This is a genomic window from Streptomyces sp. So13.3, from assembly GCF_005860785.2.
GTDB classification, from domain to species: domain Bacteria; phylum Actinomycetota; class Actinomycetes; order Streptomycetales; family Streptomycetaceae; genus Actinacidiphila; species Actinacidiphila fildesensis.
On record NZ_CP048835.1, the window covers coordinates 6763070 to 6820740 of the forward strand.

49 protein-coding genes, 2 pseudogenes and 1 riboswitch (2 of these 52 running past the window's edge) are annotated in these 57671 nt (G+C 71.1%); of the genes and pseudogenes, 36 read left to right on the plus strand and 15 right to left on the minus strand.

Annotated elements, in window-relative coordinates:
• From lepB (C8250_RS30335) to C8250_RS43775, 11 genes and pseudogenes are all read left to right on the plus strand, one after another.
• A protein-coding gene (gene lepB, locus C8250_RS30335) for a signal peptidase I (protein ID WP_138356440.1) crosses the window boundary here: on the plus strand, positions 1 to 234 show its final stretch. The gene continues 477 nt to the left of window position 1, outside the view; only the last 234 of its 711 coding nucleotides appear in the window; its start codon lies off the left edge, out of view; the stop codon is at positions 232 to 234.
• 61 nt (positions 235 to 295) lie between these two features.
• The gene (gene lepB / locus C8250_RS30340; protein WP_138356439.1) at positions 296 to 1507 is read left to right on the plus strand and encodes a signal peptidase I; all 1212 of its coding nucleotides are present in this window, start codon (positions 296 to 298) and stop codon (positions 1505 to 1507) included.
• Between the two features lie 88 nt (positions 1508 to 1595).
• On the plus strand, positions 1596 to 2303 hold the full coding sequence (gene lepB, locus C8250_RS30345; protein WP_232486039.1) for a signal peptidase I: 708 nt from the start codon (positions 1596 to 1598) through the stop codon (positions 2301 to 2303).
• A 65-nt stretch (positions 2304 to 2368) separates the two neighbouring features.
• Complete coding sequence (lepB, locus tag C8250_RS30350) at positions 2369 to 3100, plus strand: signal peptidase I (RefSeq protein WP_138356438.1); 732 nt, start codon at positions 2369 to 2371, stop codon at positions 3098 to 3100.
• Entirely contained in the window at positions 3100 to 3579 is a 480-nt protein-coding gene (locus C8250_RS30355; protein ID WP_138356497.1) for an NUDIX domain-containing protein, read from the plus strand. Before lepB (C8250_RS30350) ends, C8250_RS30355 begins: the two co-directional genes overlap by 1 nt.
• 39 nt (positions 3580 to 3618) lie before the next feature.
• Positions 3619 to 3945 carry a DUF2469 domain-containing protein gene (locus C8250_RS30360; RefSeq protein ID WP_138356437.1) on the plus strand — a complete coding sequence of 109 codons (327 nt, stop codon included), beginning with the start codon at positions 3619 to 3621 and terminating at the stop codon, positions 3943 to 3945.
• A 117-nt stretch (positions 3946 to 4062) separates the two neighbouring features.
• Complete coding sequence (locus C8250_RS30365; protein WP_138356436.1) at positions 4063 to 4422, plus strand: YraN family protein; 360 nt, start codon at positions 4063 to 4065, stop codon at positions 4420 to 4422.
• Positions 4422 to 6032, plus strand: a complete 1611-nt coding sequence (locus tag C8250_RS30370; protein WP_138356435.1) for a YifB family Mg chelatase-like AAA ATPase — start codon at positions 4422 to 4424, stop codon at positions 6030 to 6032. The genes C8250_RS30365 and C8250_RS30370 overlap by 1 nt, the downstream gene beginning before the upstream one ends.
• Positions 6032 to 7177 carry a DNA-processing protein DprA gene (dprA, locus tag C8250_RS30375; protein ID WP_138356434.1) on the plus strand — a complete coding sequence of 382 codons (1146 nt, stop codon included), beginning with the start codon at positions 6032 to 6034 and terminating at the stop codon, positions 7175 to 7177. The genes C8250_RS30370 and dprA overlap by 1 nt, the downstream gene beginning before the upstream one ends.
• A 267-nt stretch (positions 7178 to 7444) precedes the next feature.
• Positions 7445 to 8281: an RNA polymerase sigma factor WhiG gene (gene whiG, locus C8250_RS30380; RefSeq protein ID WP_138356433.1), complete on the plus strand. Its 837-nt coding sequence runs from the start codon at positions 7445 to 7447 to the stop codon at positions 8279 to 8281.
• 50 nt (positions 8282 to 8331) lie between these two features.
• Positions 8332 to 8883: pseudogene (locus tag C8250_RS43775) on the plus strand (helix-turn-helix domain-containing protein); the annotation flags it as partial.
• A gap of 142 nt (positions 8884 to 9025) precedes the next feature.
• On the opposite strand, the pseudogene C8250_RS30390 reads toward C8250_RS43775, so the two are convergent.
• A pseudogene (locus C8250_RS30390) lies at positions 9026 to 9679 on the minus strand (M23 family metallopeptidase); the annotation flags it as partial.
• Between the two features lie 273 nt (positions 9680 to 9952).
• Here C8250_RS30390 and rpsB point away from each other — a divergent pair.
• From rpsB to C8250_RS30435, 9 genes are all read left to right on the plus strand, one after another.
• Positions 9953 to 10897 carry a 30S ribosomal protein S2 gene (gene rpsB / locus C8250_RS30395; protein WP_138356738.1) on the plus strand — a complete coding sequence of 315 codons (945 nt, stop codon included), beginning with the start codon at positions 9953 to 9955 and terminating at the stop codon, positions 10895 to 10897.
• Between the two features lie 98 nt (positions 10898 to 10995).
• Entirely contained in the window at positions 10996 to 11832 is an 837-nt protein-coding gene (gene tsf / locus C8250_RS30400) for a translation elongation factor Ts (protein ID WP_138356737.1), read from the plus strand.
• A gap of 154 nt (positions 11833 to 11986) precedes the next feature.
• The gene (gene pyrH, locus C8250_RS30405) at positions 11987 to 12784 is read left to right on the plus strand and encodes a UMP kinase (protein ID WP_138356736.1); all 798 of its coding nucleotides are present in this window, start codon (positions 11987 to 11989) and stop codon (positions 12782 to 12784) included.
• A 102-nt stretch (positions 12785 to 12886) separates the two neighbouring features.
• The gene (gene frr, locus C8250_RS30410; RefSeq protein ID WP_138356740.1) at positions 12887 to 13444 is read left to right on the plus strand and encodes a ribosome recycling factor; all 558 of its coding nucleotides are present in this window, start codon (positions 12887 to 12889) and stop codon (positions 13442 to 13444) included.
• Between the two features lie 118 nt (positions 13445 to 13562).
• Positions 13563 to 14549: a phosphatidate cytidylyltransferase gene (locus C8250_RS30415; RefSeq protein WP_138356735.1), complete on the plus strand. Its 987-nt coding sequence runs from the start codon at positions 13563 to 13565 to the stop codon at positions 14547 to 14549.
• Between the two features lie 30 nt (positions 14550 to 14579).
• Positions 14580 to 15686 carry a 23S rRNA (adenine(2503)-C(2))-methyltransferase RlmN gene (gene rlmN, locus C8250_RS30420; protein ID WP_138356734.1) on the plus strand — a complete coding sequence of 369 codons (1107 nt, stop codon included), beginning with the start codon at positions 14580 to 14582 and terminating at the stop codon, positions 15684 to 15686.
• 63 nt (positions 15687 to 15749) lie between these two features.
• Positions 15750 to 15869: riboswitch (TPP riboswitch) on the plus strand.
• Positions 15864 to 16991, plus strand: coding sequence for a thiamine ABC transporter substrate-binding protein (locus C8250_RS30425; RefSeq protein WP_138356733.1), 1128 nt, complete (start codon positions 15864 to 15866; stop codon positions 16989 to 16991). It overlaps the preceding riboswitch by 6 nt.
• 95 nt (positions 16992 to 17086) lie before the next feature.
• Positions 17087 to 18700 (plus strand): iron ABC transporter permease, encoded by a 1614-nt coding sequence (locus tag C8250_RS30430; RefSeq protein ID WP_138356732.1) that lies wholly within the window; start codon positions 17087 to 17089, stop codon positions 18698 to 18700.
• On the plus strand, positions 18701 to 19765 hold the full coding sequence (locus tag C8250_RS30435) for an ABC transporter ATP-binding protein (protein WP_138356731.1): 1065 nt from the start codon (positions 18701 to 18703) through the stop codon (positions 19763 to 19765).
• Here the strand turns inward: C8250_RS30435 and C8250_RS30440 are convergent.
• The 5 genes from C8250_RS30440 to C8250_RS30460 all read right to left on the minus strand — a co-directional run bounded on the left by C8250_RS30440 (position 19748) and on the right by C8250_RS30460 (position 24885).
• Entirely contained in the window at positions 19748 to 20881 is a 1134-nt protein-coding gene (locus C8250_RS30440; protein ID WP_138356730.1) for an LOG family protein, read from the minus strand. The genes C8250_RS30435 and C8250_RS30440 overlap by 18 nt on opposite strands.
• A gap of 40 nt (positions 20882 to 20921) precedes the next feature.
• Positions 20922 to 22082: a hypothetical protein gene (locus tag C8250_RS30445; RefSeq protein ID WP_138356729.1), complete on the minus strand. Its 1161-nt coding sequence runs from the start codon at positions 22080 to 22082 to the stop codon at positions 20922 to 20924.
• Positions 22064 to 22792 (minus strand): ATP-binding cassette domain-containing protein, encoded by a 729-nt coding sequence (locus C8250_RS30450; RefSeq protein WP_138356728.1) that lies wholly within the window; start codon positions 22790 to 22792, stop codon positions 22064 to 22066. Before C8250_RS30450 ends, C8250_RS30445 begins: the two co-directional genes overlap by 19 nt.
• Before the next feature lie 240 nt (positions 22793 to 23032).
• A complete protein-coding gene (locus C8250_RS30455) occupies positions 23033 to 24394 on the minus strand; it encodes an aspartate aminotransferase family protein (protein ID WP_138356727.1) in 1362 nt (453 codons plus the stop codon).
• A 2-nt stretch (positions 24395 to 24396) separates the two neighbouring features.
• On the minus strand, positions 24397 to 24885 hold the full coding sequence (locus C8250_RS30460) for an Lrp/AsnC family transcriptional regulator (RefSeq protein WP_138356726.1): 489 nt from the start codon (positions 24883 to 24885) through the stop codon (positions 24397 to 24399).
• A gap of 189 nt (positions 24886 to 25074) precedes the next feature.
• On the opposite strand from C8250_RS30460, the gene C8250_RS30465 reads away from it, so the two are divergent.
• Positions 25075 to 26511, plus strand: a complete 1437-nt coding sequence (locus tag C8250_RS30465) for a gamma-aminobutyraldehyde dehydrogenase (RefSeq protein WP_138356725.1) — start codon at positions 25075 to 25077, stop codon at positions 26509 to 26511.
• 158 nt (positions 26512 to 26669) lie between these two features.
• Positions 26670 to 27842, plus strand: a complete 1173-nt coding sequence (locus C8250_RS30470; RefSeq protein WP_138356724.1) for a spermidine/putrescine ABC transporter substrate-binding protein — start codon at positions 26670 to 26672, stop codon at positions 27840 to 27842.
• On the opposite strand, the gene C8250_RS30475 is transcribed toward C8250_RS30470, so the two are convergent.
• Both C8250_RS30475 and C8250_RS30480 read right to left on the minus strand, forming a co-directional pair.
• Positions 27784 to 28575 (minus strand): glycerophosphodiester phosphodiesterase, encoded by a 792-nt coding sequence (locus C8250_RS30475; protein ID WP_244809455.1) that lies wholly within the window; start codon positions 28573 to 28575, stop codon positions 27784 to 27786. The genes C8250_RS30470 and C8250_RS30475 overlap by 59 nt on opposite strands.
• Positions 28576 to 28730: 155 nt before the next feature.
• Positions 28731 to 29774 (minus strand): adenosine deaminase, encoded by a 1044-nt coding sequence (locus tag C8250_RS30480; protein ID WP_138356722.1) that lies wholly within the window; start codon positions 29772 to 29774, stop codon positions 28731 to 28733.
• A 121-nt stretch (positions 29775 to 29895) separates the two neighbouring features.
• Here C8250_RS30480 and C8250_RS30485 point away from each other — a divergent pair, with 121 nt between their 5' ends.
• A complete protein-coding gene (locus tag C8250_RS30485; protein WP_187145036.1) occupies positions 29896 to 30891 on the plus strand; it encodes a DUF4190 domain-containing protein in 996 nt (331 codons plus the stop codon).
• 19 nt (positions 30892 to 30910) lie between these two features.
• Here the strand turns inward: C8250_RS30485 and C8250_RS30490 are convergent, their stop codons facing one another.
• A complete protein-coding gene (locus C8250_RS30490; RefSeq protein ID WP_138356720.1) occupies positions 30911 to 32593 on the minus strand; it encodes a PucR family transcriptional regulator in 1683 nt (560 codons plus the stop codon).
• A gap of 294 nt (positions 32594 to 32887) precedes the next feature.
• On the opposite strand from C8250_RS30490, the gene C8250_RS30495 reads away from it, so the two are divergent.
• From C8250_RS30495 to C8250_RS30530, 8 genes are all read left to right on the plus strand, one after another.
• On the plus strand, positions 32888 to 34402 hold the full coding sequence (locus C8250_RS30495) for a gamma-aminobutyraldehyde dehydrogenase (protein WP_138356719.1): 1515 nt from the start codon (positions 32888 to 32890) through the stop codon (positions 34400 to 34402).
• A 72-nt stretch (positions 34403 to 34474) separates the two neighbouring features.
• The gene (locus C8250_RS30500; protein WP_138356718.1) at positions 34475 to 35719 is read left to right on the plus strand and encodes a spermidine/putrescine ABC transporter substrate-binding protein; all 1245 of its coding nucleotides are present in this window, start codon (positions 34475 to 34477) and stop codon (positions 35717 to 35719) included.
• A gap of 38 nt (positions 35720 to 35757) precedes the next feature.
• Positions 35758 to 36906 carry an ABC transporter ATP-binding protein gene (locus C8250_RS30505; RefSeq protein ID WP_138356717.1) on the plus strand — a complete coding sequence of 383 codons (1149 nt, stop codon included), beginning with the start codon at positions 35758 to 35760 and terminating at the stop codon, positions 36904 to 36906.
• Positions 36903 to 37844: an ABC transporter permease gene (locus C8250_RS30510; protein ID WP_138356716.1), complete on the plus strand. Its 942-nt coding sequence runs from the start codon at positions 36903 to 36905 to the stop codon at positions 37842 to 37844. The genes C8250_RS30505 and C8250_RS30510 overlap by 4 nt, the downstream gene beginning before the upstream one ends.
• Positions 37844 to 38632 (plus strand): ABC transporter permease, encoded by a 789-nt coding sequence (locus C8250_RS30515; RefSeq protein ID WP_138356715.1) that lies wholly within the window; start codon positions 37844 to 37846, stop codon positions 38630 to 38632. The genes C8250_RS30510 and C8250_RS30515 overlap by 1 nt, the downstream gene beginning before the upstream one ends.
• 61 nt (positions 38633 to 38693) lie before the next feature.
• The gene (locus C8250_RS30520) at positions 38694 to 40088 is read left to right on the plus strand and encodes an FAD-dependent oxidoreductase (protein WP_138356714.1); all 1395 of its coding nucleotides are present in this window, start codon (positions 38694 to 38696) and stop codon (positions 40086 to 40088) included.
• A gap of 209 nt (positions 40089 to 40297) precedes the next feature.
• Entirely contained in the window at positions 40298 to 40750 is a 453-nt protein-coding gene (locus tag C8250_RS30525; RefSeq protein WP_138356713.1) for a hypothetical protein, read from the plus strand.
• A gap of 204 nt (positions 40751 to 40954) precedes the next feature.
• Positions 40955 to 42460: a CoA-acylating methylmalonate-semialdehyde dehydrogenase gene (locus C8250_RS30530; RefSeq protein ID WP_138356712.1), complete on the plus strand. Its 1506-nt coding sequence runs from the start codon at positions 40955 to 40957 to the stop codon at positions 42458 to 42460.
• Positions 42461 to 42468: 8 nt separating this feature from the next.
• Here the strand turns inward: C8250_RS30530 and C8250_RS30535 are convergent, their stop codons facing one another.
• Positions 42469 to 43347 carry a phosphatase PAP2 family protein gene (locus C8250_RS30535; RefSeq protein WP_138356711.1) on the minus strand — a complete coding sequence of 293 codons (879 nt, stop codon included), beginning with the start codon at positions 43345 to 43347 and terminating at the stop codon, positions 42469 to 42471.
• 146 nt (positions 43348 to 43493) lie between these two features.
• On the minus strand, positions 43494 to 44825 hold the full coding sequence (gabT, locus tag C8250_RS30540; protein WP_138356710.1) for a 4-aminobutyrate--2-oxoglutarate transaminase: 1332 nt from the start codon (positions 44823 to 44825) through the stop codon (positions 43494 to 43496).
• A 335-nt stretch (positions 44826 to 45160) separates the two neighbouring features.
• On the opposite strand from gabT, the gene C8250_RS30545 reads away from it, so the two are divergent.
• The 3 genes from C8250_RS30545 to C8250_RS30555 all read left to right on the plus strand — a co-directional run bounded on the left by C8250_RS30545 (position 45161) and on the right by C8250_RS30555 (position 50579).
• Positions 45161 to 47182: an ATP-binding protein gene (locus C8250_RS30545; RefSeq protein WP_232485857.1), complete on the plus strand. Its 2022-nt coding sequence runs from the start codon at positions 45161 to 45163 to the stop codon at positions 47180 to 47182.
• Positions 47183 to 47400: 218 nt separating this feature from the next.
• Positions 47401 to 48999, plus strand: coding sequence for a PucR family transcriptional regulator (locus tag C8250_RS30550; RefSeq protein ID WP_138356708.1), 1599 nt, complete (start codon positions 47401 to 47403; stop codon positions 48997 to 48999).
• Between the two features lie 134 nt (positions 49000 to 49133).
• Entirely contained in the window at positions 49134 to 50579 is a 1446-nt protein-coding gene (locus C8250_RS30555) for an aldehyde dehydrogenase family protein (protein WP_138356707.1), read from the plus strand.
• A 96-nt stretch (positions 50580 to 50675) separates the two neighbouring features.
• Here C8250_RS30555 and C8250_RS30560 read toward each other — a convergent pair whose 3' ends face one another.
• The 4 genes from C8250_RS30560 to C8250_RS30575 form a co-directional block, all read right to left on the minus strand.
• Positions 50676 to 51434, minus strand: a complete 759-nt coding sequence (locus C8250_RS30560) for an anti-sigma factor (protein ID WP_138356706.1) — start codon at positions 51432 to 51434, stop codon at positions 50676 to 50678.
• Positions 51431 to 52018 carry a sigma-70 family RNA polymerase sigma factor gene (locus tag C8250_RS30565; RefSeq protein ID WP_138356705.1) on the minus strand — a complete coding sequence of 196 codons (588 nt, stop codon included), beginning with the start codon at positions 52016 to 52018 and terminating at the stop codon, positions 51431 to 51433. The genes C8250_RS30560 and C8250_RS30565 overlap by 4 nt, the downstream gene beginning before the upstream one ends.
• Positions 52019 to 52086: 68 nt before the next feature.
• The gene (locus C8250_RS30570) at positions 52087 to 52746 is read right to left on the minus strand and encodes a fasciclin domain-containing protein (protein ID WP_138356704.1); all 660 of its coding nucleotides are present in this window, start codon (positions 52744 to 52746) and stop codon (positions 52087 to 52089) included.
• A gap of 77 nt (positions 52747 to 52823) precedes the next feature.
• A complete protein-coding gene (locus C8250_RS30575) occupies positions 52824 to 54389 on the minus strand; it encodes a molybdopterin-dependent oxidoreductase (RefSeq protein ID WP_232485866.1) in 1566 nt (521 codons plus the stop codon).
• A 249-nt stretch (positions 54390 to 54638) separates the two neighbouring features.
• Here C8250_RS30575 and C8250_RS30580 point away from each other — a divergent pair, with 249 nt between their 5' ends.
• Together C8250_RS30580 and dxr are read left to right on the plus strand one after the other, a co-directional pair.
• Positions 54639 to 56579, plus strand: a complete 1941-nt coding sequence (locus C8250_RS30580) for an acyl-CoA dehydrogenase family protein (RefSeq protein WP_138356702.1) — start codon at positions 54639 to 54641, stop codon at positions 56577 to 56579.
• A gap of 110 nt (positions 56580 to 56689) precedes the next feature.
• On the plus strand, positions 56690 to 57671 hold the 5' portion of the coding sequence (gene dxr / locus C8250_RS30585) for a 1-deoxy-D-xylulose-5-phosphate reductoisomerase (RefSeq protein WP_138356701.1). 266 nt of this gene lie beyond the right edge of the window; only the first 982 of its 1248 coding nucleotides appear in the window; it begins with the start codon at positions 56690 to 56692; the stop codon falls past the right edge of the window.

Below are 57671 nucleotides of genomic sequence, written 5' to 3' on the forward strand. Positions count from 1 at the left end.
CAGGTACCGTTCGACATCCAAGTGCCGGCAGGGAGGCTGTGGGTGATGGGTGACCACCGTGGCGACTCCCGGGATTCCCGGGATCATCTCGGCGAGCCCGGCGGCGGCACCGTCCCGCTGGACGAGGTGATCGGGCGGGCCGACTGGATCGGCTGGCCGATCGGGCGTATGCGGTCCCTGGACCGTCCGGCGGTCTTCGCCGCCATACCCGAACCAGGTCGGGGCCGTGGGTAACCGCGGCAGGCCGCGGTACGGGCACCACCGGCCGGGCGCGGTCCGGCCGGTCCGTGCCGGCATGCATGCCGGCACGGACGCCCGGACGGGCCCGGGGCGCGATTCCGGCAACGGATCCGGCACCGGCGATGGCGGCGGCGATGGCGGCGGATCCGGCGACGGCTTCGGCTACGGATCCGTGCCGCGCGGCGGGCCCACCCGGGCGGAACGGCGCAAGCTGGCCCGCAAGGTCAAGCGCAAGCGGCGCCGGTCGGCGGCACGTGAGGTACCGCTGCTGCTCGTCGTGGCGCTGCTGATCGCCCTGGTGCTCAAGACGTTCCTGCTGCAGGCCTTCGTCATCCCGTCCGGTTCGATGGAGCAGACCATCAGGATCAGCGACCGGGTGCTGGTCGACAAGTTGACTCCGTGGTTCGGCAGCACGCCGCAGCGCGGCGATGTCGTGGTCTTCAAGGACCCGGGCGGCTGGTTGGCGAACGAGCCCAAGCCCAAGCCGGATCCGGTGGTGGTCAAGCAGGTGAAGGAGTTCTTCACCTTCATCGGACTGCTGCCGGCCTCGGGCGAACAGGACCTGATCAAGCGGGTGGTCGCGGTCGGCGGTGACACCGTGAAGTGCTGCGACAAGGACGGCCGGATTACCGTCAACGGCACTCCGTTGATCGAGCCGTACATCAATCCGGGTGATATCCCCTCGCAGTCGCAGTTCAGTGTGAAGGTGCCCATGGGGCGGGTGTGGGTGATGGGGGACCACCGCTCCAACTCCGCCGACTCCCGTTTCCACATGGACCAGGCAGGTCAGGGGACGGTGCCACTGGATCTGGTGGTGGGCCGGGCGTTCGTCATCGCGTGGCCGCTGGGTCATTGGCGCAAACTGGAGGAGCCGGGGACGTACGCCTCGGTGCCCGACGCGCGGTCGACCGGCACAAGTGCACTGGAACCGCCGACTAAGGTGGGCACGGCCAACAATGAGCAAGGAACGAACCCCCTCCCGACTCCTGCGGAACTCCCGCTCGTTATGGGAGTGGTGGGCCTGCGTCAGTCATGGCGCAGGCGGCAGCGTGGAATGAGGAGTGAACGTGGGGGACCTGGCGGTCGGCGCACGATCCGGATCCGGCGAGCCCGAAGACGGGGACATCCCGGCGGGCTCTGTCCAGAAGACGGCGGACGGCGGCTCGGCCCCCGATGCGGGGCACGAGAACGAGTCCGGGCACGAACCCGCGCCGGAACCCGGTGCGGCCGGTGGCGAGGACAGCGGCGCGGCGGGCCGGCGCCGTAGGCCGGAGCGCAAGCAGCGGTCGTTCTGGAAGGAACTGCCCCTGCTCATCGGCATCGCGCTGGTACTGGCGCTGCTGATCAAGACGTTCCTGGTGCAGGCGTTCTCCATCCCGTCGGACTCGATGCAGAACACCCTGCAGGAGGGCGACCGGGTTCTGGTGGACAAGCTGACCCCGTGGTTCGGCTCCGAGCCCGACCGCGGCGAGGTCGTCGTCTTCCACGACCCGGGCGGCTGGCTGCCCGAGAACCCGCCGCCCAGCGGCAACGCGGTGTCGCGGGGGCTGCAGTCGGCCCTCAGCTTCATCGGTCTGATGCCCTCCGCGCAGGAGAAGGACCTGATCAAGCGGGTCATCGGCGTGGGCGGCGACACCGTCGAATGCAACGGCACCGGTCCGCTGAAGGTGAACGGCAAGGCGCTCGTCGAGCCGTACGTCTACCCGGACAACACTCCGTGCACGATGGACAAGCCGTTCAAGGTGACGGTGCCCAAGGACCACATCTGGATGATGGGCGACCACCGCCAGAACTCGCTGGACTCCCGGTACCACATGGACCAGCCGGGCAACGGGTACGTCCCGCTCGACGATGTGGTCGGCCGTGCCTTCGTGAAGGCCTGGCCCATCAACCGCTGGGGCATGCTGCCCATCCCCGACACCTTCGAGCAGCCGGGGATCAACGCGGCGGGCGCCGCGCTGCCGGCCACCGCCGGCCTGGTGGGCGCGCTTCCGCTGGTGCTGATGCGCCGGCGCCGGCTGACCCGCAAGGGCGCGGAGGCCGCTGAGGGCTCCGCCGGCTGACCAGCCGGAAATGCCTGCCGGGGACTGCTGACCTCGGCGGGTACCGCCGGGTAGGGTGCGGATCCATGAGCAGCAGTTCCACGAGCAGCAGTGCGATACGTAGGGATGACGGCCGGCTCGGACACATACTGTCCGGGCTGGCCGTAGCCATGGGGTGTGTGCTGTTCCTGGGCGGCTTCGCCTGGGGAGCGGTGACCTACCGGCCCTACACCGTGCCGAGCCAGTCCATGCAGCCGACCGTGGAGCCGGGGGACCGGATCCTTGCGCAGCGTGTCGACGGGTCGGACGTCCGCCGCGGCGACATCGTGGTCTTCCAGGACCAGCTGTGGGGCAGCGCGACGCTGGTCAAGCGCGTCGTCGGCGTGGACGGCGACGTCATCACCTGCTGCGACAAGCAGGGCCGGATGCTCGTCAACGGCAAACCGGTCGAGGAGAGCTATCTGCTGCACGGCGGACCGGCGTCGATCACGCCCTTCAAGACCACGGTTCCCAAGGGGCAGCTCTTCCTCCTCGGCGACAACCGGGCCGAGTCGCTGGACTCCCGTGTGCACATGACCGGCGGCGAGACCGGTACGGTGCCGCGCGGCGCGGTCCGGGCCCGGGTGGACGCCGTGGCGTGGCCGCTGGGGCGGCTCGGCATGGTGGACCGGGCCAAGAACTTCACCGCGCTGCCCGGCGGGGTCTCCCAGCAGGGACCGCTGCGCTGGATCACCGTCGCGGTGTTCGCCGGAGCGGTGCTGATCCTCGGCGGCGCGGCGTACGGTCCGATCGCCCGCAGACTGCGCCGCCGCCGGTGATCAGGCGCCGCGCGGCCCGGGTCGTCCTGCTGGATCCCGCCGACCGCATCCTGCTGCTGCACGGCTGCGAACCGGCCGACCCTTCGACGACCTGGTGGTTCACTCCGGGCGGCGGGGTCGAGGAGGGCGAGAGCCTGGCCGCGGCGGCCCGCCGGGAACTGGCCGAGGAGACCGGGATGACCTCGGTGGAACTGGGGCCCGTGCTGTGGGAGCGGACGTGTTCGTTCGCGTTCGACGGGCGCCAGTGGGAGCAGGACGAGTGGTACTACCTGGCCCGCACCAGCACCACCGAGTTCGACACCGGTGGGCACACCGAACTGGAGCGGCGCAGCGTCACCGGGCTTCGGTGGTGGACCTGCGAGGAACTTCTGTCCTCTCGTGAGACGGTGTACCCGATCAGGCTCGCCGGGCTGCTGCGTACGCTGCTCGACGAAGGACCCCCACAATTCCCGATCCCGCTGGGGACGGAGCGTGACTGACGCACAATGGGGGGACGTACGGCTGAAGGGGAACATGCGATGAGCGCCGAGGACCTCGAGAAGTACGAGACCGAGATGGAGCTGAAGCTCTACCGGGAGTACCGCGATGTCGTCGGGTTGTTCAAATATGTGATCGAGACCGAGCGGCGTTTCTACCTGACCAACGATTACGAGATGCAGGTGCACTCGGTTCAGGGTGAGGTTTTCTTCGAGGTGTCCATGGCTGACGCCTGGGTGTGGGACATGTACCGGCCGGCCCGCTTCGTGAAGCAGGTCAGGGTCCTCACATTCAAGGACGTGAACATTGAAGAGCTGAACAAGGCCGATCTCGATCTGTCGTCCGACGAAGCGGGCTTCAACAGCTGACCCCGGGTGGGGATGACGGCCCGCTGACCGGCCTCTCCGACCGGGTTATCCACAGGTAAGTTCAAGATCATCTGTAGTGCACCACCTCCGTCACAGTGAGTGGCGGAGGTGGTGTGCGTGAACGCACGAGCAGCCCGTGGCAGGTACGGCGAGGAACTGGCGGCCCGCTGGCTGGCCACGGCCGGCCTGAGAGTGCTGGAACGGAACTGGCGGTGCCGCCGCGGCGAGGTGGACATCGTCGCGTCCGAGGGCGACGCGCTGGTGATGTGCGAGGTGAAGACCCGCACCGGCGGTGACTACGAGCACCCCATGGCGGCCGTCACCCCGCGCAAGGCGGAGCGGCTGCGGCTGCTCGCCGAGTACTGGCTCAGCGAGCACGGCGGCCCGCCCTCCGGCGGGGTGCGGATCGACCTGGTCGGGGTGGTCCTGCCCGGCCGCGGCGCGGCCCGGGTCGAGCATGTGCGGGGGGTGGCCTGATGGGCTTCGCCCGCACCTGCTCGGTGGCCCTGGTCGGCGTGGAGGGCGTGGTCGTCGAGGTCCAGGCCGACCTCGAACCGGGGCTGGCCGCGTTCACCCTCGTCGGACTGCCCGACAAGAGCCTGAGCGAGAGCCGCGACCGCGTCCGGGCGGCGATCGTGAACAGCGGAGAGACCTGGCCGCAGAAGAAACTCACCGTGGGCCTCAGCCCCGCCTCGGTCCCCAAGAGCGGCAGCGGCTTCGATCTCGGGGTCGCGTGCGCGGTCCTCGCCGCCAACGAACGGCTCGCGCCCCGGGCCATCGCCGATCTGATGATGATCGGCGAGCTGGGCCTCGACGGCCGGGTGCGGCCGGTCCGCGGAGTGCTGCCCGCCGTCCTCGCCGCGGCCGACGCCGGGTACCGGCACGTCGTGGTTCCGGAACGCACCGCGGCCGAGGCCTCGCTCGTTCCGGGAGTCTCGGTGCTCGGCATCCGTACCCTGCGCCAGCTCGTCGCGATCCTCAACGACGAGACGGTCCCGGAAGAGGAGGAAGACCGGGACGAGGGGCGTCCCGACCCGCTGTTCGCCGGGCTCGCGGTGCCCGGGGCCGGTATGGGCACCGGCGTCTCCGGCCGGGAGGTGGTCCCCGACCTCGCGGACGTCGCGGGCCAGCACACCGCCCGGCGTGCCCTGGAGATCTCCGCGGCCGGCGGCCATCACCTGTACCTGAAGGGCCCGCCGGGCGCCGGAAAGACGATGCTGGCCGAGCGGCTGGCCGGGCTCCTGCCACGGCTCACCGCACAGGAGTCGCTGGAGGTCACCGCGGTGCACTCGGTCGCCGGGATCCTCCCGCCCGGCAAACCGCTGATCGACACCCCGCCGTACTGCGCCCCGCACCACTCGGCGACCATGCCCTCCATCATCGGCGGCGGCAGCGGTCTGCCCAGGCCGGGCGCGGTCTCCCTGGCCCATCGCGGGGTGCTCTTCCTGGACGAGGCGCCGGAGTTCAGCGGCCGGGTGCTCGACGCGATGCGCCAGCCGCTGGAGTCAGGGCACGTCGTGGTGGCCCGCTCCGCGGGAGTGATGCGGCTGCCCGCGCGCTTCCTGCTCGCCCTCGCCGCGAACCCCTGTCCGTGCGGACGGTATTCGCTGCTGGGGCTGGGGTGCGACTGCTCGCCGGCGGCGGTTCGCCGGTACCAGGCGAGACTGTCCGGGCCGCTCCTGGACCGGGTGGACCTCCGCGTCCAGGTCGAGGCGGTGACCCGTACGGAGCTGATCGAGGGCGCCTCGGGCGCCGAGCCGAGCGCGCGGGTCGCGGACCGGGTGCGGCTCGCGAGGGAACGGGCGGCGGTCCGGTACGCGGAGACCCCGTGGCGGACCAACAGCGAGGTGCCCGGCCATGAGCTGCGCACCCGCTGGCAGGTGGGCCCGGCCGGACTGCGGGAGGCCGAAAGGGACATGGAGCGCGGACTGCTCACCGCCCGGGGCCTGGACCGCGTCCTGCGCGTGGCCTGGACGATCGCCGATCTCGCCGGGGTCGAACGGCCCGGTCCGCGGGAGATGGCGGAGGCCCTGCAACTGCGCACCGGTGTCGCCCGCGGGGTGCCGGCCGTCGTGGGCGGTGGCTGATGGCCGTCGGTGAGGAGGAGCGGCTCGCCCGCGCCGCGCTGACCCGGATCGCCGATCCGGGTGACGAGACGGTCGGCGGATGGCTGCGGGAGCGTGATCCACGGGAAGTGGTGCGGGAGATCCTGGCCGGTGTGCCGCTGCCGGGGGCGAGCGAGCGGCGGATGGCCGGGTACCGGATACGCGCCGGAGCGCTGGACCCCGCCGCGGATCTGGCCGCGATGGAAGCGCTCGGCGGGCGCTTCGTCTGCCCGGGCGACACCGACTGGCCGGCGCAGCTGGACGATCTCGGCGCCGCGCGGCCCTACGGCCTGTGGGTGCGGGGGCGGCCGAAGCTGCGGATGTGGGCCCTGCGGTCGGTCGCCGTGGTGGGCGCGCGGGCCTGTACCGACTACGGCGCCCATATGGCGGCCCGGCTGGGCGCGGGGCTGGCCGAAGCCGGCTGGGTGGTGGTCTCGGGCGCGGCGTACGGCGTGGACGGCGCGGCCCACCGGGGCGCGCTGTCGGCGGCCGGGGCGACCATCGCGGTGCTGGCCTGCGGAGCGGATGTGCCCTATCCGCCGGGGCATGCCGACTTGATCTCCCGGATCGCGGAACAGGGCCTGATCGTCGGGGAGTTGCCACCGGGCTCCCATCCGACCCGCAGCAGATTCGTGCTCCGCAACCGCGTCATCGCCGCCCTCACCCGCGGCACGGTGGTGGTCGAAGCACAGCACCGCAGCGGCTCGCTGATCACCGCGCGGTGCGCCCGGGAGCTGGGGCGGCTGACGATGGGCGTGCCGGGTCCGTGCACCTCGGGCCTCTCGGCCGGTGTGCATGAACTGCTGCGCCATGAGGCGGCGCTGGTCACCGACGCGGCGGAGGTCGTCGAGATGGTCGGCCGGATCGGCGGCGACCTGGCGCCCGAGCGACGTGGTCCAGTGCTGGCCAGGGATCTGCTGGAGGCCGCCGCCACGCGGGTGCTGGAGGCGCTGCCCGCCCAAGGCGGCGCCGGCGTCGAGCAGATCGCCCGCGCCTCGGCCACCGGAAAGGACGACACGCTCGGACGCCTCTACGAATTGCAGGCACTCGGCTTCGTGGAACGGGACGGAGAACGATGGAAGTTGACGCGATTCACCCAGGACCGGACGGTTCCCCGAGCAGAGTGACCCGGTCAACACGGAGCACCTCGGGGGAAGGTGGTTGACCTGGGGCAATCGGGTGAAGAGGTTTGGAGTCGGCGTGGGGAATGCATGATTGCTCAACATTCCCTCGCGGGAGACTCGCGGCGGACTCGCAGCCCCGAACCCCCCAGCGGAACGTATCTGCGCATGCCCCATACGGAAGTCGTAGCAATAAGCGACACTATGGTCACGCTACGCTCCCATTGACCCCATTTTCCGCCCACGTCTCGGCAGAACGGCACAAGACGACGCATGCCCCAGCACACCCCCGGGCCGGACCGGGCCACGGCGGCCACCGCCGCGCGCAGTGCCCCCCGTCCCGCCGCCCCCACCTCGCTCGACGCGCTGTGGCGGACCTACAAGTCCACGGCGGACGCGAAGCTCCGGGAGCAGCTCATCCTGCACTACTCGCCGCTGGTGAAGTACGTCGCGGGACGGGTCAGCGTCGGTCTGCCGGCCAACGTCGAGCAGGCGGACTTCGTGTCCTCGGGGGTCTTCGGGCTCATCGACGCCATCGAGAAGTTCGACCCGGAACGGGCGATCAAGTTCGAGACGTACGCGATCACCCGGATCCGCGGCGCCATGATCGACGAGCTGCGGGCACTGGACTGGATCCCGCGCTCCGTACGGCAGAAGGCGCGTGCAGTGGAGCGCGCCTACGCCACCCTGGAGGCCTCGCTGCGGCGCACCCCCAGCGAGTCCGAGGTCGCTGCCGAGATGGGCCTCGGACTGGAGGAACTGCACGGAGTGTTCAGCGCCCTGTCGCTGGCCAACGTGGTGGCGCTGGAGGAGCTGCTGCACGTCGGCGGTGACAGCGGCGACCGGCTCAGCCTGGTCGACACCCTGGAGGACACCGGTGCCGACAACCCGGTGGAGGTCGCGGAGGACCGCGAGCTGCGCCGGTTGCTGGCCCGCGCGGTGAACACCCTCCCGGAGCGCGAGAAGACCGTTGTGACGCTCTACTACTACGAGGGGCTCACGCTCGCCGAGATCGGCCAGGTGCTCGGTGTCACCGAGAGCCGGGTCAGCCAGATCCACACCAAATCGGTGCTGCAGTTGCGCGCGAAGCTGGCGGACGTCGGCCGCTGACGCCGGTCACCGCCTACAGTGGACGGGTGCCCAGGATTCGAGCGGCCTCGGTGGCCGAGCACCGGACGATGCAGCGCGACGCCCTGCTGGACGCCGCCCGATCCCTCCTGACCGAGGGCGGCACGGAGGCGCTGACCTTCCCCGCCCTGGCCGAACGCACCGGCCTCGCACGGTCGTCCGTCTATGAGTACTTCCGCTCCCGGGCGGCTGTCGTCGAGGAACTGTGCTCCGTCGACTTCCCGGTCTGGGCCGCCGAGGTCGAGGCGGCGATGGAGGCCGCCGACGGCGCCGCGGCCAAGATCGAGGCGTATGTCCGCAGCCAGCTCACCCTGGTCGGCGACCGGCGGCACCGGGCCGTGGTGGCCATCTCGGCGGGCGAGCTGGACGCCGGGGCCCGCGAGAAGATCCGCGCGGCGCACGGCGGTCTGGTCGCCATGGTGGTCGAGGCGCTGGGCGACCTCGGACACGAGGAGCCACGGCTGACGGCGATGCTGCTGCAGGGCGTCGTGGACGCCGCGGTGCGCCGGATCGAGCTGGGCGCCGCCGAGGTCCCTGAGCGGATCGTCGACGCCGCGGTGGCTATGGCCCTGCGCGGAGTGCAGAGCCCGGCCACCACCTCAGCCCCGACCCCGGAACCGGCCCTGACCCCGGAACCGGCCCCGGTATCGGATTCGGTATCGGATTCGGTATCGGATTCGGCCACGAGCCCCCTCGTGGAACAGCTGTAGTTCCCGTTCCGGCCGCCGGCTCGGGAACGCCGAACACCGGCAGCAGCCGGGACCGGCCGGCGCGCTTCATCCAGTCGGGCAGCAGGGTCAGCGGGTCGAGGTAGACGTCCCCGCGCAGCAGCCCCCAGTGCAGACAGCCCGCGGGGCAGTGCCACGGCCCGCGCTCCAGCACTCCCACCACCTGGCCCGCGGTCACCTCGTCACCCACCGCGACCTGGGCCCGTACCGGTTCATAGGTGGTGCGCAGACCGCCCGGCAGCAGGACCGAGACCACATCGACGCCGGCCACCCGGCCGGCGAACGACACCCTCCCCGGCGCGGCTGACCGCACCGGAGTGCCCGGTCCCGCCCGGAGATCCACTCCTCGGTGCCCACGGCCCCACGGAGACGCGGGTGGCTCGAAAGCGCGCTCCACCACCGGCCGCCCGCCCGCAGCCCCACCCGCCGTCCCACTCCCCGCCCCACCCGAGCCGCCGTCGACCGGCCAGCTCCGGGCGCTGGGCGAAGGCTCCCCGAGCGCCCCGGGCGAAGGCACCCCGGCCGCCCTGTTCGACGCCACCCCGGCGGGCCCGCCGGGACTCGCGACCGGCAGCGGTACGGCGAAGGCCAGCGAGGCGAGGAGCGAGAGCCACAAGGGCAGAACGAAAGGAAGAACCGGGGAAGCGACCATGCTCCGACGGTCCCGTATTCCGGCCGCGAAAGACGATCATGAATGCGGCCTGTGGATAAACCGGTGGCCGAAGAAGCTGTCGTTCCGCACTCCGCCGGTCACGTACACTTTCTCTGGCGATCCGGGTCACCGGGTCGACTTCGCACGCCCCGCCACCGACTTCCTCGTGAAGGGTGGCCGCGCCCCTCGGTCCCTCGTGGCACGGCGCGTCGGGGCGTCAGGCGCGACGGCCGTCCGGCCGCCGCGATAACCGAGTCCTCAAGGAGCGCGGCCATGGCCGTCGTCACGATGCGGGAGCTGCTGGAAAGCGGCGTCCACTTCGGTCACCAGACCCGTCGTTGGAACCCGAAGATGAAGCGTTTCATCTTCACGGAGCGCAACGGCATCTACATCATCGACCTGCTCCAGTCGCTGTCGTACATCGACCGCGCCTACGAGTTCGTCCGCGAGACCGTCGCCCACGGCGGCTCCATCATGTTCATCGGCACCAAGAAGCAGGCGCAGGAAGCCATCGCCGAGCAGGCCTCGCGCGTCGGCATGCCCTACGTCAACCAGCGGTGGCTGGGCGGCATGCTCACGAACTTCTCGACCGTCTACAAGCGCCTGCAGCGCCTGAAGGAGCTCGAGGAGATCGACTTCACGGATGTGGCCGCCTCCGGCCTCACCAAGAAGGAGCTCCTGGTCCTCTCCCGCGAGAAGGACAAGCTCGAGAAGACCCTCGGTGGTATCCGCGAGATGCAGAAGGTGCCCAGCGCCGTCTGGATCGTGGACACCAAGAAGGAGCACATCGCCGTCGGTGAGGCGCGCAAGCTGCGCATCCCGGTCGTCGCGATCCTCGACACCAACTGCGACCCCGACGAGGTCGACTACAAGATCCCGGGCAACGACGACGCGATCCGCTCCGTCACCCTGCTCACCCGTGTGATCGCCGACGCCGTCGCCGAGGGCCTCATCGCCCGCTCCGGTGCCGCCACCGGTGACAAGAAGGCCGAAGGCGCCGCCGAGCCGCTCGCCGAGTGGGAGCGCGAGCTCCTCGAGGGCGAGAAGGCCAAGGACGAGACCGAGGCTCCGGTCGAGACCGGTGCTGAGACCGAGGCCGTCGCCGACGCCGCGGCCGAGACCGTCGTCGAGGCTGTCGCCGAGGCCGAGGCCCCGGTGGCCGACGCCGCCGAGACCGTCGAGGCCCCGGCCGCCGACGCTGAGGCTGACAAGGCCTGAGGCTCCGCCTTCCAGTACGTGTGACGACGGCGGGGGCTCCGGCCCCCGCCGTTCACCCGTAGATCAACCGACTCTCATCGGGAAGAGACTCAACGACCATGGCGAACTACACCGCCGCTGACGTCAAGAAGCTCCGCGAGCTGACCGCCGCCGGCATGATGGACTGCAAGAACGCTCTCGTAGAGGCCGAAGGCGACCTGGACAAGGCCGTCGAGATCCTCCGTGTCAAGGGCCAGAAGGGCGTCACCAAGCGCGAAGGCCGTTCGGCCTCCAACGGTGCCGTCGTCTCCCTGATCGCCGAGGGTGCTTCCGAGGGCGTGCTCCTCGAGCTCAACTGCGAGACCGACTTCGTCGCGAAGGGTGACAAGTTCGTCACCGTCGCCGACGCGCTGGCCGCGCACGTCGCCGCCACCAAGCCCGCCGACCTCGAGACGCTGCTCGCGTCCGAGATCAAGGACGGCCAGACCGTCCAGGCGTTCGTCGACGAGGCCAACGCCACCCTCGGCGAGAAGATCGTGCTGAGCCGCTTCGCGCAGTTCACCGACGGCTACGTCGCCTCCTACCTGCACCGCACCAGCCCGGACCTGCCCCCGCAGGTCGGCGTGCTGGTCGAGCTGGACAAGGAGAACGCCGAGGTCGCGAAGGACGTCGCGCAGCACATCGCCGCGTTCTCGCCGCTCTTCCTGTCCCGCGAGGACATCCCCGCCGACGTGCTCGAGAACGAGCGCCGCGTGGCCGAGGCCACCGCGCGCGAGGAGGGCAAGCCGGAGGCCGCGCTCGCCCGCATCGTCGAGGGCCGTGTGACGGGCTACGTCAAGGAGAACTCCGTTCTCGAGCAGTCCTTCGCGAAGGACAGCAAGAAGACCGTCCAGAAGGTTCTGGACGAGGCCGGTGTCACGCTGAAGCGTTTCGCGCGCTTCCGCGTCGGTGTCTGAGCCAGCCAGCGAATGACCGACGACCCCGCTAGGGTCGGACGCGGTCGGCCGCCCGCCGGCCGACCGCAGTAGTGACGAGGAGGCCATTGCCGTAGAGGGAACCCATGTGGACCCACGGCAATGGCCTTCTTCGTACGCGCATGAGGAGATCTCCATGGATGAGGGCGCCGACAAGGCCGCCGACAAGGCCAGCGACTCCGGGACCGGCACCGCGTCCGGCACCGGGGTTCCGCGGAGCCGGTACCTGCTGAAGCTGTCCGGCGAGGCCTTCGCCGGAGGCGGCGGACTGGGCGTCGACCCGGACGTCGTCCACGCGATCGCCCGCGAGATCGCGGCCGTCGTCCAAGAGGGCTACGAGATCGCCATCGTCATCGGCGGCGGCAACTTCTTCCGTGGCGCGGAGCTCCAGCAGCGCGGCATGGACCGGGCCCGCTCGGACTACATGGGCATGCTCGGCACCGTCATGAACTGCCTCGCCCTCCAGGACTTCCTGGAGAAGGAAGGCATCGAGACCCGCGTGCAGACCGCCATCACGATGGGCCAGGTCGCCGAGCCGTACATCCCGCTGCGCGCCGTGCGGCACCTGGAGAAGGGCCGCGTCGTCATCTTCGGCGCCGGTATGGGCATGCCGTACTTCTCCACCGACACCACCGCCGCCCAGCGCGCCCTGGAGATCGACGCCCAGGCGCTGCTCATGGGCAAGAACGGGGTCGACGGGGTCTACGACTCCGACCCCAAGCACAACCCGGACGCGGTCAAGTACGACGCCTTGGAGTACAGCGAGGTCATCTCGCGGGACCTCAAGGTCGCCGACGCCACCGCGATCACCCTGTGCCGTGACAACAAGCTGCCGATCCTCGTCTTCGAGCTGCTCGCCGAGGGAAACATCTCGCGAGCCGTAAAGGGTGAGAAGATCGGCACGCTCGTCAACGACCAGGGCACGCGGGGCTAACCGCCCGCACCCGGGGATGGACAACAGGCTGCCGGTCGGACACCGTGCAGGAAAGACGCGCGCAGGGGCCAGGCTCTGCCTTCTGAAAACCAGGAGCACATGGTGATTGAAGAGACCCTCCTCGAGGCCGAGGAGAAGATGGAGAAGGCCGTCATCGTCGCGAAGGACGACTTCGCCGCGATCCGCACCGGCCGTGCGCACCCCGCGATGTTCAACAAGATCGTGGCCGAGTACTACGGCGCCATCACGCCCATCAACCAGCTGGCGTCCTTCTCGGTGCCGGAGCCCCGGATGGCCGTGGTCTCCCCGTTCGACGTCAGCGCGCTGCGCAACATCGAAGAGGCGATCCGCAACTCGGACCTCGGCGTCAACCCGAGCAACGACGGCCGCATCATCCGGGTGGTGTTCCCGCAGCTGACCGAGGAGCGCCGCAGGGACTACATCAAGGTCGCGCGGAGCAAGTCGGAGGACGCGAAGATCTCGATCCGCGCGATCCGCCGCAAGGCCAAGGAGACCCTCGACAAGCTCGTCAAGGACGGCGAGTCCGGTGAGGACGACGTGCGTCGCGCCGAGAAGGAGCTCGACGACACGACGAGCAAGTACACGGCCCAGATCGACGAGCTGCTCAAGCACAAGGAAGCCGAGCTGCTCGAGGTCTGACGGACCGCTGCGACACCGCGGTACGACCGTTCGTTCTCCCGGGGGGTGACCCCCGCACCCCCCGCCAGAACACCAGGCCGGACGCCTGGTCCGGAACAACAACGCGAGGCGAAACTCAGTGAACGACTCCTCCTGGAGTGCCACGCCGCGCTCCGGCCACTGGGAAACGCCGGCGGGGGGACCGGGCGACGGCTCGGCGGGTTTCGCGCAGGATGCGCTCGACGCAGCGCAGACTCGTCGTATGCCGCCTGAGCCGTCACCGGAACCGGAACCCGTCCCGCCCGTGAAGAAGTCCGCAGGTCGCAACCTGCGGGCCGCGATAGGGGTCGGCGTCGGCATGGGCGCGGTCATCGTCGCGTCGCTGTTCATCGTCAAGGCCGCCTTCGTCGGTGTGGTGGCGCTCGCCGTCGTCGTCGGCCTGTGGGAGCTCACCTCCCGGCTCGCGGAGAAGAAGTCCATCCGCATCCCGCTCGTACCGCTCGCGGTCGGCGGGGTCGCCATGGTCGTCGCGGGCTACGCGCGCGGCGCCGAGGGCGCGTGGGTCGCCATGGCGCTCACCTCGCTCGCCATCCTCGTCTGGCGGATGACCGAGCCGCCGGAGAACTACCTGCGGGATGTCACCGCCGGCATCTTCGCCGCCTTCTACGTGCCGTTCCTCGCCACCTTCGTGTCGATGATGCTCGCCGCGGACGACGGCCCCTGGCGGGTCCTCGTCTTCCTGCTGCTCACCGTGATCAGCGACACAGGCGCCTACGCCGTCGGCTGGCGCTTCGGCCGCCGCCTCCTCGCCCCGCGCATCAGCCCCGGCAAGACCCGCGCCGGCCTCTTCGGCGCCATCGCCTTCGCCATGACGGCCGGCGCCCTGTCGATGCAGTACCTGATCGACGACGGCAAATGGTGGCAGGGCCTGATCCTGGGCCTGGTCGCAGCGGTCAGCGCCACCCTCGGCGACCTCGGCGAATCCATGATCAAGCGCGACCTCGGCATCAAGGACATGGGCACCCTCCTCCCCGGCCACGGCGGCATCATGGACCGCCTCGACTCCCTCCTCCCCACGGCCCCGGTGGTCTGGCTGCTCATGGTCGTCTTCGTGGGGACCGGCTGACCTCCGCGCGTCTGCGACACTGGTAGGACCATGCCTGTACCCGGAGAACTCACCTTTGCCGTGCCGCGTGGGGCCAAGAAGCCCCCGCGGCACCTCGCCGACCTGACCCCTGCCGAGCGACGGGAGGCGGTTGTCGAGCTGGGCGAGAAGCCGTTCCGCGCCAAGCAGCTGTCGCAGCACTACTTCGCGCGGTACGACGACGACCGGGCCGCCTGGACGGATATTCCGGCGGCCTCGCGCGACAAGCTCGCGGACGGGCTGCTGCCCGAGATGATGTCGGTCGTGCGGCACATCAGCTGTGACGACGACACCACGCGCAAGACGCTGTGGCGGCTGTTCGACGGGACGCTCGTCGAGTCGGTGCTGATGCGGTACCCGGACCGGGTGACCATGTGCATCAGTTCGCAGGCGGGCTGCGGGATGAACTGCCCGTTCTGTGCGACCGGGCAGGCGGGGCTGGACCGGAACCTGTCGACGGCCGAGATCGTGCACCAGATCGTGGCCGGGATGAAGTCGCTGCGCGACGGCGAGATCCCCGGTGGTCCGGCCCGGCTGAGCAACATCGTGTTCATGGGCATGGGCGAGCCGCTGGCCAACTACAACCGCGTCATCGGCTCGATCCGCCGGCTGACGGACCCGGAGCCGGACGGGCTGGGGCTGTCGCAGCGCGGGATCACCGTGTCGACGGTCGGGCTGGTGCCGGCGATGCTGCGGTTCGCCGACGAGGGCTTCAAGTGCCGGCTCGCGGTGTCGCTGCACGCCCCGGACGACGAGCTGCGCGACACCCTGGTGCCGGTCAACACCCGCTGGAAGGTGCGCGAGGTGCTGGACGCCGCGTGGCACTACGCGGAGGTGTCCGGCCGCCGGATCTCCATCGAGTACGCGCTGATCAAGGACATCAACGACCAGGCGTGGCGGGCGGACCTGCTCGGGCGGCTGCTCAAGGGCAAGCGCGTGCATGTGAACCTCATCCCGCTCAACCCCACCCCGGGGTCCAAGTGGACGGCTTCGCGGCCGGAGGACGAGCGGGCGTTCGTGCGGATGCTGGAGTCGCACGGGGTGCCGGTGACCGTCCGTGACACGCGCGGCAGCGAGATCGACGGAGCGTGCGGGCAGCTGGCGGCCTCCGAAGGCTGAGACGCCTGCCGGGTGTCGGCGGGCGCGCTGCTATCGTGGCGCTCGTAGATTCGTACAAATGAACATTTCCGACAGGGGAGCGCACCAGCGCTGAGAGTGCGGCCACCGGCGAAGCCGGTGCGGCCGCAGACCCTCGGACCTGATCCGGGTAATGCCGGCGTAGGGAGTCAACCGCTCATGAACACCAACCTTCGGCGCGCCGCGACAGCGGTCGTGGCCACCGCCCTCGGCGCGACAGCGCTGGCCGCCTGTGGCGGCTCCGGCGACAAGGCCGACGGCTCGAAGACGGCGACGCCGTCGAAGACCGTCACCCTCGTCAGCCATGACTCCTTCGCCGCCTCGCCCGCGGTGCTGAAGGAGTTCACCAAGGAGACCGGCTACACCGTCAAGGTGCTGGCCGGCGGTGACGCGGGCGCGGCCGTGAACCAGGCGATCCTGTCGAAGGGGCACCCGCAGGGCGATGTCTTCTTCGGCGTCGACAACACGCTGCTGTCGAGGGCTCTCGACAACGACCTGTTCACGCCGTACGAGGCCAAGGGCCTGGACCAGGTCCCGGCGGCGCTGCAGCTCGACAAGGACAAGCACCGGGTCACCCCGGTCGACTCCGGCGACGTCTGCGTCAACTACGACCGCAAGTACTTCGCCGCGCACCAGCTGGCCGTGCCGGCGACCTTCGACGACCTGATCAAGCCGGAGTACAAGAACCTGCTGGTCACGGAGAACTCCGCGACGTCCTCGCCGGGCCTGGCCTTCCAACTCGGCACGATCGCGAAGTACGGCGATGGGGGCACCTCCCAGGGCGGAGCCTCTGGGGGAGGGTGGCAGGACTACTGGAAGAAGCTCAAGGCCAACGGCGTCGAGGTCGTCGACGGCTGGGAGCAGGCGTACAACGACCGCTTCTCCGGCTCGGCCGGCGGCAAGGGCAAGGGCGACAAGCCGCTCGTCGTCTCGTACGCCTCCAGCCCGCCCGCCGAGGTGCTGGGCGTCACGCCGCAGCCGGCCCAGGGGCCGACCGGTGTAGCGACCGGTACATGCTTCCGGCAGATCGAGTTCGCCGGGCTGCTCAAGGGCGGCAAGAACGACGCGGGTGGCAAGGCGCTGCTGGACTTCCTGCTGAGCAAGACGTTCCAGCAGGACATGCCGCTGCAGATGTTCGTGAACCCGGCCCGCCAGGACGCGGCGCTGCCCGCCGAGTTCACCAAGTACGGCGTGAAGATCGACGCCCCGCCCACCGTGGCGCCCGACGAGATCGCCAAGAACCGTGACCAGTGGGTCAAGACATGGTCCTCGCTCGTCCTGAAGTAGGGACTCCCGAAGCGGCTCCCGGGGAGCCGCGCCGCGGGACTCCGGCGAGGAGCCCGCGGCGCGCCCCGCGGGCCGCCGCGGTGCGGCTCGGTCTGATGGCGGTGCCCACCGCGTTCTTCGCGGTCTTCTTCGCCTACCCGGTGGCCGCCATCGTCACCCGGGGGCTGCGCGAGGGCGGCCGGTGGCGGTTCGGCCGGATCGGCGAGGTGCTGACCGACCCGGAGATCCTGCGGGTGCTGTGGTTCACCGCCTGGCAGGCGGTCGTCTCGACCGGGCTGACGCTGCTGGTCGCACTCCCGGCGGCGTATGTCTTCGCCCGCTTCGAGTTCCCGGGCAAGCGGCTGCTGCGGGCGGTGGTGGCGGTGCCGTTCGTGCTGCCCACGGTCGTGGTCGGCTCGGCGTTCCTGGCGCTGCTGGGCCGCGGCGGCATGCTCGACGACCTGTGGGGCGTCCGGCTGGACACCACCGTGTGGGCGATCCTGCTCGCTCACGTCTTCTTCAACTTCGGCGTCGTCGTCCGGTCCGTCGGCGGTCTGTGGTCGCAGCTCGACCCGCGCCAGGAGGAGGCCGCCCGGGTCCTGGGCGCCGGCCGCTTCGAGGCCTGGCGCCGGGTGACGCTGCCGGCGCTGGGACCGGCCGTGGCCGCCGCCGCGCTGATGGTCTTCCTCTTCACCTTCACGTCCTTCGGCGTGATCCAGATCCTCGGCGGGCCGAAGTACTCCACGCTGGAAGTGGAGATCTACCAGCAGACCGCGCAGTTCCTCGACCTGCCGACGGCCGCCGTCCTCACCCTCGTGCAGTTCGCGGCGGTCGCCACGATCCTCGCGCTGCACGCGTGGACGGTGCGCCGCCGGGAGAGCACGCTCAAGCTCGTCGACGCCGCGCACACCTCGCGGCGCCCGCGCGGCGCCGCCCAATGGGCGCTGCTGTGGGCGGTGCTGGCCGTCATCGTGCTGCTGATCCTGGTGCCGCTCGGCGTCCTGGTGGCGCGTTCGCTGGACGGGCCCGACGGCTACGGCCTCACCTTCTACCGGGCGCTGCTCTCGGTCCCGGAGACCGGCGGCACCTTCGTCGTCGCGCCCATCGAGGCGGTCTGGAACTCCCTGCAGTACGCGGCGGTGGCCACGCTCATCGCGCTGCTGGTGGGCGGCCTCGCCGCCGCCGCGCTGACCCGGCGCGCGGGCAGGCTGGTGCGGGGCTTCGACGCGCTGCTGATGCTGCCGCTGGGCACCTCGGCGGTGACCGTCGGCTTCGGCTTCCTCATCACCCTCGACGAGCCCCCGCTGGATCTGCGGTCGACGTGGCTGCTGGTGCCGCTGGCGCAGGCGCTGGTCGGTGTGCCGTTCGTGGTCCGCACGATGCTGCCCGTGCTGCGCGCGGTCGACGAACGGCTGCGGGAGGCGGCAGCGGTGCTGGGCGCCTCGCCGTGGCGCGCCTGGCGCGAGGTGGACCTGCCGCTGGTGCGGCGCGCGCTGCTGATCGCGGCGGGCTTCGCGTTCGCCGTCTCGCTCGGCGAGTTCGGCGCGACCGTCTTCATCGCGCGGCCCGACAACCCGACCCTGCCGGTGGCGGTGGCCCGGCTCCTCGGGCGTGCCGGGGAGCTCAACTACGGGCAGGCGATGGCCCTGAGCACCGTTCTGATGCTGGTGTGCGCGGGCGCGCTGCTGGCACTGGAGCGGCTGCGCACCGACCGTTCAGGAGAGTTCTAGATGACGCAGTCCTCCACTCCGCTGCTGCGGCTCGACGGTGTGACGGTCCGCTTCGGGGAGCGCGCGGCGCTCGACGCCGTGGACCTGGAGGTCGTCGCGCACGAGACGGTGTGCGTCCTGGGCCCCAGCGGCAGCGGCAAGTCCACCCTGCTGCGGGCGGTGGCCGGGCTGCAGGCGGTGGACGCCGGCCGGGTGCTGCTGGACGGCCGTGACCAGGCGGGCGTTCCCACCCACCGGCGCGGTCTCGGCCTGATGTTCCAGGACCACCAGCTGTTCCCGCAGCGGGACGTCGGCGGCAACGTCGCCTTCGGACTGCGGATGCGGGGGACCCGGCGCGACGAGGTGGACCGCACGGTCGCCGGACTGCTCGACATGGTGGGCCTGCCGGGTGCGCAGCGGCGGGCCATCGCCGCGCTGTCCGGCGGGGAGCAGCAGCGCGTCGCGCTGGCGCGCGCGCTGGCCCCCGAGCCGAAGCTGCTGATGCTGGACGAGCCGCTCGGCCAGCTCGACCGCGGGCTGCGCGAGCGGCTCGTCGTCGAACTGCGCCAGCTGTTCGGCCGGCTCGGCACGACGGTGCTGGCCGTCACCCACGACCAGGGCGAGGCGTTCGCGCTCGCCGACCGGGTCGTGGTCATGCGCGACGGTCTGATCGCGCAGACCGGCACCCCGCTGGAGGTGTGGCAGCGGCCCGCCTCCGAGTTCGTCGCCCGCTTCCTCGGCTTCGACAACGTCGTCGAGGCGACCGTGCACGGCGAGGCGGCCGACACCCCCTGGGGCAAGGTGCCGGTGCAGCCCGGCGCGCCCCAGGGGCCGTGCCGGCTGCTGGTCCGCCCCGCCGGGGTGCGGCTGACCGGCGTCCGCGACGGGCTGCCCTGCACGGTGACGGCCAGGACGTTCCGCGGCGACCTGGTCACCCTGCTGCTGCGCCCGGCGGACGGGCCGCCGCTGGAGGCGGCCTGCTCGCTGCGGGACGCCCCGGAGGCCGGTACCGAGGTGGGTGTCACCTTCACCGCTCAGGACGTCGTGGTCCTCAGCGTCCAGCCGGGCTCATCGACCGGTAACTGACGCGGTGAGCCGGGCCAGCGCCTCCGGCGCCTCGTCGACGGAGTCGACCAGGGCGATACGGGCAGCCATCGGGCGGTCCTTCGCCAGTGCTTCGAGCAGTGGCCAGGTGGGCAGGTCACGGGTCCAGTGCTCGCGGTTCACCAGCACCATCGGGGTCGGGACGCCCCGGGACTCGTAGTAGTTCGGCGTAGCGTTGTCGAAGATCTCCTGGACGGTGCCGGCCGCGCCCGGCAGGAAGATCACGCCGGCGGTGCAACGCGCCAGCAGACCGTCCTCGCGGACCGCGTTGGCGAAGTACTTGGCGATGTGCGAGGCGAACGCGTTCGGCGGCTCGTGCCCGTAGAACCAGGTGGGGATGCCGACGGACGCGCCGCCGTCCGGCCAGCGCTCCCGGACGGCGAACGCGGCCGACGCCCAGTCGCCGATCGACGGGGTGAACAACGGCGCCTTCGCCACGATCCGCAGCGCCTCGCCGAGCACCTCGTCCCCGAACGGGGCCGTGTAGGCACCCAGGTTCGCCGCCTCCATGGCGCCCGGGCCGCCCCCGGTGGCGACGGTCAGTCCCGAGCGGGCGAGCGTCCGGCCGAGGAGGGCGGCGCCCGCGTACGCGTCCTTGCCGCGCGCCATCGCGTGGCCGCCCATGACACCGACCACCCGTTCACCGGTGAGCAGTTCGTCGAGCGCGTCCGAGACGGCGTCGTCGTGGATGCTGCGCAGCATCGACGCGAGTATGTCGCCGCCGGCCCTGGTCCGCTGGAACCACTCGTAGGCGCGGGCGTCCGGAGTCGTTTCGTACCCGGCGGGCAGCCCTTCGTAGAGCGCTTCGGGGGTGTACAGCGTGCCCCGGTACGGATCGAACGGAAGGTACGGGACCGGCGGGAACACCATCGCCCCGCACGCCCGGACATGTGCGAGCGCAGCGGGCTCCATGGGGCAGCCCAGGAACACCGCCCCCACCGGGTCCAGGGCCAGCAGCGCGGCCGTACGGTCCGTCAGATCGACGGCCTGCAGCCGGTATCCGGCGAGCGAACCGGTGGCGGCCACCCGGTCGAACTCCGCGGGCGATTCGATCTCGTGGTCAGGGGCGCCGCTCTGCGGCGTGGAGTCGGTCAGCACCGCTGCACCCTAGCGGCAGGCACCGAACGCGCGACACGGTCTAGACCGCCAGCGGGGACGCCGCGAGTTGCGCGATGAGGACGGTCAGCGGGATGACGACCACCAGCACCACCGCACAGCGCAGTCCGGCGGCGGCGCGCAGCAGGCTCGCGGGGACGCCGAGCTGGACGAGGGCGGCGGTGGAGTGCTCGCGGGTGCGGCGGGCTTCGAGCGCGGCGGTGAGCACGGTCCCGAGCGCGCAGATCGTGATCAGGGCGGCGGCGAGGCCGGTGAGCGGGCCGAGTTCGCGGTCGCCGGTGCCGTAGAGCTCCAGGGCGGCCAGCGCCCCGGCCGTGACGGCGCACAGTACGCCGACCGGGCGGCCGATCCGGGGCGACTCCTCCTGGAGGGTGCGGCCCGCGAGCAGCCGCAGGGCGCCAGGGCGGTGGAGGGCCAGCAGACGTCCGCAGGCGTGGACGAGGCCGGGACCGGCCAGGACCATGCCGGCCGCGGTCAGCGCCCAGCCGGCCAGCACGGTGGGGGCGGCGCTGCCGAGGCCGCCGGGCAGCGGCAGCAGGTCCGTCGCGGTCGAGCGGCTCAGGTTGTCGGCGGTCACCTCGATGGCGAGACCGATGGCGGTGAGCGCGGCGCCCCACGGCAGGCCGGCGGGGGCGGTCACCGCGGAGAGGGTGCCCGGGTCCTCCGCGTCGGCCGACGCCGGAGCCGAGGGGGCGGCCCGGCGCGGCCACAGGCTGGCGGCGCTGGCCGCCGCGGCGAGCAGCGGTACGGCGGCGAGCAGCGTCAGCGCGCCCGCGACGGGCAGCGGACGGTCCGAGCCGAACGCGTCGGGGGCCGTTCCGCCGCGCACCTCAAGGAAGACCAGCAGGGCGACGACACTGCCCAGCGCGCACGACAGTGCGGTGGTCGCGGCGGCCAGCAGCGGCACCCCGCCGCGGCCGAGACCGGCCGCGGCGAGCCCGGAGTGCAGCCGTCCGCTGGGCTCGGACCGGGAGACGGTCACCGAGAGCTGCAGGGCGGCGGCGAACGGGACCACGCACCAGGCGAGCCGGGCGCCGGCCGCCGACGGGTTCCCGGGGTGCCCCATGGCGTAGCCGAGCGCGGCCAGCAGCAGAAAGCCGGTACCCGCGGACGTGGCGGCGACCAGCAGCCGGCGGAGCAGGACCGTGGGGGCGGATCCGCGGGCTACACGGAGGCTGAGCACGACGCGGCACCCTCCCGGTCCTGGGCGGGCATGGCGGCCGCCGGCCGCCCGTCGACCAGGGTGATGACCCGGTCGGCCACGGCGGCGACCTCGGGATCGATGGTGGCGAGCACCACGGTGATGCCGTGCGAACGCGCGGCGCTGGTCAGCATCCGCAGGACCTGGGCGCGGTCCGCGCGGTGCAGCGGCGCGGTGGGCTCGTCGGCGAAGACGATTTCGGGGAGGGTGACCAGGGCGCGGGCGATGGCCACCCGCTGGCGCTGCGCCTGGAGCAGTTCTGCGGGCCGTTTGCGGGCCACCGAGCCGACGTCGAGGCGGTCCAGCCACTCCTGTGCGGTGGTCTTGGCCGTGCGGTGCGGAATGCCGCAGAGCAGCAGCGGCAGGGCGGCGTTCTCCCGGGCGGTGAGTTCCGGCAGCAGCTGCGGGGTGCCGCCGATCCAGCCGAAGCGGTCGCGGCGCAGCCGCTCGCGCGCGGCCAGCGGGAGGGTGTGCACCGGTGCGCTGTTGAACCACACCTCGCCCTGGTCGGGCAGCAACTGCCCGGCCAGGCAGCGCAGCAGGGTCGTCTTGCCGGAGCCGCGCGGTCCCAGCAGGCCGAGGATCTCGCCCTCGCGCACACCCAGCGAGACGCCGAGCAGCGCGGGAGAGCCCTGGAAGGAGTGGCGCAGGGCGCGGGCCCAGAGCACATCGTTGTCGGGCGGGGCCACCATTGCCGATTACCTCCGCGAGTCGTTCCCCCTGGCTCGGTCAACGAATGCGGGGGAGACCGGTCACTGCGTTGGCAGGCTAAGGATTTCCCGGACCCGATCGGGTGAGCCACGGCGCCGGGGTCGCCCGAACGGCCGCATATGACGTCTCGTCCCAGGAGCTGACCCCGGAAACGCGGCGGCGCGCCGGGCGGACCCCCGTAGGGGCCGCCCGGCGCGCCGGGGTGGATCACCGCGAAGCGGTCAGAGCTTGGTCCACGCCTCGGTGAGGACGGCGCGGAGGATGCCCTCGATCTCGTCGAAGGTCTCCTGGGTGGAGATCAGCGGCGGAGCGAGCTGGACGACCGGGTCGCCCCGGTCGTCGGCCCGGCAGTACAGACCGTTCTCGAAGAGCGCCTTCGACAGGAAGCCGTACAGGACGCGCTCGGTCTCCTCGTCCGTGAAGGACTCCTTGGTGACCTTGTCCTTGACGAGCTCGATGCCGTAGAAGAAGCCGTTGCCGCGGACGTCGCCGACGATCGGCAGGTCGTGCAGCTTCTTCAGCGTGTTGAAGAACGCGTCCTCGTTGTCGAGCACGTGCTGGTTGAGGCCCTCGCGCTCGAAGATGTCGAGGTTCGCGATGCCGACCGCCGCGGAGACCGGGTGCCCGCCGAACGTGTAGCCGTGCAGGAAGGTGTTGTCACCCTTGTAGAACGGCTCGGCCAGCTTGTCGGAGATGATGCAGGCGCCGATCGGGGAGTAGCCCGAGGTCATGCCCTTGGCGCAGGTGATCATGTCCGGGATGTAGTCGAACTTGTCGCACGCGAACATGGTGCCGAGGCGGCCGAAGGCGCAGATGACCTCGTCGGAGACGAGCAGCACGTTGTACTTGTCGCAGATCTCGCGGACCCGCTGGAAGTACCCGGGCGGCGGCGGGAAGCAGCCGCCGGCGTTCTGCACCGGCTCCAGGAAGACACAGGCGACGGTCTCCGGGCCCTCGAACAGGATCTCCTGCTCGATCTGGTCGGCGCAGTACCGGCCGTAGGCCTCCGGGTCGTCGCCGAAGATCGGGGAGCGGTAGATGTTGGTGTTGACCACCTTGTGCGCACCGGGGACCAGCGGCTCGAAGGGAGCCTTGAGGGCCGGCAGGCCGGTGATCGACAGGGCGCCCTGCGGGGTGCCGTGGTAGGCGACCGCGCGGGAGATGACCTTGTACTTGGTCGGCTCACCCGTGAGCTTGAAGTACTGCTTGGCGAGCTTCCAGGCGGTCTCGACCGCCTCACCGCCACCGGTGGTGAAGAAGACCTTGTTCAGGTCGCCGGGGGCGTAGTTCGCCAGCCGCTCGGCCAGTTCCACGGCCTTGGGGTGGGCGTACGACCAGATGGGGAAGAAGGCCAGTTCCTGGGCCTGCTTGTACGCGGTCTCGGCGAGCTCGTGGCGGCCGTGACCGGCGTTGACCACGAACAGCCCGGAGAGGCCGTCGAGGTACTTCTTGCCCTTGTCGTCGTAGATGTACGTGCCCTCGCCGCGCACGATGGTCGGCACAGGGGCGTTCTCGTACGACGACATGCGGGTGAAGTGCATCCACAGGTGGTCGTACGCGGTCTTCGAGAGGTCCGCGTTCATGGCTATCTGGTTCCCCAGGTGTAGGTCTGCTTCCGGAGCTTCAGGTAAACGAAACTCTCGGTGGTCCGCACGCCGGGCAGGGCGCGGATCCGCTTGTTGATCATTTCCAGCAGGTGGTCGTCGTCCTCGCAGACGATCTCGATCAGCAGATCGAAGGAACCCGCCGTGATGACGACGTACTCGACCTCGCCCATCTCGGCGAGGGCGTCGGCGACCGGTTCTATGTCGCCCTCGACGTTGATGCCGACCATCGCCTGCCGCCGGAATCCGACGGTGAGCGGGTCGGTCACGGCGACGATCTGCATGACCCCCTGGTCCTGCAGTTTCTGGACGCGCTGCCGTACGGCCGCCTCGGAGAGGCCTACGGCCTTGCCGATCGCGGCGTAGGGCCTGCGCCCGTCCTCCTGGAGCTGCTCGATGATCGCCTTGGAGACGGAGTCGAGCACTCCGGAGCCGGTGGTGCTCTTCGGATCCGTACTACGAGTGGCCACGAGTCCCACTGTGCAGGAGAGGTCGACGGTCCCGCAACCCCTGAACGATGAAATTCGTGGTTCTGGTGCTCGAATCTCACTGATTCCATCGTTCTGGGGATCTGGGTATGTCGAACACGGCAGTGATGCGACTAGGCTCGATTACTCTGGAAGCGTCTCACCCATCGGACACAGGACAGGAGAGGTGCAGTGAGCGAGCTCAAGCGTCTGCGCAACTACATCAATGGAGAGTTCCGCGACGCCGCCGACGGGCGGACCACGGATGTGGTGAACCCTGCCACCGGTGAGGTCTACGCCACCGCGCCGCTGTCCGCCGCCGCCGACGTCGACGCCGCCATGGCCGCCGCCGAGGCGGCGTTCCCGGCCTGGCGCGACGCCACTCCCTCGGTACGCCAGCGGGCCCTGCTGAAGGTCGCCGACGCGATCGAGGCACGGGCGGACGAGCTGGTCGCGGTGGAGAGTGAGAACACCGGCAAGCCGCTCGGCCTCACCGCCAGCGAGGAACTGCCGCCGATGGTCGACCAGATCCGCTTCTTCGCGGGTGCGGCCCGACTGCTCGAGGGCCGCTCCGCCGGCGAGTACATGGAGGGCATGACCTCCATCGTCCGCCGCGAGCCGGTCGGCGTCTGCGCGCAGGTCGCGCCGTGGAACTACCCGATGATGATGGCCGTCTGGAAGTTCGCCCCGGCGATCGCCGCGGGCAACACCGTCGTCCTCAAGCCGTCGGACACCACCCCTGCCTCGACGGTGCTGCTCGCCGAGATCCTCGGCGAGGTGCTGCCCAAGGGCGTGTTCAACGTCGTCTGCGGCGACCGCGAGACCGGCCGCGCCATGGTCGAGCACAAGGTCCCGGCGATGGCCTCCATCACCGGTTCCGTCCGGGCCGGCATGCAGGTCGCCGAGAGCGCCGCCAAGGACGTCAAGCGCGTCCACCTGGAGCTCGGCGGCAAGGCGCCCGTGGTGGTCTTCGGCGACGCCGACATCGCCAAGGCGGTCGAGGACATCTCGGTCGCGGGCTTCTTCAACGCCGGCCAGGACTGTACGGCCGCCACCCGCGTGCTCGTCCACGAGTCGATCCACGACGAGTTCACCACCGCGCTCGCCAAGGCCGCCGCCGACACCAAGACCGGCGCCGCGGACGACGAGGACGTGCTCTACGGCCCGCTGAACAACGCCAACCAGCTCGCCCAGGTCAGCGGCTTCATCGAGCGGCTGCCGGCACACGCCAAGGTCGAGGCGGGCGGCCACCGGGTCGGCGACAAGGGCTACTTCTACGCCCCGACCGTCGTCTCCGGCCTCAAGCAGGACGACGAGATCATCCAGAACGAGGTCTTCGGACCGGTCATCACCATCCAGCCCTTCACCGACGAGGAGCAGGCCGTCGAGTACGCCAACGGCGTCGAGTTCGCCCTCGCCTCCTCGGTGTGGACCAAGGACCACGGCCGCGCGATGCGGATGTCCAAGCGTCTCGACTTCGGCTGTGTGTGGATCAACACCCACATCCCGCTGGTCGCCGAGATGCCGCACGGCGGCTTCAAGAAGTCCGGCTACGGCAAGGACCTCTCCGCCTACGGCTTCGAGGACTACACCCGCATCAAGCACGTCATGACGTCCCTGGACGGCTGACCCGCCCCTGCCCCAGCGGCACCCCGGCCCCGGACGCGCACGCCGCGTCCGGGGCCGTCGCACGTCCCGGCCGCGAGACACAGTGTCAGGCAGTTGGGGGGTACGGCTGACGGATCGCTCGTTGCCCCGGGCATCCGGCGGAAGGGAGGGTGTGCCGCATGAGTGATCTCTCCCGTCGTTCGGTGCTGCGTGGATTCGGGCTGGCAGGGCTGCTGGCAGCCGCCTCGGCATGCGGTGTACCGCCGGCGCACATAGACGCGGCGGACCGGGCGGCCCGCGACCGTTCGGCGCAGGACAAGAAGCTGAACTTCGCGAACTGGCCGCTCTACATCGACGTCGACGAGAAGAACGCGCAGAAGCGTCCGACCCTCGACGCCTTCACCGCGCGCAGCGGGATCAAGGTCCAGTACACCGAGGAGATCAACGACAACGACGAGTTCTTCGGGAAGATCAGCCCGGCCCTCATGAACCACCAGGACATCGGCCGCGACCTGATCGTCGTCAGCGACTGGATGGCCGCGCGGTACGTACGCCTGGGCTGGGTGCAGCAGATGGACCGCTCCCGGCAGCCCAACGTCACCAAGTACCTCGACCCGTTGCTGCGGAACCCCGCCTTCGACCGGGGCCGCCGGTCCGCCGTGCCGTGGCAGTCCGGGATCACCGGCATCGCCTACAACAAGAAGGCGCTCGGCCGCGAGATCAAGCACGTGTCGGACCTGTGGGCCCCGGACCTCAAGGGGAAGGTGACGCTGCTGTCCGGGATGGACGAGGCGTTCGCGCTGCTCATGCAGGGACAGGGCGTCGACGTCGCCAAGTGGACGGCGGACGACTTCCACCGGATGACGGACCAGGTGGCTTCTCTGGTGCGCAGCAAGCAGATCCGGCGCTTCACCGGCAACGACTACACCAAGGACCTGTCGTCCGGCGATGTGCTGGCCTGCCAGGCGTACTCGGGCGATGTCGTCCAACTGCAGTCCGACAACCCGGACATCGAGTTCGTGGTGCCCCAGGAGGGCGCGGAACTGTGGGCCGAGAGCCTGATGATCCCGAACCTGGCCGAGCACAAGAGCAACGCCGAGGCGCTCGTCGACTATTACTACGACCCCGAGGTCGCGGCCGAACTCGCCGCCTACGTCAACTACGTCTGCCCGGTGCCGGCCGCACGCGATGTGCTCGCCTCGTCCAAGGACGAGGACACCGCAGCCCTCGCCGAGGACCCGCTGATCTTCCCGGACGACGAGATGCGCAAGCGGCTCGTGGTGGCCCGCGACATCACGCCGGAGGAGCGCCCGGAGTTCGAGAACCGGTGGAACCTGATCGTCGGCCTGTGATCAGGGCCGGTGATCCGGGCGGGCCGTCGAGGAGTCCGCGCAGGACGTCCAGGCGGTTGGTGGTGACCGAGTCGACGCCGAGGCCGAGCAGCCGCGCCATGGTGCGGCGCAGGTCGGCGGTCCAGGCCGCCACGAGCAGCTCCCGCTCGTGCGCCCAGCGGACCAGCGGCGGATCGATCAGCCCGAACCGCAGATTGATCCACCGCGGCCGGACGGCGTCGAGCAGTGCCTGCCCGGGCAGCGCCGAGGTCTTCCAGGTCAGGGCGATCTCGGCGGCCGGGTCGTGCCGCCGCACGGCGAGCATGGCGCCGGCCTCGCCGCAGTAGTACGCGCGGGACTCCGCTCCCGCGTCCCGTACGGCGGCCACCGAGGGCCCGGCCTGGTCCGCGGCGGTCAGGTCGAGCAGCGCCCGGCCGGTCCCGTGCCCGGTGACGGCGGTCAGCGCGTCGTGCAGCGTCGGCACGCCGCCGGCCGTGCGCCGCCGCACCTCCTCGGCGGTGAGTTCGGCGACGGCGTCCCGGTGCCCCCACAGCCGCTTCAGCGTCGGGTCGTGCAGGAGCACGGGGACGCCGTCGCGGGTGAGGCGCACGTCGATCTCCACCGCGTCGGCGCCCGCCCGCAGGGCGGAGCGCAGCGACGGCAGGGTGTTCTCGCGGTGGTGGAACGGGTCGCCGCGATGGGCGACGGCTAGGCCCTGTCCGACCCATCCCGCCTGGCCCGGAGCGCCTGGCACGCGCGCGCTCCCCCAGCTACCGCTGGGAGGTGCCCCCAGTTGTCGGCTCATCCACGTACGCCCGGTACGAGGATGACCCTCCGCCTTGCGATCGCACGCACCGGACGCCCCGGGCCCCGCCCTCCGGGCGGACGCCGCCATGTGTCGGACATGACCTAGCGCCACGCCGCCGTGTACGCGTCGATCTCGGCGGTGAGCCGCGTCTTGCCCGGCGCGTCGAGGAACGACGCCTCGACGGCGTTCTTCGCCAACCCGGCGACGCCGGCCGCGTCCAGGTCCAGCAGGCGGGCGGCGATCGCGTACTCGTTGTTCAGATCGGTGCTGAACATGGGCGGGTCGTCGCTGTTGATGGTGACGAGCACACCGGCCTCGACCATCTGCCGCAGTGGGTGCTCCTCGAGCGTGCGGACCGCGCGGGTGGCGATGTTGGAGGTCGGGCAGACCTCCAGCGCGATGCGGTGCTCGGCCAGGTGCTCCAGCAGCCGCGGGTCCTGGACCGAGCTGGTGCCGTGCCCGATCCGCTCGGCGCCGAGCAGGTTGATCGCGTCCCAGACGGTCTCCGGACCGGTGGTCTCGCCGGCGTGCGGCACGCTGTGCAGGCCGATCGCGCGCGCCCGGTCGAAGTACGGCTTGAACTGCGGGCGCGGCACACCGATCTCGGGGCCGCCGAGCCCGAAGCTGACCAGCCCCTCCGGCCGCAGCTCGGTCGCGATCCGCGCGGTCTCCTCGGCGGAGGCGAGCCCCGCCTCGCCGGGAATGTCGAAGCACCAGCGCAGCACGACCCCGAGCTCGGACTCGGCGGCCTTGCGGGCGTCCTCGATCGCCTCGACGAAGGCGCGGTCCGGGATGCCGCGGTTGGTCGAGGAATACGGCGTGACGGTCAGCTCGGCGTAGCGGATGTTCTGCCGGGCCATGTCGCGGGCGACCTCGAAGGTCAGCAGCCGCACGTCCTCGGCGTCGCGGATCAGGTCGACGACGGACAGGTACACGTCGATGAAGTGCGCGAAGTCACGGAAGGTGAAGTACTCGGCCAGCGCGGCGGGATCGCTGGGGACCCGGGAGTCCCGGTGCCGGGCGGCCAGTTCTGCGACGATCCTCGGCGAGGCGGATCCGACATGGTGGACATGCAGCTCGGCCTTGGGCAGCCCGGCGATGAAGGTGTCGAGGCCGGGTACGCGTCCGGGTGCGGTGTCGGTCATGCGGATCCTCCAGGCAAGTCAGCGGTGGAGCCATCGTAGACGGCGCCCCGGGTCGTGCGAGGGCCTTCCCCCGCCGTACGCAGGCCATAGCATTGCCGGACGTAGTCAGAGGAAGGCCGCAATGTCCGACCAGCCCGACAGCCCCGCGCCCCGCAACCCCTGGGCGCCGCCCGCGGACGTCCCGCCGCAGGCCGGACCGGGGCCGAGCCCGGCGGACACCGGCCCGCCGCTGCCGCCGCTGGCACCGGGAACGGACCATTACGCCGCCGGCCCTCCGTACGACCAACAGGGTCCCCACCCGGGTCAGTACCCGCCGTACGAGCAGTACCCGGGCTATCCCGGCTACCCGGGGTACCCGATGGGCCCGTACGGCGGCTGGACCCCCTCGCCGCGCAACGGCTACGGCCTCACCGCGCTCGTACTGGGCATCGTCGGCGCGGTGCTGTCGGTCATGTGCTTCTTCGCGGTCCTCGGCGCTCCGCTGGGCATCGCCGCGATCATCTTCGGGATCGTCGGACGCCGGATCGCCAAGCGCGGCGAGTCGACCAATCCCGGGCAGGCCCTGGCCGGGCTGATCCTCGGCATCGTCGCGACCGTGCTCTCCGCCGGAATGCTGATCACCATAGGCGTGTCGATAGGGAACGGCTGGCTGGACGAGGGCGACGGGATGCGCAAGCCCGACCAGGGCAGCTACGGATCACCGCTGTCCGTCGGCGAGACCGCCGAGTACGACGGCGGGCTGCAGGTCACGGTCGCCGATGTGCAGGACCCCGGCCCGGCGCAGACCGCCGAGAGCGCCGAGGGTGCCGCGGGTGCCGAGGGCGGTGACAGCGCGCTGAAGTTCACCGTCACGCTGAAGAACACCGGCGGCGACACGCAGAACCTGGACTACGCGGACGTGTCCGCGTACGCGGACCAGGCGGGGGACAACCCGCTCAAGGACATCTCGGGACAGGACGGCTTCAGCGGCCAGCTCGCCCCGGGCGCCGAGCGGTCGCTGGACTTCATCGTCGTCGTCCCCGACCCCTCCACCGATTCCGTCGAGGTCGACGTGTCCCCGGGCGACTCCTACGACTACGCGTACTGGGACGTGCCCGTTCCCGTTCCGGCCTCGTAGGTCCTGGCATGGCCCGCGGTCAGCGGCGTACGGCCTCCAGGGCCAGCAGCGCGACGTGCAGTGACAGGCACGACTCCACCTGGTCGAGGTCGACGCCCAGGATCCGTTCCACCCGGTGCAGCCGGTCGTAGAACGAGGGGCGGGACAGGTGTGCGGCATCGGCCGCCGCCGACTTGTTGCGGCCGTTGTCCAGATAGACGGAGAGGATGCGGACCAGGTCGGAGCCGTGTTCCGCGTCATGGGCGAGCAGCGGGCCCAGCTCGCGCTCGACGTAGGTCTGCAGCCGTGCGTCGTCGCGCAGCAGGTGCAGCAGTCCGCGCAGCCGCACGTCGGGCAGCCGGTAGTACGTCCCGGCCCTGCGCCGCTCCGCACCCCCCGGTGAACCGTGCAGCGCCGCGTCGGCGACCTGCGCCGCTTCCAGCAGGGTGCGCCGCGCGTCGCGCAGCGAGCCCACCGAGGAGCCGGCCGCCATCACGAACGCGGGCGCCTCGGACGCCGGGTCGACGATCCGGTCGAGCGCGGCGGCGAAGCCTTCCAGCGACCGGTGCTCCTCGTCGTGCGGGCCCAGCGACACCAGGACGCCGACCGCGCCGTCGTCGAGCGCCCCGGTCAGTGCGGTCAGCCCGCGCTCGCGCACCGCGAGCGCCACGTTCTCGGTGAAGTCCCGCAGCCGGGACTGCGCCTCCAGCGCCGCCGACGCCGGCCCGCCGCGCAGCCGCAGCATGACGCCGACCAGCCGGCGCCCTTCGAGCGGCACGCCCAGCGCCCGAGCGCGCAGCGCCACGTCGGAGACGGTCAGCGCGTGGGTGAGGATCCCGGAGAGCAGGGTGCGGTGGGTCTGGCGTTCCAGCGATTCGCGGTCGCGCTCCAGCAGCCGGTTGAGGGCCAGGGTGGCGGCGCCCCGTTCGAGGAGGACCGCGTGCCGGTGCGGACCGGTCGTCGTGACCGGGCGGCCCTCGCCCGAGGTGCGCGGCGGCGGACCGGGCTCGCCCACCAGCACGAGCCGGCCCCAGTCGCGGCCGCGCGCGCCGACCGAGGTGACGAGCCAGCCGGCCCGCCGGTCGTACCCGGTCCTGCCGGCCGGGGCCACCCCGCGCGAGCGCCGTTCCCAGCCGTCCAGCAGCGCCTCCGGGTCGTGGCCGGCCGGGTCGAAGGCCAGCACCTGGTGCGAGAGGTTCTCCAGCACGACCGGCGCGCCCGCCATCCGGGCCACCTCCCGGACGACCTCGTCGGCCTCCGCGCCCTCGACGGACAGTTCGTTGAAGGTCTGGTGCACGGCCTCCGAGGCGCGCAACTCGGTCAGCTGCGCGTCCACCACATGGGCGTGCACCGCCTGGGTGACGCTCACGAACCGCACCTCGGTGCGCAGCGCCACCAGCGGGAGGCCGCGCCGCTCGGCGGCCCTGACCAGCGGCCGCGGCAGCACATCGGCGTACCGCCGGCCCAACTCCACCACCAGCCCGGCCGCGCCGACGTCCGCGAGGGCGTCGATGTACTGGGCCAGCGACTCCTTGTCCTCCGGGAGCATCACGCCGGTCGTCAGCACCAGCTCGCCGCCCTGCAGCATCCCCGCGATGTCGGCCAGCTCGCTGATGTGCACCCAGCGCACCGGCCGGTGCAGCCCGGCGGTGCCCGCGACGACCCGCGGCGCGCCGCGGCGCAGCGCGTCGAGTTCCAGGACCTGGGCGACGGTGGGAAACACGGTGTGACCTCCGGTCGGGACGGCGTCCGGCGTGGCCTGACGCCACTGCCGGGGGCAGAGTGTAAAGCTCTCCGCGCCACCGGTTGCGGTGTGACGGTTACGCCGCGCGCAGCGCTCCGGCATCGTGCCTCGGGACGCCGGGGAAAGCCACTGTGTGGCAGATCACGGAAGACAGATTTCGTCGCGTAACCAAAAGGCAACAACGGAATCCCTTGTTGGCCCAAGGCTACTCTGCCAGGATCAGCCATCAATCCAGTCTTCGGCCACGGCGCCAAGCGGATGCGAGGAGACACCATGGACCACCGTTTCGACGTGAAGAACCGGTTCGCGGACGGGGCCCAGTACATCGCCGGAGCCTCGCGGCCGGGCACCTCAGGCCACCAGCACTCCGTGGTCGACCCGGCCACCGGTGACGCGGTGTACACCTACGAGCTCGCCGGGGCCGCGGACGTGGACGCCGCCGTCGCCGCCGCGAAGGCCGCCCTCCCCGGCTGGTCCGGTGCCACCCCGGCTGAGCGTTCCACCGCGATGCACCGCTTCTCCGAGGTGCTGGCCGAGCAGGCCGACGACCTGGCCTTCGTGGAGTCGCTGCAGTGCGGCAAGCCGCTGCGGCTGAGCGCCGGGTTCGACGTACCGGGCACCGTCGACAACACCGCGTTCTTCGCGGGGGCCGCCCGCCATCTGGAGGGCAAGGCCGCCGGTGAGTACTCGGCCGACCACACCTCCTACGTGCGCCGTGAGCCGGTCGGCGTCGTCGGCTCGATCGCGCCCTGGAACTACCCGCTGCAGATGGCGGCCTGGAAGGTCCTGCCGGCCATCGCCGCGGGCAACACCATCGTGCTCAAGCCCGCCGAGCTGACCCCGCTGACCTCGCTGATGTTCGCCCGCGCGGCCACCGAGGCCGGTATCCCGGACGGTGTGGTCAACATCGTCAGCGGCGCGGGCAAGGAGGCCGGCGAACACCTCGTCGGCCACCCCGACGTCGCCATGACCTCCTTCACCGGCTCCACCGGCGTCGGCAAGCGCGTCGCCGAGATCGCCATCCGCACCGTCAAGCGGCTGCACCTGGAACTCGGCGGCAAGGCGCCCTTCGTGGTCTTCGACGACGCGGACCTGGAAGCGGCCGTGCACGGCGCGGTCGCCGGCTCTCTGATCAACACCGGCCAGGACTGCACCGCCGCGACCCGCGCCTACGTCCAGCGGCCGCTGTACGACGCGTTCGTCGCCGGGGTGGCCGACCTCTTCGCGGGCATCAGGCTCGGCGACCCGTTCGACCCGTCGACCGACCTCGGCCCGCTCATCTCGCACCTCCAGCGGGACCGCGTCGCGGCGATCGTCGACCGCTCCCGCGCGTACGCCACCGTCGTTACCGGCGGCGAGGCCCCCGGCGACAAGCTGGCGGCGGGCGCGTTCTACCGCCCCACCCTCATCACGGGCGCCGCGCAGGACAGCGAGATCGTCCAGTCCGAGATCTTCGGCCCGGTGCTCGTCGTGCTGCCCTTCGACAGCGACGACGAGGGCCTGGCGCTCGCCAACGACACCCCGTACGGCCTGGCCGCGTCCGCCTGGACCCGCGACGTCTTCCGCGCCAGCCGGGCCACCCGCGAGATGAAGGCGGGCTGTGTCTGGATCAACGACCACATCCCGATCCTCAGCGAGATGCCGCACGGCGGCTACAAGGCGTCCGGCTTCGGCAAGGACATGTCCGCGTACTCCTTCGAGGAGTACACGCAGGTCAAGCATGTGATGTACGACAACACCGCGATCGTCCGCAAGGACTGGCACCGCACGATCTTCGGAGACCGATAACCCGGTCGGACCCCGGACTCCGGCCGGACCCCAGGCGGTTCCCGGCCGGCCTCCCGTGAAAGGGCACAGCGCATGGAGCAGTACGAGACACTCTCGCCTCCCCAGCTCGCGGCGATACGGCGCACCATGACCAACGGGCGTGGTGCGCTCGCCCGCCGGTCGCTGCTGCGCGCCGCCGGACTCGGCGCCGTGGCGACGGCAGGGCTGACCGGCCTCACCGGTTGCGGCATCCCCGCCGCGGGCGGCCAGAAGGACGCCGCCGCCACGACCGAGGACCACTCCGGGTCGGAGAAGACGGTCAACTTCTCCAACTGGACGGAGTACATCGACGTCACGGACGACGGGAAGCACCGTCCGACACTCGACGCCTTCGGCAAGCGCACCGGTATCAACGTCAAGTACACCGAGGACATCAACGACAACGTCGAGTTCTTCGGCAAGGTCAAGCCGCAGCTCGCCGCCGGCCAGGACACCGGCCGCGACCTGATGGTGCTCACCGACTGGCTGGCCGGCCGCATGATCCGCCTCGGCTGGGTGCAGAAGCTCGACGCGTCCAACCTGCCGCACGCGTACGCCAACCTGGAGCAGCGGTTCCGCAGCCCCGACTGGGACCCGGGCCGCGCCTATTCGTACCCGTGGACCGGTATCGCCACCGTCATCGCCTACAACAAGAAGGCGACCAACGGCCGTAAGGTCACCTCGGTCTCGCAGCTGCTGGACGACCCCACGCTCAAGGGCCGGGTCGGGATGCTCACCGAGATGCGGGACACCGTCGGCATGACGCTGATGGACATGGGCAAGAACCCCGCCTCCTTCACCAACGACGACTTCGACGCGGCGATAGCCCGGGTGCAGAAGGCCGTCGACTCCAAGCAGATCCGCCGCTTCACCGGCAACGACTACACCGCGGACCTCTCCAAGGGCGACATGGCCGCGTGTCTCGCGTGGGCCGGCGACCTCGTCCAGCTGAAGATCGACAACCCGGACATCGAGTACGTCTTCCCCGACGCGGGCTACCTCTCGTCGACCGACAACCTCGTGATCCCCAACAAGGCGCGGCACAAGAAGAACGCCGAGCGGCTCATCGACTACTACTACGAGCCGCCGGTCGCCGCCCAGCTCGCGGCCTACATCAACTACGTCTGCCCGGTGGCGGGGGTACGCGACGAACTCGCGAAGATCGACCCGGCGCTGGCCGCGAACACGCTGATCCTCCCGGACGCCGCGATGGCCGCCAAGACGCACTCCTTCCGCCTGCTGTCCTCCGCCGAGGAGACCGCGTACGAGCAGAAGTTCTCCAAACTCATCGGCGCCTGACCGCACCTGACGACTGACGACTTACGGGAAGCGACCCCATGACACACGACTCCTCCGGCGGCGAGGTCATCCTCTCCGGGATCAGCAAGCGGTACGGCGCCTTCACCGCCGTCCACCCGCTCGACCTCACCATCCCGCAGGGCTCCTTCTTCGCCCTGCTCGGCGCCTCCGGCTGCGGCAAGACCACGACCCTGCGCATGATCGCGGGCCTCGAGGACCCCTCCTCCGGCACCGTGTCCCTGTCCGGCGAGGACGTCACGGCCCTCCCGCCGTACAAGCGCCCGGTGAACACCGTCTTCCAGAACTACGCGCTCTTCCCGCATCTGGACATCTATGAGAACGTCGCCTTCGGCCTGCGCCGGCGCGGCATCAAGTCGGTGAAGAAGCAGGTCGAGGACATGCTGGAGCTCGTCGAGCTGGGCTCGATGGCCCGCCGCAAGCCGAACCAGCTCTCCGGTGGCCAGCAGCAGCGCGTCGCGGTCGCCCGCGCTCTCATCAACCACCCCAAGGTGCTGCTGCTCGACGAGCCGCTCGGCGCCCTGGACCTCAAGCTGCGCCGCCAGATGCAGCTGGAGCTCAAGCGCATCCAGACCGAGGTCGGCATCACCTTCGTGCACGTCACCCACGACCAGGAGGAGGCCATGACCATGGCCGACACCGTCGCGGTGATGAACGGCGGACGGGTGGAGCAGCTCGGCGCCCCCGCCGACCTGTACGAGAACCCGGGATCGACGTTCGTCGCGAACTTCCTCGGCACCTCCAACCTCATCGAGGCCGAGGTCACCGGCACCTCGGGCGACGATCTGCTGCTCGTCGCGGGCGGCCAGAAGCTCGCGCTGCCCACCGCGCGCTGTTCGGCGAAGACGGCCGTGGGCGGCCGGGTGCTGGCCGGCGTGCGCCCCGAGAAGATATCCGTCGCGCACCGCGACGACGAGGACTCGATCGCCGACGGGCGCAACCGGATACCCGGCCGCATCGTCGACTCCAGCTTCATCGGCGTCTCCACCCAGTTCGTGATCGACAGCCCGGTCTGCCCGGAGCTGGAGGTCTTCGTGCAGAACGTCGACCGTGACTCGCGGCTGGTGCCCGGCGCCCCCGTCGTCCTGCACTGGAACCCCGCGCACACCTTCGGCCTCGACGCGGCCCAGGACATCGATGCCGGTGTGCAGGAGGTGGAAGCCGCATGAGCACCGTCACCGACCGGCCGCCCGCCCCGCCGGAGACCCCGGCGCCGGTCCCGGCCGCGATGCGCCGGGCCGCCGGGCGCAAGCGCCGGGTGCCGTACTGGCTGCTGCTGCCGGGCATCGCCTGGCTGCTGGTGTTCTTCGTGGCGCCGATGATCTACCAGGCGTCCACGTCCGTGCAGACCGGCTCGCTGGAAGCGGGCTTCAAGGTCACCTGGCACTTCGCGACCTACTGGGACGCGCTGACCGAGTACTACCCGCAGTTCCTGCGCTCGTTCGAGTACTCCGCCATCGCGACCGTGCTGTGCCTGGCGATCGGCTACCCGCTCGCGTACACCATCGCCTTCCGGGCCGGCCGCTGGCGCAACCTCATCCTCATCCTGGTCATCGCGCCGTTCTTCACCAGCTTCCTGATCCGCACCCTCGCCTGGGAGACGATCCTGGCCGACGGCGGATTCGTGGTGCAGACCCTCAACCAGCTGCACATCCTGGATCTGACGTCCTCGCTCGGCATCACGCAGGGCGACCGCGTACTGGCCACACCGCTCGCGGTGATCTGCGGTCTGACGTACAACTTCCTGCCCTTCATGATCCTGCCGCTCTACACCTCGCTGGAGCGCATCGACGGCAAGCTGCACGAGGCGGCCGGCGACCTGTACGCCAAGCCCTTCACAGTCTTCCGCAAGGTGACCTTCCCGCTGTCCATGCCGGGCGTGGTCGCGGGCACCCTGCTCACCTTCATCCCGGCGACCGGCGACTACATCAACGCCGAACTGCTGGGCACCACCAACCAGAAGATGATCGGCAACGTCATCCAGTCCCAGTTCCTGCGCGTGCTCGACTACCCGACGGCCGCCGCCCTGTCCTTCATCCTGATGGCGGTGATCCTCGCGATGGTCATGTTCTACATCCGCAAGGCCGGAACGGAGGAGCTGGTCTGATGCGCTGGATACGGAAGAACCTGGTGGTCTTCGCGGGTGTGCTCTGCCTCGCGTACCTGATCCTGCCGAACCTCGTCGTCATGGTGTTCTCGTTCAACAAGCCGAACGGGCGCTTCAACTACGAGTGGACACGCTTCTCCACCGACGCCTGGGAGCACCCCTGCGACGTCGCCGACATGTGCGGCTCGCTCGGCCTCAGCCTGCAGATCGCGCTGTACGCCACGATCGGCGCGACGGTGCTGGGCACGATGATCGCCTTCGCGCTCGCCCGCTACCGCTTCAAGGCGCGCGGCACGACCAACATGCTGATCTTCCTGCCGATGGCGATGCCCGAGGTCGTGATGGCCGCCTCGCTGGGGACGCTCTTCCTCAACATGCGCGTCCCGTTCGGCTTCTGGACCATCCTCATCGCGCACATCATGTTCTGCCTGAGCTTCGTCGTCACCGCGGTCAAGGCCCGCGTGATGAGCATGGACCCGCGCCTGGAGCAGGCCGCGCAGGACCTGTACGCCTCCCCGCTCCAGACCTTCCTGCGGGTTACCCTCCCGCTGGTGGCACCCGGTATCGCCTCCGGCGCCCTGCTGTCCTTCGCCCTGTCCTTCGACGACTTCATCATCACGAACTTCAACGCCGGCTCGACGGTGACGTTCCCGATGTTCGTCTGGGGCTCGGCGCAACGCGGCACCCCGGTGCAGATCAATGTGATCGGCACCGCGATGTTCGTGATCGCGGTCCTCGTCGTCGTCGCCGGGCAGCTGCTCGGCAGCCGGCGCAAGGCCCGCGCGTAACACCGCACGTCCGTACCCGATCGACCGGAACCGAACCGATCACCAAAAGGTGTGAGAACAGATGGACCCAGCCCGTTCGCTCGCAGACGCGCGGCCGACACCCTTCTGGCTGGAGGATCCCGGCAAGCCGCAGCCGCTCGGCGCGCTCACCGGTGACGAGCACTGCGACCTGCTGGTCGTCGGCGGCGGCTACTCCGGGCTGTGGACCGCCCTGCTCGCCAAGGAGCGCGACCCGTCGCGCGACGTGGCGCTGATCGAGGGCAACGAGATCGGCTGGGCCGCCTCCGGGCGGAACGGCGGCTTCTGCGCCGCCAGCCTCACCCACGGGCTGTCCAACGGACTCACCCGCTGGCCCGGCGAGTTCGCCCGGTTGGAGGAGCTGGGCGACCGCAACCTCGACGAGATCGAGGCGGCGGTCGCCCGCTACTCCCTGGACTGCGAGTTCGAGCGCACCGGTGAGATCGACGTGGCCACCGAGCCGCACCAGCTCGAGGAACTGCACGAGGCCGCCGGGCAGGCGATGGAGCACGGCATCGCGCTGGAACTGCTCGACCAGGACCAGGTGCGCGCCGAGGTCGACTCCCCGACGTTCCTCGGCGGGCTGTGGGACCGCACCGGCGTCGCCATGGTGCACCCGGCCAAGCTCGCCTGGGGCCTCAAGCGCGCCTGCCTCGGGCTGGGTGTCCGCATCCACGAGCACACCCGCGCCACCGCGCTCACCGCGAACGGCGCCGGCATGGCCGTCCGCACCCCGTACGGCCGGGTCTTCGCCCGGCAGGTCGCGCTCGGCACGAACGTGTTCCCGTCGCTGGTCAAGCGGGTACGGCCGTACATCGTCCCGGTGTACGACTACGCGCTGATGACCGAGCCGCTCAGCGAGGAGCAGCTCGCCTCCATCGGCTGGAAGAACCGCCAGGGACTGGGCGACAGCGCCAACCAGTTCCACTACTTCCGGCTCTCGGCCGACAACCGGATCCTGTGGGGCGGCTACGACGCCATCTACCCCTACGGCGGCCGGCTCTCCGCCGAGCGCGACCAGCGCCCGGAGACCAACCTCAAGCTCGCCCAGCACTTCTACCGCTGCTTCCCGCAGCTGGAGGACGTGCGCTTCACCCACACCTGGGGCGGCGCCATCGACACCTGTTCGCGCTTTTCGGCGTTCTTCGGAACCGCCCACGGCGGAAAGGTGTCTTATGCGGCGGGATACACCGGCCTGGGCGTCGGTGCCACCCGCTTCGGCGCGGACGTCATGCTCGACCTGCTGTCCGGCGAACGCACCGAACGCACCGAACTGAAGATGGTCCGCAGCAAGCCGATGCCGTTCCCGCCCGAGCCGTTCACCTCGGTCGGGATCGGCCTCACGAAGTGGTCGCTGGACCGCGCCGACCGCAACGAAGGCCGGCGCAACCTGTGGCTGAAGGCGATGGACAAGGCGGGACTGGGCTTCGACAGCTAGGGACCGTCGTCGGGTCATTCGACGACACGACCTGGGGGAGTGCGCCCGGGGGCACTCGTCGTGTGCGCCTCGCGCCCCCAGGCGCACCCCTGCCCGGAGGCCGTGAGCCGCCGCACTACCAATCAGTAGCCGAACCCGCGTAATGATCCGCGCTTCCGGCCCTCTCTTCCGTGTCAGCAGTATCAGCTTCACGGAACGGAGGAACCGGCATGGGCAGCGCCGGTGCGAAGAGTGCGGTCGAATGGCTGGTATCCGCGGCACCCGATCCGGAGGCCTGCCGGTGGGACTGGGAACGCAACCCCCTCGGGGTGACGTTGCTGCCCGCCGGCAGGCTCTGGGACGTTCTGATCCTGGCGGGCGAGCTCGGCTATCCGACCCTGGACGTGCTCACCCGGCTCGTCGACCGGCCCGGGCCGGTCCTGTCCGACTTCGGGGACTCCCGCATGGGGTTCTTCGTACCTCCGGGAACGGCCGCCCGCTGGATCGCCACCGGTGTGCGCAGCGCGGGCCGCGGCACCTGGATCGTCGTCCCCTACCCCGGCCGGGCCACCGGCGGCGTCCGCTGGCTCATCCCGCCCGACGGCACCGGGCACCTCACCGATCCGGTGATTCTGGAACTGGCGATGCACGAGGCCGTCGCGCAGCTCGCGGGTGACGGCTGACCCGCCGGGATCCCCGGATTCCCCCCTGGGTTCCCCCTGGACTCCGCTCGGGTTCCCTCCGGAACCGGCCCGGAATCCTTCCGCGGACACCGGCTGTCCGACGATCTGTAAGGCCCCGCGACGCGCCGCCGACACGTTGCTGCTTGTACGCCTCGCCATGCCCTCGCAAGACTGGCAGCAGGCTTACGAGAGAAGGGTCCCCCCGTGTCCACCAAGAACATCACCCACTGGATCGCCGGCCAGGCATGGACCGGCACCGCGGAGCGGCGCGGCGATGTGTACGACCCGGCCACCGGGGCGGTCACCGGACAGGTGGACTTCGCGTCGATCCGTGAGGTCGACCAGGCCGTCAGCGCCGCTGTCGAGGCGTTCCCCGACTGGCGCAGCGCGTCGGTGGCCAAGCGCAGCCAGGTGCTCTTCGCCTTCCGCGAGCTGATCAACTCCCGCCGTGACGAGCTGGCCTCGATCATCGTCTCCGAGCACGGCAAGGTGCACTCGGACGCGCTGGGCGAGATCGCCCGCGGTATCGAGGTCGTCGAGTACGCGTGCGGCATCCCGCAGCTGTCGAAGGGCGGCTTCACCGAGCAGGCCTCCACGGGTGTCGACGTCTACTCGATCCGCCAGCCGCTCGGCCCGGTGGCGATCATCTCCCCGTTCAACTTCCCGGCCATGGTGCCGATGTGGTTCTTCCCCATCGCCATCGCCGCGGGCAACACGGTGGTCCTCAAGCCCTCGGAGAAGGACCCCTCGGCCGCCAACTTCATCGCGGGGCTGTGGAAGGAGGCCGGTCTGCCGGACGGCGTCTTCAACGTCGTGCACGGTGACAAGGTCTCCGTCGACCGCCTGCTGGAGCACCCGGACATCAAGGCGGTCTCCTTCGTCGGCTCCACGCCGATCGCCCGGTACGTGTACGAGACCGGCACCAGCTACGGCAAGCGCGTCCAGGCCCTCGGCGGCGCCAAGAACCACATGCTGGTGCTGCCCGACGCGGACCTCGACCTCGCGGCCGACGCCGCCGTCAACGCCGGGTTCGGCGCGGCAGGCGAGCGCTGCATGGCCATCTCCGTCCTCGTCGCCGTCGACCCGGTCGGTGACGAGCTCGTCGAGAAGATCAAGGAGCGCATCGCCGGTCTGAAGGTCGGCCCCGGCTGCAACGGCGACTCCGAGATGGGCCCGCTGGTCACCGGCGTGCACCGCGACAAGGTCACCTCCTACCTCGACGCGGGCCTCGCCGACGGCGCCACGCTCACCGTCGACGGCCGCAAGCACCCGATCTCGGGCGAAAACACCGCCGATGGCTTCTGGCTCGGCCCGACGATCTTCGACAACGTCAAGCCGGGCATGTCCGTGTACGACGACGAGATCTTCGGCCCGGTGCTGTCCGTGGTGCGGGTCGACTCGTACGACGAGGGTCTGGAGCTCATCAACAGCAGCCCGTACGGCAACGGCACCGCGATCTTCACCAACGACGGGGGCGCGGCCCGCCGCTTCCAGTACGAGGTCGAGGTCGGCATGGTCGGCATCAACGTCCCGATCCCGGTCCCGGTCGCCTACTACTCCTTCGGCGGCTGGAAGAGCTCGCTCTTCGGCGACACGCACGCCTACGGCGAGGACGGCGTCAAGTTCTTCACCCGCGGCAAGGCGGTGACGCAGCGCTGGCTGGACCCGAGCCACGGCGGCATCAACCTGGGCTTCCCGACGAACAGCTGAACCGCTCGCTAGCCGTCAGCGCCGGGCAGGTCCGTCCTCCGGGCCTGGCCGGCGCTGCTGTCGGATGAGCCGGCCGGGGTCATGGCCACTCCCGACAGCAGCGCCGCGCACAGGCACCAGCTGCCCAGGACGTCCAGCGGCCAGTGGTACCCGCACCACACCAGCGACACCCCGACGGCGGCCACCACCAGCAGGACCGCGGCGGCGAGCAGCCGTCGCAGGGCGGCGTTCCGGACGAGCGGGAGTACGAGAAGGGCGGCGGCGCCGAGGGCGACCGACGCCGACGCCGTGTGCCCGGACGGGAAGAAGCCGGGGTAGGAGCCGGGGCCGAGGCGGCGGTGGCCGGGGGAGGGGCGGGCGACGAGGGTCTTGGTGACGCTGACGATCAGCGGGACCGCGGCCATGGCCAGCGCCGCGGCCAGCGGGCGCGCCCACCACCGCGACAGCCCGGCCCGGCGGCCGCGCCAGGCGCTTGCGCCGATGGCGGCGGCGAGGAGCGGCACCGCGATCTGCGCGTTGCCGAGGTCGCAGAAGAACTGCCCGGTGCCGTGCAGGCTCCGGTGCCGCGCGGCGGCGTGCTGGAAACGCCGGAGCAGCCACCGGTCGGCGTCCACCAACGGGCCACCGGCGACGACCTGCCAGGTGATCAGCGCGAAGAGCAGCAGGCTGACGGCCAGGACCAGGTTCAGGGCAAAAATCGGCCGCCCCGGAACAGGGGGGAGAGTTCCGAGGCGGCCAGGTCGATCTCCGTGCCGCTCGGCCCGGGGGGTTTGGGACGAGCGGTCGATCGATCGGCGAAGAGTGCCGAAACGCTTCGTTCCGGCGCTGTCGTGCGCGAGGGCACTGCTGTGCCGGCAATGGGGGGTCGCCGGCGCGGTGTCGCCCATGGTCACCCACGAGCGGGATGGTGCGGTGTATCTGCGGAAACCGTACGTCACCGGCGAGGCTGCCGGGAGAGCGATTACCCCTCCGCCATCAGGCCCGCACACCTTCTTCACCGATGCCGCCCCCTTACCCAGAGTTACACCGGGAGTCACACCCGGGTGAGGGCCTCCTCGATGATGTCCAGGCCCTCGTTCAGGAGATCTTCGCCGATGACCAGCGGCGGCAGGAAACGCAGCACGTTGCCATAGGTGCCGCAGGTCAGAACGACCAGGCCCTCGGCGTGGCAGGCCTTCGCCAGGGCGGCGGTCACCGCGGCGTTCGGGGTCTTGGTGCCCGGCTCCACGAGCTCGACGGCGATCATGCCGCCGCGGCCGCGTACTTCACCGATCACGTCGAACTTCTCCTGCATCGCGTGCAGACGGCCCTTCATGACCTCCTCGATGCGCCGCGCGCGGGCGTTGAGGTCGAGCTCCTTCATGGTCTCGATCGCGCCGAGCGCCGCGGCGCAGGCCACCGGGTTGCCGCCGTAGGTGCCGCCGAGGCCGCCCGCGTGCGCGGCGTCCATGATCTCGGCGCGGCCCGTGACGGCGGCGAGCGGCAGACCGCCCGCGATGCCCTTGGCGGTGGTGATCAGGTCCGGGACGACGCCCTCGTCGTCACAGGCGAACCACTGGCCGGTGCGGCAGAAGCCGGTCTGGATCTCGTCCGCGACGAACACGATGCCGTTCGCCTTCGCGAACTCGGCGATCTTCGGCAGGAAGCCCTTGGCCGGCTCGATGAAGCCGCCCTCGCCCGCGATCGGCTCGATCACGATCGCGGCCACGTTCTCGGCGCCGACCTGCTTGGTGATCATGTCGATCGCCTGGGCCGCCGCCTCCTCGGCGCAGTTCTCGGCGCCGGTCAGCCAGCGGTAGCCGTAGGCCAGCGGTACGCGGTAGACCTCGGGTGCGAACGGCCCGAAGCCCTCCTTGTACGGCATGTTCTTGGCGGTGAGGGCCATCGTCAGGTTGGTGCGGCCGTGGTAGCCGTGGTCGAAGACGACGACCGCGGTGCGCTTGGTGTACGAGCGGGCGATCTTCACCGCGTTCTCGACGGCCTCGGCGCCGGAGTTGAACAGTGCGGTGCGCTTGTCGTGGTCGCCCGGGGTCAGCTCGTTGAGCTGCTCGGCGACCTCGACGTAACCCTCGTACGGGGTCACCATGAAACAGGTGTGGGTGAAGTCCGCGAGCTGCGCGGTCGCCCGCCGCACCACGGCCTCGGCGCTGTTGCCGACCGAGGTCACCGCGATGCCGGAGCCGAAGTCGATGAGCGAGTTGCCGTCCACGTCCTCGAGCACGCCGCCGCCGGCGCGCGTCACGAAGACGGGGAGGGTGACGCCGATGCCGTTGGGGACCGCGGCGACCTTGCGGGCCATCAGCTCCTGCGACTTCGGGCCGGGGATCGAGGTGACGAGCCGGCGCTCCTGGGACAGTTCGGTCATGGCGGGCGTACTCCTCTTATATGTCCACGGGCTTTTCCCGCAGGCTAAGCGGGGGCCGCGCGGACCCGCTTACTCCGATAGGGCGCAGTGGCGGGTGATCATTCGACACGGCGGACAGTCCGCTTCCCGGCAGACCGTAGTCCTGGCGGCCGATTTCGGCACCCGCGCCTCGCGAAGCGCCATGATCCTTATGGACCGGTGTCCGCTCCACTACATTGGGTTCCGTCGCTGGCGACGAGGCTGAGGGGCGGCCGGTAGTGGATATCGAGGGTACGCAGGGATTCCGGAAGGCCGCGCCGGCGACCCCGGTACCGAGGCCGGCGGGACCGCCGCCGATGCCACAGGCGCCACCGGTGTCCGCGCTGGAGACCTGGCTGCGCACCCCGCGCCACCACGACGCCCCGGGGATCTTCGCGTACGGCCACGTCCCGCGTCCCCCGGAGGACCCGGGCCGGCTCGCCGGCCGCCGGCTGATCGGCGGCGCGCTGCTGGCCCTGCTGTGCGGGCTGCTGGTCTGGTCGCTGCTCTGGAACTATTTCGGCAGCCTCTGGCTCAAGCCGATGTTCTGGCTCATCCCGGACGACTGGGCGTACACCGGCGACCGGGTCGCCTACACGATCGTCTCCAACACCTACTACCTGATCTGGATCGGTCTGCTGGCCTATGTGTTCGGCCGGGCCGGGCACTGGCCGGACGTCTGGCGCCGGTATGCCGCGCCCGCTCTGAGCCGGCTGTGGGACGAGCCGGCGCAGCCGGGGCTGCGGCCCGACGGGCAGCCCGTCGAGGACGATCCCGTCCAGTGGCCCGAGCTGCGGGCGGCCGGGCAGCACGCGGTGGCGGACCGGCTCGCGGGCGAGATCCGCAGCGGGCGGATGAACGACGTCGACTACACGCGGATCCAGCGGGCCTGGACGTCGGTACTGGCGGACCCGCGGCGGATCGACGCGTTCGCCGACACCGTGCTGCGGCAGGGCGCCGCGGCGTGTCTGCATCCTTCCGGCGCGCGCGATCTGCCGTTCCGCTCCGCGACGCACGATCTGCTCGGCGGCCAGGTGCGGATCGGCCTGGCGCCGGCCGACGACCGCAATCCGTACCAGCACCGGGGCGCGGGGCTGGCGCTCGACCCGTCGCTGCTCGGCACCGGCCTGGTCGCCGTCGGCCCGCCCGGCTCGGGGAAGACCCGGCAGCTGGTCCGGCCGGTCGTCGAGTCGCTGTGCCTGCAGGCGCTGTCCGGCACCGCCGCGGTGATCGCCGTGGGCTCCGCGGGCACCGACCTGGGACCGGCCGACGCGTTCGACGTCGTCATCTCGCTCGGCGACCCCTCCTCGCGCTACGACCTGGACCTGTACGGCGGCAGCCCCGACCCGGACGCGGCCGGGAGCACCCTCGCCGAGGCGCTCATCGACGACGGCCCCACGCACGAGGCCGACATCCGGCGGGCCGCCACCGCGCTCTCCCAGCTGCTCGGCCCCTACCGCGCCGCCCACGGGCGCTTCCCCGCCGTGACCGAGCTGCGCGAGCTGCTCGACGGCATCCCGCACGCGTTCGCCGCGCTGCGCGGCGCGCTGGACCTGGCCGGGGAGCCGGGTCCGGTCCGTGAGCTGGAGGCACGGCAGCGGCAGGCGGGGCGGCCCGACGACATCGGCACCCTGCTCGCCGACCGGATCGCGCTGCTCGACCGGCCGGCCTTCGCGGGCTTCTTCGACGTCACCGGCCGGACCCGGCCGTTCTCCATGCACACCCTGGAGCACCCGCTGCGGGTCCGTATCGACCTGCCCGAACGCGGTCACGCCGAGGCGTCCCGGATCCTCGCGCGGCTCGTGCTGGCCCAGTTCACCGCCGCGGTCACCGGCCGCCGCGACCGGTCGCTCTTCGCCTGCCTGGTCCTCGACGACGCCGCGCACACCATCACCGGAGAGTCGGTGCGCGGACTGCAGCGGCTGCGGTCCGCCAACGCCGGGGCCGTGCTGGCGCTGCGGACGCTCGACGACGTCCCCGAGGCGCTGCGCACCGCGCTGCTCGGCGCGGTCGGCTGCCGGATGGCGCTGTCCGGGATCACCACGTGGGACGGGAAGCGGTTCGCCGAGGCCTGGGGCACCACCTGGGTCGAGACCCGGGACGTGACGCGTACGCCCGACCAGTCCGGCGGTCTGCTGCGCCGCCTCAACCGCGGGGTGCGGCGGCTGTTCACCGGGGAGGCCGTCACCACCGAGTCGGTGACCGTCCGCAGCGTCGAGCGTGAGCGCTGGTCCGCCTCCGAGCTGGCCCATTCGGTGCCGGCCGGGCATGCCGTCGTCTCGCTCACCGCCACCGACGGCGAGCACGCCCCGCCGATACTGGTCGACCTCCGCGGCTGACGCCTGACGCCTGCTCCCGGCTGTCCGACACCTGATTCCTGACATCGCACGTCCGATATCGGACGCCTGATGCCGGGATCTGGACGGTGAGGCAGAATCGGAACCGGTCACCACTACCGGTCGGCCAAAACCCGAGTCCTTTGGGCCTTCCGGGCCCGGTGGGTCCCCGCGACCCCGCCGGCGCCGCCGGAAGCCCCCGCCGGAGGCGACAGCGCGTCATGCCCCTCACTCTCGCCTCTCTCGTCCACCATTCGGCACTCAAGCTCGTGGTCCTGGCCGGCGGCGACCATCTGGACGCCACCGTGCGCTGGGTGCACACCAGCGAGCTGGACGACCCGGGACCGTATCTCGAAGGCGGCGAACTGCTGCTCACCACCGGACTCAAACTCGCCGTCGACGACCCGGACAGCCTGCGCGGCTACGTGCGGCGGCTGGCGGACGCCGGGGTGGTCGGGCTCGGCTTCGGCGTCGGGGTGGGGCACGACGCGGTGCCGCCCGCGCTGGTCGACGCCGCAGCGGAACTGGATCTGCCGCTGCTCGAAGTGCCGCGCCGCACGCCGTTCATCGCGATCAGCAAGGCCGTGTCGGCGGCGGTCGCGGCCGACCAGTACCAGGCCGTCACCGCCGGCTTCGAGGCCCAGCGCGATCTGACCCGGGCGGCCCTCGCCCCGGACGGCACCTCCGCGCTGCTCGGCCGGCTCGCGCACCACCTCAACGGCTGGGCCGCGCTCTACGACGCGTCCGGCGCGGTGCTCGCCGCCGCCCCCGAGTGGGCGGGCCGCCGCGCCGCCCGGCTGACCGGCGAGATCGACCGGCTGCGGGACAAACCGGCGCCCGCCAGCGCGGCCGTGGCGGGCCCCGCGGGCACCGAGGACCGTGTCGAACTGCAGTCGCTGGGCACCGCGCGCCGGGCCCGCGGGTTTCTCGCCGTCGGCACCGAGGAGCGCCTCGACACCCCCGCCCGCTATGTCGTGCACGCCGCCGTCGCGCTGCTCACGCTCTCCCTGGAGCAGTCGCGGGCGCTCCAGGACACCGAGCAGCGGCTCGCGGCCGCCCTGCTGCGGATGCTGCTCACCGGGGAGAGCGAGCACGCCCGTACCGTCGCGGGCCGGCTCTACGGCGACCTGCTGGCGCAGCCGGTGCGGCTGCTCGTCGTGGAGCCCGCAGAACTCACCGCCAAGCCCGTGAAGACGGCCAGGCCCGCCGCCCGTACCGGCCGCCCGGCGGTGGCGCTGGACTCGGTGGCGCTGCTGGCCGAGCGCGCGGAGGCCGCCGGCGCCCGCTCGGGCGAGCCGGTCATCGCCGTACGGGAGGGCCCCCGGCTGGTGGTGCTCGCCGCCGACGGTTCGGCCGTGCTCAAGGCCTGCACCGACTTCGCCGAGGCCGACGACACCCTGGCCGCCGGGCTGTCCGGGGCCGTCCCGGTGGCGGAGCTGCCGGACGCCAACCGGCAGGCGGAACGGGCGCTGGCCGTCGCGCTGCGGCGCGGCCGCAACCTGGTCGAGCACGGCGAGGTCGGTGCAGGATCGGTTCTCCCGCTGCTCGGCGACGACGCGGTCCGGGCGTTCGCCGAGGGGCTGCTGCGCCCGCTGCGCGAGCACGACGCGACCAGCCGCGGCGACCTCGTCGCCTCCCTCCAGGCATGGCTCTCGCGGCACGGCCAGTGGGACGCGGCCGCGTCCGACCTGGGCGTTCACCGGCACACCCTGCGCTACCGCATGCGCCGCGTGGAGGAGATCCTCGGCCGCTCGCTGGACGATCCCGACGTCCGGATGGAGCTGTGGCTGGCGATGAAGACGCTGCCGCCCGGCGAGTGACACAACGGAGTACCCGCCACGAGCGGTACTCCGCAGTGGACAAACGCCCCCGCGCCCCGCCCGGCCTACCGTGGACGTACGTGATCGATCACCACCCATCGGGATCACCACCCCATCGGAAGGGCCGGGCCGCTGTGAGCACCCCCACCGCATTCTGGCTCGCCGGCCGCAAGGCGACCGGCGAGGACAGCTTCGACGTCACCAACTCGTGGGACGGCCGGGTCGTCGGCACGGTCAGCGTTCCCACCGAGGCCCAGGTCGAAGAGGCCGTCGCGGCCGCCGAGGCCGTCCAGGCCGAGTTCGCCGCGACCCCGGCCCACGTGCGGTCCGCCGCGCTCGACCTCGTCGCCCAGCGGCTCGCGGAGCGCACCGAGGAGATCGCCCGGCTGATCACCGCCGAGAACGGCAAGCCGATCAAGTGGGCCCGCGGCGAGGTCGGCCGGGCCGTGTCGGTGTTCCGCTGGGCCTCCGAGGAGGCCCGCCGCTTCAACAGCGGCGAGGCGCAGCGGCTGGACACCGACGCCGGCGGCGTCGGCCGGCTGGCGCTGACCCGGCGCTTCCCGCGCGGCACCGTGCTCGGTATCGCGCCCTTCAACTTCCCGCTGAACCTCGTCGCCCACAAGGTCGCCCCGGCGATCGCGGTCGGCGCGCCGATCATCCTCAAGCCCGCCCCGGCGACCCCGCTGTCGGCCCTGGTGCTGGGCGAGATCCTCGCCGAGACGGGTCTGCCGGCCGGCTCCTGGAGCGTCCTTCCGGTCCCCAACGACCGGATGCCGGCCCTGGTGCAGGACAAGCGGCTGCCGGTGATCTCCTTCACCGGTTCCGACAAGGTCGGCTACCAGATCATGGATTCGGTGCCGCGCAAGCACACCACCCTCGAACTGGGCGGCAACGCCGCGGCCGTGGTGCTGGCCGACTGGTCCTCCGAGGAGGACCTGGAGTGGGCGGCCACCCGTATCGCCACCTTCGCCAACTACCAGGGCGGCCAGTCCTGCATCTCGGTGCAGCGGGTCATCGCCGACGCGTCGGTCTTCGACGTGCTCGCCGAGAAGGTCGTCGCCAAGGTCGCGGCCCAGGTCACCGGTGACCCGTCCGACGACGCCACCGACGTGGGCCCGCTGGTCGACGAGAACGCCGCGAAGCGCGTCGAGTCCTGGGTCGACGACGCGGTCGCCAAGGGTGCCAAGCTGCTCACCGGCGGCACCCGCGAGGGCGCCTCGTACGCCCCGACGGTGCTCACCGAGATCCCCGCGGACGCGATCCTCGCCACCGCGGAGGTCTTCGGCCCGGTCCTGTCGCTGCAGAAGGTCGACGGCGCCGACGAGGCGTTCGCGGCCGTCAACGACTCGAACTACGGCCTGCAGACCGGCGTGTTCACGCACGACCTGCAGACCGCCTTCCGGGCCCACCGCGAGCTGGAGGTCGGCGGCGTGATCATCGGCGACGCGCCCTCCTACCGCGCGGACCAGATGCCGTACGGCGGCGTGAAGGACTCCGGTGTCGGCCGTGAGGGCGTCTCGTACGCCATGGCCGACTACACCTACGAGCGGGTCCTCGTCCTGACCGGCCTGGACCTCTGAGACCGACGGACCACCCTCCACCGGCCGGGGCGCATGTGCGGTGCGCCCCGGCCGGTTTTTTCCTGCCCTGCCCTGCCCCGTTCCGGTCCGATCCGGTCAGGAAGGGATCGGTACGACCATCACCGGCGGTCCCGACGGGGTCGGTGAGCCGCCGGACGGTTCCACCGTCACCCCGACCGCGTCGGCGCCCCTCGGGCCGCCCGCCAGGAGCTGTGCGCCGTCGGTGCGGCCCGGAGTGACGAGACCGGCCGGGATCATCGAGCCGTTCTGGCTGTACCAGAGCTGGTAGACCCGCGCAGTGCCCAGCGGCGGCAGGTCGTGGTAGACGAACGCCGTCCGTCCGAGCCGCTGGGAGGAGACCACGGTCGCCCCGCCGCCGCCCCGCATCGAGCCGGTCCGCAGGGTGGCATCGGGCGCCGCCATCAGCGTCTCCAGGTCGGAGGCGCGCTGCTCCGCCTGGATGTTGCCGTCCCGTGCCCGGTCGGCGTCCCGCTGGGCCTGGACGGCCCAGACCCCGGCGCCCGCGGCGATGGCGAGACAGGCCGCGGCGGCCAGATAGGGCAGCCGCTGCCGCCAGCGCGGGCCGCGCAACGGCACCACGACGGGTTCGACGACCAGCGGCGGCAGCTGCCGTACCTCGGGCAGCGACCACATGACGCGGTCCCGCAGCCCTGGCGGCGGCACCTGCGCCACCGCGAAGGCCAGCCGGGTCGCGGTCTCCCGCAGCTCACGCACTTCCTGGGAGCAGGCGGGGCACTCGGCGAGATGCCGGGCGAACTCCGCCGCCTCCGCGGGGGAGAGGGCGTCCAACGCGTAGGCGCCGGTCAGTGTGTGCAGATCGGCGGAATCGTTCACGACGTCACCCCCAAGCAGTCCCGCAGACGGATGAGCCCGTCCCGGAGACGGGTCTTGACCGTGCCGAGTGCCGTTCCCAGCACATCGGCGGTTTCCCGGTAGGTATATCCCCGGTAGTAGGCCAGGTTCACCGACTCACGCTGGAGTTCGGTCAGCTGTCCCAGGCAGCGGCGCACCTGTTCGCGCTCCAGCCGCCGCTCGACCTGCTCCGACACCTCGTCGAAGGCGGGGGAGTGGTCGCGGGCCGCGGCCCGCTGCTCGCGGTCGGCGGAGGCCTGTGCCGAGCGCACCCGGTCGACCGCCCGCCGGTGGGCGAGCGTCATGATCCAGGCCATGGCACTGCCCCGGCCGGCGTCGAAGCGGGCGGCGCTGCGCCACACCTCGATCAGTACCTCCTGGGTGACCTCCTCGGACTGCGCGGGATCGCGCAGCACGCGGTGGGCCAGCCCGAGAACGGAACCGGCAACGGCTGTGTAGACGCTGTCGAACGCCTGCTGGTCCCCCCTGGAGACCCGTTCGAGCAGGGTCTCCAGGCTTCCGGGGCCCGGCGCCACGGGTCCGTTGTCGCGGGCTACCGCGTGCATGCGCACCTCCGAGCAATGGTTGTCACCATTGATTCGTAGCCGGGGCCCCGGCGGATTGGCCGTTCCGGTCAGGAAACCGGCGGCATCAGGACGGTGTCGATGATGTAGACGTTGGCGTTCGAGGTCTTCACGTTGCCGCAGACCACGTTGGCCGTGTCGTTGACCTTGTAGGACTCGCCGGAACCCTTGGTCATGAGGGACTGCTTCTCCAGCGTGGGGAACATACCGCTGTTGAGCTGGTTCGGGGTCAGCGGCTGGCCGACCACGTGGTAGGTGAGGATCTTGGTGAGCGTGGCCTTGTCGTTCAGCACCTTGTCCAGGTCGGCCTTCGGGATCTTGGCGAAGGCGTCGTTCGTGGGCGCGAAGACGGTGATGTTCTGCGCGCTGTTGAGGGTGTCGACGAGACCGGCCTTCGTCACCGCGGTGACTAGGGTGGACAGCGCCGGGTTGTGCGACGCGGCGGTGGCCACCGGGTCCTTCGCCATACCGTCGAAGCTTCCGTTGCCCTCCTTCGGCACACCGGCACAGGCCGGGCCGAAGGGAGCGGACGCGTTCGTCGTGTCGCCCGCGGAGGACGACGGCGGCATGGCCGTTGTGGTCTGCGCGGCACTGCTCTTGTCGCCGGCGCTACCGCTGCCGCTGTCGGAACAGGCGGACGCAGTGACGGCGAGGACAGCGGCCGCGGCCGAGACGAGGGCGATACGACGGATACGGGTGGTGGTGTACATGACAGATCTCCTCATGAGGGTTCCCGGTGGGACCGGGTGGTGATGGGTGGAAGTGCCGGTGACGTGGTGCGTGGAGCTCACTCCACGGTGACCACCACCGAGTGCCAGCCCGTCGAACCGTCGGGCACGGTGCCCTGCCGGTCGCCGGTCTGGGTCCGGCCGGTGCGGTCCGTCGCGCGGACCTCGATACGGTGCGAACCGGGCTTGGCGTCCCAGAGGTACGACCACTGGCGCCAGGTGTCGGCGGTGTCCTCCGTGGCGGGCCTGGCGGCCTGCCACGCACCCCCGTCGATCCGCACCTCCGTCTTGTCGATGCCCCGGTGCTGGGCCCAGGCGACGCCCGCGACGGGCACGGGTCCCGCCTTCAGGGAGGCGAAGGGCCGGGGGGTGTCGATCCGGGACGACGTCTTGATGGGGGCCTGCGGGGACCAGCTGCGCCGGACCCAGTAGGCGTCGAAGTCGGCGAAGGTGGTCAGTTCCAGGTCGGTCAGCCACTTGCAGGCCGACACGTAGCCGTAGAGTCCGGGGACGAGCATCCGGACCGGGAAACCGTGGGTGAAGGGCAGCGGCTCGCCGTTCATCCCGACCGCGAGCATCGCGTCCCGGCCGTCGAGGACCGTCTCGACCGGGCTGCCGAGCGTCATCCCGTCCACCGAGCGCGCCACCAGCTGATCGGCGGGTCCGCCGGCGGACGGCGGACGGACCCCGGCCTCCTTCAGGAGTGCGGCGAGCGGCACCCCGATCCACCGGGCGTTGCCGGTGTACGGTCCGCCGACCTCGTTGGACACACAGGTCAGGGTGATGTCCCGCTCGATCAGCGGGCGCCGCAGCAGGTCCTGATAGCTGAACTCCAGCGGCTCGGTGACGCCCTTCCCATGGATCCGCAGCCGCCAGGTGTCGGCATTCACCTGGGGAACGGTGAGGGCGGTGTCCACCCGGTAGAAGGACGGATTGGGTGTCGTGAAGGGCTGCATCCCGGGGATCCGGAGATCGGCGCCCGCGGGTACCCGCCCCGCCGCCGACTGCGGGGCGGGCAGTTTCACGGAGTCGCGGGACGCGACGGCCGCGGCATCGGTGGAGTTCAGCCGCCGTCCGACGGTGCCGCCGACGGCGGAGAACGCGGCGGCCGCGGACGCGGCGACCAGGAACCCGCGCCGGTCGAAGGCACCGACGGGCCGCACTGGGCTCCCGGCGTCGTCCGTGGCAGGCGGGCCCTGGCCGTGGATCCGGCCGGCCAGCACCCACAGCACCGCCGCCCCGGCCAGTGCGCCGACGAGCGAGGGAAACGCGTCCGTCCACACCCCCACCGGCCGCCGGACCGCCGTCACCGCGCCGACCGCGCCGAAGACCGCCACACCGGCGACTCCCGCCGGCCGGTGGTGGACGGCGATCACGCCGATGACCGCGGCGAACAACGCCAGCGCGGCCACGATGCCCAACTGCAGCACCAGCTTGTCGGAGGTGCCGAAGTGCCGGATCGCCCAGTTCTTCACCTCGACCGGAGTCGCGTCGATCGCCGTTCCGCCGATCGCCGTCACCGGCGACGCCTGTGGTCCGACGGCGATGGCCACCAGCTCGGCGGCGGCGAGCGAGACGGCAGCCGCCAGTTCTCCGCTCACCGCGCCGAGCAGCAGCTCGCGCATCCAGTTCCGTTTCACACAGGGCATTCGGAGCGGGTGGTGAGCCGGATTGGTCCCTCACCCGATCGGGTGAGCCGACGTGCCCGTGCTCCCGGCCGGTGCTGCGCGGGGGGTGGTGGCCGCACGGGAATTGGGGTAGATACGGGCAAGTAGCACCGATCGGTAACCCGGCGACCCCGGTAGCTCGCTGACCGGGTCTCCCGGCGGCCGACCGCGCCCGTACATCCCGACTCCGCGGCGAGGTGAGCCCTCTTGACCGCACCATCCGCACACAACGTTTCTGAACGCGAGGCCCGGCAGGTGGCCGAGGCCGCCCGCGAACAGGACTGGCGGAAGCCCAGCTTCGCCAAGGAGCTGTTCCTGGGCCGCTTCAGGCTCGATCTGATCCATCCCCATCCCATGCCGGCGCCCGACGACGTCCAGCGCGGCGAGGAATTCCTCGCCAAGCTCCGGGACTTCTGCGAGACGAAGATCGACGGGGCCCGCATCGAACGCGAGGCGCAGATCCCCGACGAGGTCATCAACGGGCTCAAGGAGCTCGGCGCCCTCGGTATGAAGATCGACACGAAGTACGGCGGCCTGGGCCTCACCCAGGTGTACTACAACAAGGCCCTCGCGCTCGTGGGCTCCGCCAACGCCTCGATCGGCGCGCTGCTCTCCGCGCACCAGTCCATCGGCGTACCGCAGCCGCTCAAGATGTTCGGCACCACGGAGCAGAAGGAGACCTTCCTCCCGCGCTGCGCGCGCACCGACATCAGCGCCTTCCTGCTCACCGAACCCGACGTCGGCTCCGACCCGGCCCGGCTGGCGACCAGCGCGGTGCCCACCGAGGACGGTTCCGCCTACGTCCTGGACGGCGTCAAGCTCTGGACGACCAACGGCGTCGTCGCCGACCTGCTGGTCGTCATGGCCCGGGTGCCGAAGTCGGAGGGGCACAAGGGCGGCATCACCGCCTTCGTCGTCGAAGCGGGCTCCGAGGGCGTCACCGTCGAGCACCGCAACGCCTTCATGGGGCTGCGCGGCCTGGAGAACGGGGTCACCCGCTTCCACCAGGTCACCGTCCCCGCCGACCACCGCATCGGCCCCGAGGGCGCCGGCCTCAAGATCGCCCTCACCACCCTGAACACCGGCCGCCTCTCGCTGCCCGCGATGTGCGTCGGCGCCGGGAAGTGGTGTCTGAAGATCGCCCGCGAATGGTCGCTGGAGCGCGAGCAGTGGGGCAAGTCCATCGCGAAGCACGAGGCGGTCGGCTCGAAGATCGCCTTCATCGCGGCGACCACGTTCGCCCTCGAAGCGGTTCTCGACCTGTCGTCGCAGATGGCCGACGAGGACCGCAACGACATCCGGATCGAGGCCGCCCTCGCCAAGCTCTACGGCAGCGAGATGGCCTGTCTGATGGCCGACGAACTCGTGCAGATCCGCGGCGGCCGCGGCTTCGAGACCGCCGCGTCCCTCGCCGCCCGCGGCGAGCGCGCCGTCCCCGCCGAGCAGGTGCTGCGCGATCTGCGCATCAACCGCATCTTCGAGGGCTCGACGGAGATCATGCACCTGCTGATCGCCCGCGAGGCGGTCGACGCCCATCTGTCCGTCGCGGGCGACCTCATCGACCCCGACAAGAGCCTCGGCGACAAGGCGAAGGCCGGCGCCAGGGCCGGCGGGTTCTACGCCCGCTGGCTCCCCAAGCTCGTCGCCGGCGCCGGCCAACTGCCCACGTCGTACGCCGAGTTCCACCCGGACGGCTACCCGGACCTGGCCACCCACCTGCGGTACACCGAGCGCAGCGCGCGCAAGCTCGCCCGTTCGACGTTCCTGGCCATGGCGCGCTGGCAGGGCCGGATGGAGACCAAGCAGGGCTTCCTCGGCCGCATCGTCGACATCGGGGCGGAGCTCTTCGCGATGAGCGCGGCCTGCGTACGCGCCGAGATGCTGCGCTCGTCCGGCGAGGAGGGCCGGGCCGCGTACCAGCTCGCCGACGCGTTCTGCCGGCAGTCCCGGATCCGTGTCGAGGAGCTCTTCACCCGGCTGTGGTCCAACACCGACGACCTGGACCTCAAGGTCGTCGACGGCGTGCTCGGCGGTACCTACACCTGGCTGGAGGCGGGCATCGTCGACCTCAGCGGCGACGGCCCCTGGATCGCCGACGCCACCCCCGGCCCCGCCACGACCGAGAACGTCCACCGCCCCATCCGCTGAGCCCATCCGCTGACCCGGCTCCCGCGTACCGCTCCGCCCGCGGACCCGCCCGGGACCCGACACCCGCATCCCCTGTCCGAGCTGACAGGGGATGCGGCCACAATGGGAGGATGACGGACTCCCTCGCAGACCCGCATCACCGCGAATTCGCGGCCGCCGCCGACACCGACGGGCCCCGGGACATCGTGATCCTCGGCTCCACCGGTTCGATCGGCACCCAGGCCATCGACGTGGTGCTGCGCAACCCCGACCGCTTCCGCGTGGTGGCGCTGTCCGCCGCCGGCGGCCGGATCGAGCTGCTCGCCGAGCAGGCCCACCAGCTGCGGGTACGGACCGTGGCCGTGGCGGACGAGGACGCCGTCGAGCCGCTGCGGCAGGCGCTCGGCCGGCAGTACGGCGCCGGCGGGACGCTCCCCGAGATCCTGTCCGGCCCCGACGCCGCGACCCGGCTCGCCGCGAGCGAGTGCCACTCGGTCCTCAACGGCATCACCGGTTCGATCGGGCTCCGCCCGACGCTGGCGGCCCTGGAAGCCGACCGGGTGCTGATCCTCGCCAACAAGGAGTCGCTGATCGTCGGCGGTCCGCTGGTGAAGGCGCTCGCGAAGCCCGGGCAGATCATCCCGGTGGACTCCGAGCACTCCGCGCTCTTCCAGGCGCTGATGGGCGGCACCCGCGAAGAGGTCCGCAAGCTGATCGTCACGGCCTCCGGCGGCCCGTTCCGCGGCCGCACCAAGGAGGAGCTCGCCGGCGTCACCCCCAAGGACGCACTCGCGCATCCGACCTGGGACATGGGCCCGGTCATCACGATCAACTCCGCGACCCTGGTCAACAAGGGTCTGGAGGTCATCGAGGCACATCTGCTCTACGACATCCCCTTCGACCGGATCGAGGTCGTCGTCCATCCGCAGTCGTACATCCACTCGATGGTGGAGTTCGCCGACGGCTCGACCCTGGCCCAGGCGAGCCCGCCCGACATGCGGATGCCCATCGCGCTCGGCCTCGGCTGGCCCCGGCGGGTGCCGGATGCCGCACCCGCGTTCGACTGGTCGAAGGCGTCGACGTGGGAATTCTTCCCGTTGGACGACGACGCGT

Coding starts and splice junctions, on each gene's coding strand:
- whiG (WP_138356433.1), top strand. CDS start 7,445: ATGCCCCAGCACACCCCCGGGCCGGACCGGGCCACGGCGGCCACCGCC.
- C8250_RS30565 (WP_138356705.1), bottom strand. CDS start 52,018: ATGCACGCGGTAGCCCGCGACAACGGACCCGTGGCGCCGGGCCCCGGA.
- dprA (WP_138356434.1), top strand. CDS start 6,032: ATGGCCGTCGGTGAGGAGGAGCGGCTCGCCCGCGCCGCGCTGACCCGG.
- C8250_RS30425 (WP_138356733.1), top strand. CDS start 15,864: ATGAACACCAACCTTCGGCGCGCCGCGACAGCGGTCGTGGCCACCGCC.
- C8250_RS30575 (WP_232485866.1), bottom strand. CDS start 54,389: ATGCGCGAGCTGCTGCTCGGCGCGGTGAGCGGAGAACTGGCGGCTGCC.
- C8250_RS30480 (WP_138356722.1), bottom strand. CDS start 29,774: ATGACCGACACCGCACCCGGACGCGTACCCGGCCTCGACACCTTCATC.
- C8250_RS30430 (WP_138356732.1), top strand. CDS start 17,087: ATGGCGGTGCCCACCGCGTTCTTCGCGGTCTTCTTCGCCTACCCGGTG.
- C8250_RS30525 (WP_138356713.1), top strand. CDS start 40,298: ATGGGCAGCGCCGGTGCGAAGAGTGCGGTCGAATGGCTGGTATCCGCG.
- C8250_RS30505 (WP_138356717.1), top strand. CDS start 35,758: ATGACACACGACTCCTCCGGCGGCGAGGTCATCCTCTCCGGGATCAGC.
- gabT (WP_138356710.1), bottom strand. CDS start 44,825: ATGACCGAACTGTCCCAGGAGCGCCGGCTCGTCACCTCGATCCCCGGC.
- C8250_RS30370 (WP_138356435.1), top strand. CDS start 4,422: ATGGGCTTCGCCCGCACCTGCTCGGTGGCCCTGGTCGGCGTGGAGGGC.
- C8250_RS30510 (WP_138356716.1), top strand. CDS start 36,903: ATGAGCACCGTCACCGACCGGCCGCCCGCCCCGCCGGAGACCCCGGCG.
- lepB (WP_138356438.1), top strand. CDS start 2,369: ATGAGCAGCAGTTCCACGAGCAGCAGTGCGATACGTAGGGATGACGGC.
- C8250_RS30435 (WP_138356731.1), top strand. CDS start 18,701: ATGACGCAGTCCTCCACTCCGCTGCTGCGGCTCGACGGTGTGACGGTC.
- pyrH (WP_138356736.1), top strand. CDS start 11,987: ATGGATGAGGGCGCCGACAAGGCCGCCGACAAGGCCAGCGACTCCGGG.
- C8250_RS30545 (WP_232485857.1), top strand. CDS start 45,161: ATGCCACAGGCGCCACCGGTGTCCGCGCTGGAGACCTGGCTGCGCACC.
- C8250_RS30515 (WP_138356715.1), top strand. CDS start 37,844: ATGCGCTGGATACGGAAGAACCTGGTGGTCTTCGCGGGTGTGCTCTGC.
- C8250_RS30470 (WP_138356724.1), top strand. CDS start 26,670: ATGAGTGATCTCTCCCGTCGTTCGGTGCTGCGTGGATTCGGGCTGGCA.
- rpsB (WP_138356738.1), top strand. CDS start 9,953: ATGGCCGTCGTCACGATGCGGGAGCTGCTGGAAAGCGGCGTCCACTTC.
- tsf (WP_138356737.1), top strand. CDS start 10,996: ATGGCGAACTACACCGCCGCTGACGTCAAGAAGCTCCGCGAGCTGACC.
- lepB (WP_138356439.1), top strand. CDS start 296: ATGCATGCCGGCACGGACGCCCGGACGGGCCCGGGGCGCGATTCCGGC.
- C8250_RS30495 (WP_138356719.1), top strand. CDS start 32,888: ATGGACCACCGTTTCGACGTGAAGAACCGGTTCGCGGACGGGGCCCAG.
- C8250_RS30570 (WP_138356704.1), bottom strand. CDS start 52,746: ATGTACACCACCACCCGTATCCGTCGTATCGCCCTCGTCTCGGCCGCG.
- C8250_RS30485 (WP_187145036.1), top strand. CDS start 29,896: ATGTCCGACCAGCCCGACAGCCCCGCGCCCCGCAACCCCTGGGCGCCG.
- C8250_RS30450 (WP_138356728.1), bottom strand. CDS start 22,792: ATGGTGGCCCCGCCCGACAACGATGTGCTCTGGGCCCGCGCCCTGCGC.
- C8250_RS30535 (WP_138356711.1), bottom strand. CDS start 43,347: ATGGGCGACACCGCGCCGGCGACCCCCCATTGCCGGCACAGCAGTGCC.
- C8250_RS30455 (WP_138356727.1), bottom strand. CDS start 24,394: ATGAACGCGGACCTCTCGAAGACCGCGTACGACCACCTGTGGATGCAC.
- C8250_RS30500 (WP_138356718.1), top strand. CDS start 34,475: ATGGAGCAGTACGAGACACTCTCGCCTCCCCAGCTCGCGGCGATACGG.
- C8250_RS30360 (WP_138356437.1), top strand. CDS start 3,619: ATGAGCGCCGAGGACCTCGAGAAGTACGAGACCGAGATGGAGCTGAAG.
- C8250_RS30550 (WP_138356708.1), top strand. CDS start 47,401: ATGCCCCTCACTCTCGCCTCTCTCGTCCACCATTCGGCACTCAAGCTC.
- rlmN (WP_138356734.1), top strand. CDS start 14,580: ATGCCTGTACCCGGAGAACTCACCTTTGCCGTGCCGCGTGGGGCCAAG.
- C8250_RS30520 (WP_138356714.1), top strand. CDS start 38,694: ATGGACCCAGCCCGTTCGCTCGCAGACGCGCGGCCGACACCCTTCTGG.